The organism is Bacillus sp. FAU20, assembly GCF_056033865.1.
Genome location: NZ_JBVYHY010000020.1, coordinates 1 through 52500 on the forward strand (window position 1 = coordinate 1; position 52500 = coordinate 52500).

The 52500-nt window shown below is 37.1% G+C and carries 50 protein-coding genes, 3 tRNA genes, 2 rRNA genes and 1 other annotated feature (1 of these 56 only partly in view); of the genes, 1 reads left to right on the forward strand and 54 read right to left on the reverse strand.

Going from position 1 to position 52500, the window contains the following annotated elements; genetic code table 11:
- Positions 1-109 precede the first annotated feature (109 nt).
- Positions 110-987, reverse strand: a sequence feature (16S ribosomal RNA rRNA prediction is too short).
- Between the two features lie 372 nt (positions 988-1359).
- The 42 genes from lysS to metG all read right to left on the reverse strand — a co-directional run bounded on the left by lysS (position 1360) and on the right by metG (position 41826).
- Positions 1360-2859 (reverse strand): lysine--tRNA ligase, encoded by a 1500-nt coding sequence (gene lysS, locus AC0OM3_RS13375; RefSeq protein WP_000369668.1) that lies wholly within the window; start codon positions 2857-2859, stop codon positions 1360-1362.
- Between the two features lie 159 nt (positions 2860-3018).
- Positions 3019-4017, reverse strand: coding sequence for a tRNA dihydrouridine synthase DusB (dusB, locus tag AC0OM3_RS13380; RefSeq protein WP_474212102.1), 999 nt, complete (start codon positions 4015-4017; stop codon positions 3019-3021).
- Positions 4018-4040: 23 nt separating this feature from the next.
- Positions 4041-4244, reverse strand: coding sequence for a helix-turn-helix domain-containing protein (locus AC0OM3_RS13385; RefSeq protein WP_000387031.1), 204 nt, complete (start codon positions 4242-4244; stop codon positions 4041-4043).
- Positions 4196-4711, reverse strand: a complete 516-nt coding sequence (gene folK, locus AC0OM3_RS13390) for a 2-amino-4-hydroxy-6-hydroxymethyldihydropteridine diphosphokinase (protein ID WP_001059450.1) — start codon at positions 4709-4711, stop codon at positions 4196-4198. Before folK ends, AC0OM3_RS13385 begins: the two co-directional genes overlap by 49 nt.
- Positions 4708-5070, reverse strand: a complete 363-nt coding sequence (gene folB, locus AC0OM3_RS13395; protein ID WP_000358055.1) for a dihydroneopterin aldolase — start codon at positions 5068-5070, stop codon at positions 4708-4710. The genes folK and folB overlap by 4 nt, the downstream gene beginning before the upstream one ends.
- Entirely contained in the window at positions 5071-5931 is an 861-nt protein-coding gene (folP, locus tag AC0OM3_RS13400) for a dihydropteroate synthase (protein ID WP_002164271.1), read from the reverse strand.
- The gene (pabC, locus tag AC0OM3_RS13405; protein ID WP_000909875.1) at positions 5906-6778 is read right to left on the reverse strand and encodes an aminodeoxychorismate lyase; all 873 of its coding nucleotides are present in this window, start codon (positions 6776-6778) and stop codon (positions 5906-5908) included. Before pabC ends, folP begins: the two co-directional genes overlap by 26 nt.
- The gene (gene pabA / locus AC0OM3_RS13410; RefSeq protein ID WP_000602295.1) at positions 6772-7359 is read right to left on the reverse strand and encodes an aminodeoxychorismate/anthranilate synthase component II; all 588 of its coding nucleotides are present in this window, start codon (positions 7357-7359) and stop codon (positions 6772-6774) included. The genes pabC and pabA overlap by 7 nt, the downstream gene beginning before the upstream one ends.
- Positions 7360-7364: 5 nt before the next feature.
- Positions 7365-8762 (reverse strand): aminodeoxychorismate synthase component I, encoded by a 1398-nt coding sequence (pabB, locus tag AC0OM3_RS13415; protein ID WP_474212104.1) that lies wholly within the window; start codon positions 8760-8762, stop codon positions 7365-7367.
- A 222-nt stretch (positions 8763-8984) separates the two neighbouring features.
- On the reverse strand, positions 8985-9908 hold the full coding sequence (cysK, locus tag AC0OM3_RS13420; RefSeq protein ID WP_001261712.1) for a cysteine synthase A: 924 nt from the start codon (positions 9906-9908) through the stop codon (positions 8985-8987).
- A 113-nt stretch (positions 9909-10021) separates the two neighbouring features.
- Positions 10022-10897 carry a redox-regulated molecular chaperone HslO gene (gene hslO / locus AC0OM3_RS13425; RefSeq protein WP_000656372.1) on the reverse strand — a complete coding sequence of 292 codons (876 nt, stop codon included), beginning with the start codon at positions 10895-10897 and terminating at the stop codon, positions 10022-10024.
- Positions 10898-10903: 6 nt separating this feature from the next.
- Positions 10904-11692, reverse strand: coding sequence for a type III pantothenate kinase (locus tag AC0OM3_RS13430; protein ID WP_000578368.1), 789 nt, complete (start codon positions 11690-11692; stop codon positions 10904-10906).
- A gap of 244 nt (positions 11693-11936) precedes the next feature.
- Positions 11937-13838 (reverse strand): ATP-dependent zinc metalloprotease FtsH, encoded by a 1902-nt coding sequence (gene ftsH / locus AC0OM3_RS13435; protein WP_001079674.1) that lies wholly within the window; start codon positions 13836-13838, stop codon positions 11937-11939.
- Between the two features lie 85 nt (positions 13839-13923).
- Positions 13924-14466, reverse strand: a complete 543-nt coding sequence (hpt, locus tag AC0OM3_RS13440; RefSeq protein WP_000981844.1) for a hypoxanthine phosphoribosyltransferase — start codon at positions 14464-14466, stop codon at positions 13924-13926.
- Complete coding sequence (tilS, locus tag AC0OM3_RS13445) at positions 14463-15893, reverse strand: tRNA lysidine(34) synthetase TilS (RefSeq protein WP_000655468.1); 1431 nt, start codon at positions 15891-15893, stop codon at positions 14463-14465. The genes hpt and tilS overlap by 4 nt, the downstream gene beginning before the upstream one ends.
- Positions 15894-16123: 230 nt before the next feature.
- Positions 16124-18595 carry a stage II sporulation protein E gene (gene spoIIE, locus AC0OM3_RS13450; protein WP_001123553.1) on the reverse strand — a complete coding sequence of 824 codons (2472 nt, stop codon included), beginning with the start codon at positions 18593-18595 and terminating at the stop codon, positions 16124-16126.
- 259 nt (positions 18596-18854) lie between these two features.
- Positions 18855-18926 (reverse strand) — tRNA-Glu (locus AC0OM3_RS13455).
- Positions 18927-18939: 13 nt separating this feature from the next.
- Positions 18940-19013: transfer RNA gene (locus tag AC0OM3_RS13460), tRNA-Met, on the reverse strand.
- A gap of 160 nt (positions 19014-19173) precedes the next feature.
- Positions 19174-19659, reverse strand: a complete 486-nt coding sequence (locus AC0OM3_RS13465; protein ID WP_000021451.1) for a S1 domain-containing RNA-binding protein — start codon at positions 19657-19659, stop codon at positions 19174-19176.
- An 87-nt stretch (positions 19660-19746) separates the two neighbouring features.
- Entirely contained in the window at positions 19747-20106 is a 360-nt protein-coding gene (gene divIC / locus AC0OM3_RS13470; protein ID WP_001208739.1) for a cell division protein DivIC, read from the reverse strand.
- Positions 20103-20756: a spore cortex biosynthesis protein YabQ gene (gene yabQ, locus AC0OM3_RS13475; protein WP_000059773.1), complete on the reverse strand. Its 654-nt coding sequence runs from the start codon at positions 20754-20756 to the stop codon at positions 20103-20105. The genes divIC and yabQ overlap by 4 nt, the downstream gene beginning before the upstream one ends.
- Positions 20753-21061 carry a sporulation protein YabP gene (gene yabP, locus AC0OM3_RS13480; RefSeq protein WP_001059104.1) on the reverse strand — a complete coding sequence of 103 codons (309 nt, stop codon included), beginning with the start codon at positions 21059-21061 and terminating at the stop codon, positions 20753-20755. The genes yabQ and yabP overlap by 4 nt, the downstream gene beginning before the upstream one ends.
- A gap of 58 nt (positions 21062-21119) precedes the next feature.
- Entirely contained in the window at positions 21120-21395 is a 276-nt protein-coding gene (locus tag AC0OM3_RS13485; RefSeq protein WP_001234876.1) for an RNA-binding S4 domain-containing protein, read from the reverse strand.
- Positions 21396-21409: 14 nt separating this feature from the next.
- Positions 21410-22870 carry a bifunctional methyltransferase/pyrophosphohydrolase YabN gene (gene yabN / locus AC0OM3_RS13490; RefSeq protein ID WP_000014239.1) on the reverse strand — a complete coding sequence of 487 codons (1461 nt, stop codon included), beginning with the start codon at positions 22868-22870 and terminating at the stop codon, positions 21410-21412.
- Between the two features lie 12 nt (positions 22871-22882).
- Complete coding sequence (locus tag AC0OM3_RS13495) at positions 22883-24484, reverse strand: putative polysaccharide biosynthesis protein (RefSeq protein WP_000387584.1); 1602 nt, start codon at positions 24482-24484, stop codon at positions 22883-22885.
- A gap of 230 nt (positions 24485-24714) precedes the next feature.
- Positions 24715-25251, reverse strand: coding sequence for a stage V sporulation protein T (gene spoVT, locus AC0OM3_RS13500; RefSeq protein ID WP_000648302.1), 537 nt, complete (start codon positions 25249-25251; stop codon positions 24715-24717).
- 136 nt (positions 25252-25387) lie between these two features.
- Positions 25388-28918, reverse strand: a complete 3531-nt coding sequence (gene mfd, locus AC0OM3_RS13505; protein ID WP_000579681.1) for a transcription-repair coupling factor — start codon at positions 28916-28918, stop codon at positions 25388-25390.
- A 105-nt stretch (positions 28919-29023) separates the two neighbouring features.
- Positions 29024-29248 carry an anti-sigma-F factor Fin family protein gene (locus AC0OM3_RS13510; RefSeq protein WP_000399438.1) on the reverse strand — a complete coding sequence of 75 codons (225 nt, stop codon included), beginning with the start codon at positions 29246-29248 and terminating at the stop codon, positions 29024-29026.
- 70 nt (positions 29249-29318) lie between these two features.
- On the reverse strand, positions 29319-29879 hold the full coding sequence (gene pth / locus AC0OM3_RS13515) for an aminoacyl-tRNA hydrolase (protein WP_000767702.1): 561 nt from the start codon (positions 29877-29879) through the stop codon (positions 29319-29321).
- 72 nt (positions 29880-29951) lie between these two features.
- A complete protein-coding gene (locus AC0OM3_RS13520) occupies positions 29952-30905 on the reverse strand; it encodes a ribose-phosphate diphosphokinase (RefSeq protein WP_000107420.1) in 954 nt (317 codons plus the stop codon).
- Between the two features lie 21 nt (positions 30906-30926).
- Positions 30927-32306, reverse strand: a complete 1380-nt coding sequence (gene glmU / locus AC0OM3_RS13525) for a bifunctional UDP-N-acetylglucosamine diphosphorylase/glucosamine-1-phosphate N-acetyltransferase GlmU (protein ID WP_000071039.1) — start codon at positions 32304-32306, stop codon at positions 30927-30929.
- A gap of 315 nt (positions 32307-32621) precedes the next feature.
- A complete protein-coding gene (gene spoVG / locus AC0OM3_RS13530) occupies positions 32622-32915 on the reverse strand; it encodes a septation regulator SpoVG (protein ID WP_000454041.1) in 294 nt (97 codons plus the stop codon).
- 152 nt (positions 32916-33067) lie between these two features.
- A complete protein-coding gene (locus AC0OM3_RS13535) occupies positions 33068-33442 on the reverse strand; it encodes a RidA family protein (protein WP_000869815.1) in 375 nt (124 codons plus the stop codon).
- A gap of 120 nt (positions 33443-33562) precedes the next feature.
- A complete protein-coding gene (purR, locus tag AC0OM3_RS13540) occupies positions 33563-34411 on the reverse strand; it encodes a pur operon repressor (RefSeq protein ID WP_000702466.1) in 849 nt (282 codons plus the stop codon).
- 54 nt (positions 34412-34465) lie between these two features.
- Positions 34466-35335, reverse strand: coding sequence for a 4-(cytidine 5'-diphospho)-2-C-methyl-D-erythritol kinase (gene ispE / locus AC0OM3_RS13545; RefSeq protein WP_000772104.1), 870 nt, complete (start codon positions 35333-35335; stop codon positions 34466-34468).
- 196 nt (positions 35336-35531) lie between these two features.
- On the reverse strand, positions 35532-35711 hold the full coding sequence (gene sspF, locus AC0OM3_RS13550; protein WP_002094215.1) for an acid-soluble spore protein SspF: 180 nt from the start codon (positions 35709-35711) through the stop codon (positions 35532-35534).
- A gap of 91 nt (positions 35712-35802) precedes the next feature.
- A complete protein-coding gene (veg, locus tag AC0OM3_RS13555; protein WP_000044347.1) occupies positions 35803-36063 on the reverse strand; it encodes a biofilm formation stimulator Veg in 261 nt (86 codons plus the stop codon).
- Positions 36064-36289: 226 nt separating this feature from the next.
- On the reverse strand, positions 36290-37153 hold the full coding sequence (gene yabG / locus AC0OM3_RS13560; protein ID WP_000242868.1) for a sporulation peptidase YabG: 864 nt from the start codon (positions 37151-37153) through the stop codon (positions 36290-36292).
- A 110-nt stretch (positions 37154-37263) separates the two neighbouring features.
- On the reverse strand, positions 37264-38142 hold the full coding sequence (gene rsmA, locus AC0OM3_RS13565) for a 16S rRNA (adenine(1518)-N(6)/adenine(1519)-N(6))-dimethyltransferase RsmA (RefSeq protein WP_000651547.1): 879 nt from the start codon (positions 38140-38142) through the stop codon (positions 37264-37266).
- The gene (gene rnmV / locus AC0OM3_RS13570) at positions 38139-38696 is read right to left on the reverse strand and encodes a ribonuclease M5 (RefSeq protein WP_000692835.1); all 558 of its coding nucleotides are present in this window, start codon (positions 38694-38696) and stop codon (positions 38139-38141) included. The genes rsmA and rnmV overlap by 4 nt, the downstream gene beginning before the upstream one ends.
- A gap of 213 nt (positions 38697-38909) precedes the next feature.
- Entirely contained in the window at positions 38910-39677 is a 768-nt protein-coding gene (locus AC0OM3_RS13575; protein WP_000895851.1) for a TatD family hydrolase, read from the reverse strand.
- A 166-nt stretch (positions 39678-39843) separates the two neighbouring features.
- Entirely contained in the window at positions 39844-41826 is a 1983-nt protein-coding gene (gene metG / locus AC0OM3_RS13580) for a methionine--tRNA ligase (RefSeq protein WP_000134143.1), read from the reverse strand.
- Between the two features lie 485 nt (positions 41827-42311).
- Between metG and AC0OM3_RS13585 the strand changes: the two genes are divergently transcribed.
- Complete coding sequence (locus AC0OM3_RS13585; RefSeq protein WP_000843036.1) at positions 42312-42596, forward strand: AbrB/MazE/SpoVT family DNA-binding domain-containing protein; 285 nt, start codon at positions 42312-42314, stop codon at positions 42594-42596.
- Positions 42597-42616: 20 nt separating this feature from the next.
- Here AC0OM3_RS13585 and rsmI read toward each other — a convergent pair whose 3' ends face one another.
- From rsmI to AC0OM3_RS13645, 12 genes are all read right to left on the reverse strand, one after another.
- Complete coding sequence (gene rsmI, locus AC0OM3_RS13590; RefSeq protein ID WP_000267817.1) at positions 42617-43492, reverse strand: 16S rRNA (cytidine(1402)-2'-O)-methyltransferase; 876 nt, start codon at positions 43490-43492, stop codon at positions 42617-42619.
- Positions 43461-43751 carry a GIY-YIG nuclease family protein gene (locus AC0OM3_RS13595; protein ID WP_000414352.1) on the reverse strand — a complete coding sequence of 97 codons (291 nt, stop codon included), beginning with the start codon at positions 43749-43751 and terminating at the stop codon, positions 43461-43463. Before AC0OM3_RS13595 ends, rsmI begins: the two co-directional genes overlap by 32 nt.
- Positions 43738-44478 (reverse strand): tRNA1(Val) (adenine(37)-N6)-methyltransferase, encoded by a 741-nt coding sequence (locus AC0OM3_RS13600; protein WP_001055366.1) that lies wholly within the window; start codon positions 44476-44478, stop codon positions 43738-43740. The genes AC0OM3_RS13595 and AC0OM3_RS13600 overlap by 14 nt, the downstream gene beginning before the upstream one ends.
- An 82-nt stretch (positions 44479-44560) precedes the next feature.
- Positions 44561-44911, reverse strand: coding sequence for a DNA replication initiation control protein YabA (gene yabA / locus AC0OM3_RS13605; protein ID WP_000412063.1), 351 nt, complete (start codon positions 44909-44911; stop codon positions 44561-44563).
- A gap of 14 nt (positions 44912-44925) precedes the next feature.
- On the reverse strand, positions 44926-45753 hold the full coding sequence (locus AC0OM3_RS13610) for a PSP1 domain-containing protein (RefSeq protein ID WP_000272429.1): 828 nt from the start codon (positions 45751-45753) through the stop codon (positions 44926-44928).
- Between the two features lie 5 nt (positions 45754-45758).
- Positions 45759-46742 (reverse strand): DNA polymerase III subunit delta', encoded by a 984-nt coding sequence (gene holB / locus AC0OM3_RS13615; RefSeq protein WP_000169564.1) that lies wholly within the window; start codon positions 46740-46742, stop codon positions 45759-45761.
- A 35-nt stretch (positions 46743-46777) separates the two neighbouring features.
- Positions 46778-47404, reverse strand: coding sequence for a dTMP kinase (gene tmk / locus AC0OM3_RS13620; RefSeq protein WP_000677219.1), 627 nt, complete (start codon positions 47402-47404; stop codon positions 46778-46780).
- Position 47405: 1 nt separating this feature from the next.
- Entirely contained in the window at positions 47406-48827 is a 1422-nt protein-coding gene (locus tag AC0OM3_RS13625; RefSeq protein ID WP_074594811.1) for an aminotransferase class I/II-fold pyridoxal phosphate-dependent enzyme, read from the reverse strand.
- A gap of 71 nt (positions 48828-48898) precedes the next feature.
- Positions 48899-49078, reverse strand: coding sequence for a sigma factor G inhibitor Gin (locus tag AC0OM3_RS13630; protein ID WP_000776279.1), 180 nt, complete (start codon positions 49076-49078; stop codon positions 48899-48901).
- Positions 49079-49267: 189 nt separating this feature from the next.
- Positions 49268-49383 (reverse strand): 5S ribosomal RNA (rrf, locus tag AC0OM3_RS13635).
- A 48-nt stretch (positions 49384-49431) separates the two neighbouring features.
- Positions 49432-52354, reverse strand: a 23S ribosomal RNA gene (locus AC0OM3_RS13640).
- 80 nt (positions 52355-52434) lie between these two features.
- Positions 52435-52500 (reverse strand) — tRNA-Ala (locus AC0OM3_RS13645) (it continues 10 nt past the right edge of the window).

Here is a 52500-nt window from a genome sequence, read left to right on the forward strand (position 1 = left end):
CATTTATTCGTTCAGTTAAAACGGGATTTGGCAGGACTGCCATGTATCAAAGTACGGTTTTCGCATTTATCGTGAAACGCTTTCGCGTTTTTCGTGCGCCGCGTTCAAGGATTAATGTTAACTTAGACTGGGCGGAAACCCTCTAACACTTAGCACTCATCGTTTACGGCGTGGACTACCAGGGTATCTAATCCTGTTTGCTCCCCACGCTTTCGCGCCTCAGTGTCAGTTACAGACCAGAAAGTCGCCTTCGCCACTGGTGTTCCTCCATATCTCTACGCATTTCACCGCTACACATGGAATTCCACTTTCCTCTTCTGCACTCAAGTCTCCCAGTTTCCAATGACCCTCCACGGTTGAGCCGTGGGCTTTCACATCAGACTTAAGAAACCACCTGCGCGCGCTTTACGCCCAATAATTCCGGATAACGCTTGCCACCTACGTATTACCGCGGCTGCTGGCACGTAGTTAGCCGTGGCTTTCTGGTTAGGTACCGTCAAGGTGCCAGCTTATTTAACTAGCACTTGTTCTTCCCTAACAACAGAGTTTTACGACCCGAAAGCCTTCATCACTCACGCGGCGTTGCTCCGTCAGACTTTCGTCCATTGCGGAAGATTCCCTACTGCTGCCTCCCGTAGGAGTCTGGGCCGTGTCTCAGTCCCAGTGTGGCCGATCACCCTCTCAGGTCGGCTACGCATCGTTGCCTTGGTGAGCCGTTACCTCACCAACTAGCTAATGCGACGCGGGTCCATCCATAAGTGACAGCCGAAGCCGCCTTTCAATTTCGAACCATGCAGTTCAAAATGTTATCCGGTATTAGCCCCGGTTTCCCGGAGTTATCCCAGTCTTATGGGCAGGTTACCCACGTGTTACTCACCCGTCCGCCGCTAACTTCATAAGAGCAAGCTCTTAATCCATTCGCTCGACTTGCATGTATTAGGCACGCCGCCAGCGTTCATCCTGAGCCAGGATCAAACTCTCCAATAAAGTTAGTTTGTCTAGCATCTAAAATAAAAATTGACGTTTCACGTTGTTTGTTTCGTTCAGTTTTCAAAGAACTACTTCGTCGCTCGGAAGCGACTTTATCAATATAACATTTCGTTATATTTTCGTCAACAACTTTTTTCAATAAGTTGTTTTTCGTTTGTTTTGTTTGTTACCTTTCGTGGCAACGAATATAAATATACCAGTTTGATTATTAAAATGCAATAGTTTTTCTAATAAAATTTTTAACTTAGTAAAAAAGTATAAAAACAGCACATTTCTTCTATATAAATATAATTTCTCGCACTATCAAGATTTACTATACCCACGCAACTCATGCTCAAATAAAAAAAGCTTTGGAGAAATCTCCAAAGCTTAGTCTTGTTTATGGCGCATAGCAGGGAATAATAATACATCACGAATAGATGGTGCATTTGTTAATAACATAACTAGACGATCAATACCAATTCCTAATCCACCCGTAGGAGGCATACCGTACTCAAGAGCTTCAATATAATCATCATCCATCATATGAGCTTCGTCATTACCTTGTTCGCGCTCTTTTAATTGCGCTTCAAAACGTTCTTTTTGATCGATTGGATCATTTAATTCAGTGAATGCATTTGCATGTTCACGTGCAACGATAAATAATTCGAAACGATCTGTGAATCGTGGATCTTCATCATTCTTTTTCGCAAGCGGCGAGATTTCTACCGGATGACCGTAAATAAATGTTGGTTGGATTAATTTATCTTCTACTTTTTGTTCGAAGAATTCATTTATAATATGACCAACTTCCATTGTATCTTTAATTTCTACATTATGTTCTTTTGCAAGTTCACGCGCTTCTTCTACACTCATCGGATTCCAGAAATCAGCTCCAGAGTATTGCTTAATCGCATCTACCATATGAAGACGTGTCCATTCTGGTTCTAGATTAATTTCATAATCACCATACTGGATTGTTGTTGTACCCAGTACCTTTTTCGCGATATGAGCAACCATATCTTCTGTTAACTTCATAATATCTTTATAATCAGCGTATGCTTCATATAATTCAATCATCGTAAACTCAGGGTTATGACGAGTTGATACACCCTCATTACGGAATACACGGCCGATCTCATATACTTTTTCTAAACCACCCACAATAAGACGCTTTAAATGTAGCTCAATTGCGATACGCATATATAATTCCATATCTAACGCATTATGGTGTGTAGTGAAAGGACGCGCAGAAGCTCCACCTGCAATTGCATGCATCATAGGTGTTTCCACTTCAAGATAACCGTTGTCATCTAGGTATCTTCTCATCTCACGAATGATTTTACTACGAGTAACGAACGTTTCACGACTTTCCATACTTGTAATCAAGTCTAAGTAACGTTGACGGTAGCGTTGTTCAACATCTTTTAATCCATGGTATTTATCTGGTAATGGACGAAGAGATTTCGTTAATAGCGTAAAGCCTGTTGCTTTTACTGAAAGTTCTCCAACGTTTGTTTTGAACACTTTACCTTCAATACCTACTAAATCACCTAAATCTGCTGTTTTAAATAATTCGTACTCGTCATCTCCAACAGCATCTTTACGAACATAAATTTGAACTTGTCCATGTAAATCTTGAACGTGTGCAAATCCAGCTTTCCCTTTTCCGCGTTTTGTCATAATACGACCAGCGATAGAAACAGCGATTTCCTTCTCCTCTAATTCTTCCTTAGAGAACTCTCCATATAGACTCACTAAGTCAGTTGTTGAATTTGTGCGTTCAAATCTTTTACCGAACGGGTCAATTCCTTGTTCACGTAAATTATGTAGCTTTTCACGACGAACAATCAATTGGTCGTTTAATTCTTCGTGGTTCATGTTATCCATGATATTGATATCACTCCAGCTCTATTTAATTTTACAATATATACAGTATAGCATTTTCTACTCAACTAGAAAAACTGCCAGCAACTAACTGGCAGCTCTTCTTTCTTTCACGTAATTATAGGAAGTGTATAGAAGAATGTCAATCTCCTATGTCCATTATTAACCAACGTAAATTGTTTGTTGTTTCACTTCCACTTCTTCTACAAATGTACCTAACACATTCGCAAGGTCTTCCCGTGTGTTACAAGCATTAATACCATTACGTACACTCGCATTACCACGAACACCTTTTAAATACCAAGCTGCATGTTTTCTCATCTCTCTTACAGCGACACTTTCATTCTTTAAGTCGATAAGACGATCTAGATGCAACATACATACATCAATTTTCTCGCGCACTGTTGGTTCCGGCATTAATTCACCCGTCTCCAAATACTTTACCGTACGATAAATCATCCACGGATCTCCAAGAGCAGCACGACCAATCATAACACCATCTACACCAATTTCATCAAGCATACGCTTTGCATCTTGCGGCGTTGCGACATCACCATTTCCGATAACCGGGATATTTACAGATTGTTTTACTTGTTTAATAATATCCCAATCCGCTTTTCCTTCATACATTTGCACTCGTGTACGTCCGTGAACCGCCACAGCTTGGCCACCAGCACGCTCAACAGCCCTAGCATTTTCTATTGCGAAAATATGTTCTTCATCCCAACCGATACGCATTTTAACTGTAACCGGCTTTTCAACAGCATCTACAACCGCTGCTACCATTTCATATATTTTATTCGGGTCTAAAAGCCACCTTGCCCCCGCATCACATTTAACGATTTTCGGCACTGGACAACCCATATTAATATCAATTATGTCTGCTGTCGTATATTTATCTACATATTTCGCAGCATCTACAAGAGTTTCTTTCTCTCCACCAAAAATTTGTAAACTTAATGGCTTTTCTCTCTCGTCGATATATAACATATCTAATGTTCTTTTATTATTAAGCAATATTGCCTTATCACTTACCATTTCAGCACAAACTAAGCCGGCACCAAATTCTTTTACTGTTAAACGGAATGCAGAGTTACAAACTCCCGCCATCGGTGCTAGTACAACCGGATTTTTCATCTCGATATTTGCAATCTTTAACAATCAATCTACTCCTTCCTGTACAATCACTTTGGCATTAATTCCTCTATTGAAACATTTAATGCCTTGGCAACTTCTACTACAAAATCTTGAGAAGGCGATCTATTCCCTCTCTCAACCTCACCTAAAACAGATACAGATACCCCTAGTTCTTTAGCAAAACCTTCTTGTGTATAGCCTTTTAGCTTTCGAAAAGCACGAATGCGTCTTCCCCATTTTTCTGCTTCCATACCGTTACTCCCTCTCGCCTTTTCATTTCTTCTACTTGTGAACGTGAAATGTTTTGTTTTATGTCTTGATTAATCTCTAACAACGGAACGATAACAAAAGCTCTTTCAAACATCCGCGGATGCGGAACAATAAGATTCTCTGCTTCAATATTCTCTTGATTATAAAGTAAAATGTCAAGGTCGATAGTCCTCGGCCCCCACCTAATTTCCCTTTTTCTTCCTAGGTCATTTTCTACTTTTTGTGTTACTTTCAATAATTCTTGTGGTGATAAATTGGTAGAAATTTTTATAACTAAATTTAAAAAGCAACTTTGGTCAGTATAGCCAACTGGCTCAGTTTCATATACAGATGAAATATCATCAACCTGAATATAAGGATTTTTATTTAAAAACTGAATCGCTTCAGTTAGATACGTATAACGCTCTCCAATATTTGACCCTAATGCAATGTAAGCTATATTGTTCATGGACGTCCTCTCGTAATTTCTACTGCTACAGCACGATAATGACCCGGTATCGGTGGATCCGGCTTAATTACCTTAATTGTACAGCGCGAAATACTTTCATATTGTTTTAATATATCTGCAGCAATATTTTCAGCGATACTCTCCACAAGCTTATACTTTCTATCCTCAACAACTTTTCTACATAATTCGAAAAGCTCTCCATAATTGACCGAATGCTCTAAGTCATCACTTTCCCCTGCACACTTTAAATCCAACTCCACCGTTAAGTCAACTTTAAATCTCTGACCTAATTTATTCTCCTCTGGGAACACACCATGATAACCATAAAACTCCATATCATGGATATAAATTTTATCCAATTACCTTACCCCCTTACCAATCATCGCATCCATCATTTTAGCCATACGCGCCATTTCTTTCACATCATGGACACGAACAAACTCACAGCCCTTTTCAATACCAAGACAAACAGTAGCTCCCGTTCCCTCAAGGCGTTCCTCTACTGGCAAATCTAATACGTGCCCAATAAAGGACTTTCTCGAAGTACCTAAGAGAACCGGATAACCTAGCACATTTAACTGTTCTAAATTACGCATCGCCTCTAAGTTCTGCTCAGGTGTTTTAGCAAAACCGATACCTGGATCTAAAATAATATTCTCATCTCGCACACCAGCATTTTTAACAATTTTAATACTGTCATACAAATCAGCAATCATATCCGCCATTAAATTACGATAATTCATATTATCGCGGTTATGCATTAAAATGATGGGTACATCATAATGAGCTGCGACTTCAGCAATTTTTGGCTCCGCCTTCGCTCCCCAAATATCATTAATAATATGAGCACCAGCCTCAATTGCTTGCTTTGCAACTTCAGCTTTATATGTATCGATAGATATAGGCAATTTTACTTCTTTTGAAACTGCTTGAATCATCGGGACAACTCGCTTTATTTCTTCTTCTACTGATACTTTAGCAAAACCCGGGCGAGTAGATTCGCCACCAATATCAATAATATGAGCACCTTCACCTTGCATTTCTTTTGCGTGACGTACCGCAGCATCTACCTCGTTGTAACTCCCACCATCAGAAAACGAATCTGGTGTTACATTTAAAATTCCCATGATTAATGTTTTTTCATTTAAATTCAATGTATATTCGCCGCAGCGTAAATCATAATCCCACTTCAAACTACGCATCTCCTCTTCGTAATTCATTTCTGCTCCATAATTTCTCTCTTTGCATTCCATAAAGGTACATTAAACTTTTTGTAACCACTCCTACTTTACCCGGGAAATCCTGCGCTTCTATACGATAAAGCGGAACAATTTCTTGAATGGAGTTTGTTACGAAGACTTCATCCGCTGAAAGTAGCTCATCTTTTGTAAAGAAACCTTCCTTTACTTCTATATTTAATTGTTCAGCACTCTTTATAATAAACGCACGAGTGATACCATTTAAAATCCCTGTCTCTAACGAAGGCGTATATAAAACATCACCTTTCACAAAAAATAGATTCGAAACAATACCCTCTGCAACATAACCTGCTTCAGTAAGGAAAATACCTTCCTTACTCACAACATTTCCAATTTCACGCTTCCCTAAAATATTATTTAAATAGTGATGAGACTTCAGGCGAAATGTTCCTTCCGGTGTATTTCGCACTTGTTTTAGAATAACACCTTCTTTTTCCGCTACATCCCCCGGCGCTGTTAAAGGTTTTATAAAAACAATAACCGAAGGCTCTTCATACATTTCCGTTTGTAATCCTATTTCATCTATACCCGCTGATACATTAAAACGTACATATGCATGCTCCAATTCATTCTTAGCGAGTAAATTTTTTAAAATAAGCATCACATCATTTTTTGTCATTGTCCATTTAATTTGCAATGTATCCAGCGCTTCTATTAAACGATCATAATGATCATCCAATAAGAAAGGATGACCATTATAAATACGAAACGTTTCAAAAACTCCAAGACCATATAAATAACCATGATCATAAGGAGAAATTTTCGCTTCACTTGCTTCTACATACTGACCATTTACGTAAATTAACATAATGTTGCACTTGGCCTGTATTTACAAATGAAATTCTGTAACAACTCTTTCCCATGAGAAGTCATAATAGATTCCGGATGGAATTGCACACCCTCTATCGGCAATGTCTTATGACGAAGTGCCATAATTTCTCCTTCCTCTGTCCAAGATGTTATCTCTAAGCAATCGGGTAACGTTTCTTTCTTAACAATAAGGGAATGATAGCGCGTCGCAGTAAACGGATTAGGAATATCCGAAAAAATCGTCTTTCCATCATGATGCATAAGCGACGTTTTCCCATGCATTAATCGTTCTGCACGGACAACCTCTCCACCAAACACTTGTGCAATGGATTGATGCCCAAGACAAACTCCAAAAATCGGAATCTTTCCAGCAAAGTATTTAATAACTTCCATACTAATCCCCGCTTCATTAGGACTACATGGACCTGGAGAAATCATTAGAAAATCTGGTTTCATATTCTCAATATCTGAAATGGTCACTTCATCGTTACGTTTAACAACGAGCTCTTGTCCAAGTTCTCCAAGAAACTGCACTAAATTAAATGTAAAAGAATCATAATTATCAATCATTAATATCATTTCTCTCACCTAACCGTTTCTTCGCTACGTTCTTTTGCACGCCATAAAGCAATCGCCTTTTTTAACGACTCTTTATATTCATTTTCTGGATTTGAATCAATTACAATTCCCGCCCCTGCTTGTACATGAGCTTTTCCATCTTTAGCAAGAAGTGTTCTAATTACAATATTCAATTCTGTATCTCCAGAATAACCAATCCAACCGATTGAACCTGTATAAATCCCTCTTCGAACAGGTTCTAATTCCTCAATAATTTCCATCGTACGTATTTTCGGGGCACCAGTAATTGTTCCCCCAGGGAATACAGCCTTCACTAAATCAAAAGCATCTTTATCTTCTTCCACCTCACCACGCACATTAGAAACAATATGCATAACATGTGAGTATTTCTCAATTACCATAAATTCATCTACTTCTACAGTGCCATATTTACAAACACGTCCTAAATCATTTCTTTCTAAATCCACAAGCATTACATGCTCTGCTCTTTCTTTTTCGTTCTCAATTAATTCTCTTGCTAATTCTTCATCCTCTTGCTCATCCGCGCCTCTAGATCTCGTTCCAGCAATTGGTCTTGTACTTACTTCAGTTCCTTGTTTCTTAATTAACAACTCTGGCGATCCACTAACAATTTGAAAATCCCCAAGCTCCAGGTAACCCATATATGGAGATGGATTAATTTCACGAAGACTTGTATAAATTTCTAGTGGGTGTGTCTGTAACGTTCTTTCTTGTCTCGTCGACAAGTTTACTTGGAACACATCACCCGCCCCAATATATTCTTGAATACATTCAACTGCCTTCATAAAGCTGGCTTCAGTAAAAGCAACCGCTTCACTTTTCTTTTCAGGACTTTCAAAGGGCACTGTCACTTCAGGCGCTTCCGTCATCCAAAGACCCTTCCACTCATTTAGCCGTTCTTTTGCCTCTTCATATTTATCTACATAATGCGTAATAATCCATAACACTTGTTCTTTTTGATCATAGACAAATACGTCATCAAATAATAAAAAGAAGATGTCAGGTATATTAATATCATCTTCCGCAAGAGAAGGCAGCTTTTCAATATAACGGATACAGTCATAACTGAAATAGCCAATTGCACCACCTTGAAAAGGCGGATACTCTGGGTTATAGTCCGTCTTCCATTGTTCCATATATTCTTGCATTAAATCTAACGGATTCCCTCGTTTTATTGTTTCCTTACCACTTTCACTTATATGTAACGTTTCATCCTTCCCTTGGATTACCGCTACTGGTTTCAGCCCTACAATGTTATAACGACCGCCACGGCCACTTTCTAACAAAATATGTTGCGATTTACCCTGAGAAAGAAATTTATATTGCTTAAAGAAATCTAACTGATATGGAATAGAAAGCGCTAAAGATTTTCTTCGTTGCATATCAACACCCCGTCTTCTTTTATCCCACCCTCTTAGATAAACCAGCTCAAACTACATAAGTTATTTATATAGAGATTGATTATACTCGAAGGCTAGTGAAAATAATTTAATTATACTACCTCTTATTTTACATGAAGTTTTCTAGTCATTCACTCTTTTCCTATTTCCAATCCCAAAAGAAAAAGCACCCTTTTTCAAGGATGCTTTTTCAATCGCATTTAATTATGATTCAAATTGATAAAGTGGTGTACTTAAATAACGTTCACCATTACTCGGGATAATAACAAGTACCTTTTTCCCTTTACCTAACTTTTTCGCAACTTCTGTTGCTGCATAAATAACCGCGCCTGAAGAGATACCAACTAAAATACCTTCCTCTTTAGCCACTCTTCTCGCATATTCAAATGCTTGCTCTGTTTTCACTTGAATAATTTCATCATATACTTCTACATCCAACGTCTCCGGAACAAATCCCGCCCCAATTCCTTGGATTTTATGTGGACCTGGTTTCCCACCAGATAATACTGGTGAATCTGCAGGTTCTACCGCATAAATTTTAATATCCTTATACGCTTCCTTCAGTACTTCACCAGCACCAGTGATCGTTCCACCTGTACCAATACCTGCAATAAATGCATCTAATTGGTCGCCCATTTGTTCAATAATTTCTGGACCCGTTGTTAAACGGTGAATTTCTGGATTCGATTGGTTTTTGAACTGTTGTGGTATAAAGTAGCCATGCTCTTTTGCTAATTCAGTCGCTTTACGAATTGCTCCACCCATTCCTTCAGGCCCTGGAGTCAATACTAATTCCGCACCGTAAGCACGTAATAAATTACGACGCTCAATACTCATTGTTTCTGGCATTACTAAGATTGCATTATATCCTTTAGCAGCCGCTACCATCGCTAAACCAATTCCTGTGTTACCACTTGTCGGCTCAATGATTGTATCGCCTTCTTTTAATAATCCCTTTTTTTCAGCATCTTCAATCATAGCTAATGCAATACGATCTTTAACGCTACTCCCCGGATTCATAAATTCTAATTTTAAGTATATATCTGCGCTGTCTGATTCTACGATGCGGTTCAACTTAACGATCGGCGTTTTCCCGATTAATTCTGAAACTGATTGTGCCACTCGCATTCCTGTCACTCCTAACACCAAGTATTTTTATTGGTTTTATTTATATTTAGATTTTGTCAGAAAATTCCCTGTTTGTCAATTCATTTGGAGGATTGCTCCTCTTAATTCCCTTATTACAAATTCTCGATTAAATTTGTAATATCTTCTTTAGAGAACTTGTATCGTTCATTACAGAAATGACAGTGAACTTCCGTCTCTTCCTCTTCTTCACGAACTTGCTCTAACTCTGTTTTACCTAAACTAATTAATACACTCTCAATACGCTCGCGTGAGCATGTGCAATTAAATTGAACATCCATTGTTTCTAATACTTTTACTTTATCTTCTCCAAGAACTGCATATAGTAGCTCTTCCGGAGAAAGGCCTTGTTCAATCAACGTTGATACAGGCGGAATCTTTTGTAAACGGTCTTCAATAAATGAAATCGTTTCATCTTGCGCACCCGGCATAATTTGAAGGATAAATCCACCTGCCGCTAATATGCTATCATCTCCATTTACAAGAACACCAACACCTACAGAAGAAGGCGTTTGTTCAGAAACTGCAAAATAATACGTAAAGTCTTCTCCTAATTCTCCTGAAACGATTGGAGATTGACCAATAAACGGCTCACGCATTCCAATATCTTTAATTACAGTTACAAACCCCTCTGTACCTACCGCTTGATATACACGTAACTTCCCTTGTTCTGTTCCTTCAAAATCAACATGCGGATTCGTTACATAACCACGTACATCTCCATTTGCATGAGCATCTACTAAGATAGGGCCAATTGGACCGTTACCTTCTACCTTAATTGTTAACTTTTGCTCACCTTTTAACATTGCACCCATCATTGTACCCGCAGTTAAAGAACGCCCTAGTGCCGCTGAAGCTGTTCTCCATGTATCATGACGTCTTTGCGCCTCACTTACTGTATTTGTTGTACGCACACTATACGCACGCACTTCTCCATCAAACGCTAACGCTTTTACTAAATAATCTTTCATACGTATTTATTCACCTTTCTCATGCTGTAAATTTGCATTACGTTCATATAACATATACAAACCTTTTAACGTTAAAAACGGATCTACAATATCAATTACATTCGATTCTTCGGAAATTAATTTTGCCAATCCACCTGTTGCAATAACTTTAGGTTCTTGTCTAGCTTCTTCTTTCATACGCTTAACAATACCTTCCACTTGTCCAACATAACCATAAAGAATACCAGATTGCATCGCACTTACTGTATTTTTCCCAACAACACTGCTTGGTTTTGTAATTTCGATACGAGGAAGTTTTGCTGCTCTGCTATATAAAGCCTCTGCTGAAATCATAATTCCTGGTGTAATAACTCCACCCATATAATGCTTTTCTTCGTTAATATAACAATATGTAGTAGCCGTACCAAAATCAACGATAATAAGCGGACTTCCATATAAGTGGATTCCTGCTACTGCATTTACAATTCGGTCTGCGCCTACTTCACGCGGATTTTCATATTTAATATTTAGTCCTGTTTTTATCCCAGGCCCTACTACAAGCGGTTTAATTTTAAAATATTTTTCACACATGCGCTCTAAAGCAAACATAATTGGTGGTACAACTGAAGACACAATAATACCTTTCACATCTTCAAACGAAAGACCCTCATGCTCAAGCAATTGCTTTACAAGCATTCCATATTCATCTTCTGTCTTATGACGATCTGTTTCCATGCGCCAATGCTGACGAAGTTCCCCCTCTTCAAACACACCTAGTACAGCATTTGTGTTCCCTACATCCAATACAAAAATCATATTCTCACCACTTATCTTATTTAATCTATATTTGTGCAGTATGTATAAAACTTATAAAAACATCATATCACACATACTTATATAATCAGCTTTCCTATCCTCATCATTTTACAAAAAGATTGCTCTCTATTTCAATTTTTAATACTAGTTTTACTTAAATTACTTTATCCACTAAGTTCTCAATAGTAATTAACAAAGGTTTTAACAAACAAAAAAGGAGTGACGATAGTCACTCCTTCTTTTCTTACTTATCTTCTTTATCTTCATCGTCTTTCTTCATGTTGATGTTTACTTTCACATCATCTGAAGATGTTGGACGTTCTGGCAATCTGCCGTAATCACATAAATGATTGATTTGCTCTGCATCTAACGTTTCTACTTCAAGTAACGTTTGCGCGATAATATCTAGTTTATCACGGTTTTCAGTAAGAATTTGTTTTGCACGAGCATAACATTCTTTCATAATTGATTGCATTTCCATATCGATTTCATGTGCAATCGCATCACTATAGTTTTGTTCTGAGTGGAAGTCTCTTCCTAAGAACACTTGACCACCTTGCGAGCTACCAAATTGCATCGGTCCAAGTTTGTCACTCATACCAAATTCCGTAACCATGCGTCTTGCAATACCAGTCGCACGTTGGAAGTCATTATGAGCACCTGTACTCACTTCACCAAATACAATCTCCTCAGCTACTCGGCCACCAAGTAAACCAGTGATTTTATCAAGTAACTCTGGCTTTGTCATGAAGTAACGATCTTCTTTCGGAAGCATTACCGCATATCCACCAGCCTGACCACGAGGGACAATTGTTACTTTATGAACGACATCAGCTTCATCGAGAACAACACCAATTACAGTATGACCTGCTTCATGGAAAGCAACGATATTACGTTCTTTTTCAGAGATAACACGACTTTTCTTAGCTGGACCTGCAATAACACGATCCGTCGCTTCATCGATATCACTCATATCAATTTTCTTCTTATCTTGACGTGCAGCTACTAAAGCAGCTTCGTTTAATAAGTTTTCAAGATCCGCACCAGAGAATCCTGGTGTACGAGTCGCAATCGCTCTTAAATTAATATGCTCATCAAGTGGTTTATTACGCGCATGTACTTTCAATACAGCTTCACGGCCATTTACATCTGGACGATCTACTGTAATTTGACGGTCAAAACGACCTGGACGTAATAACGCTGGGTCAAGAATGTCTGGACGGTTTGTCGCAGCAACGATAATAATACCTTCGTTTGCACCGAATCCATCCATTTCAACAAGTAATTGGTTCAATGTTTGCTCACGCTCATCATGACCACCACCAAGACCTGCGCCACGTTGACGACCTACTGCATCAATTTCATCAATGAAAATGATACAAGGAGCATTTTTCTTTGCATTTTCAAATAAATCACGTACACGTGATGCACCGACACCGACAAACATCTCTACGAAGTCAGAACCACTGATAGAGAAGAATGGAACGCCAGCCTCACCTGCAACAGCACGCGCTAATAAAGTTTTACCTGTACCTGGAGGTCCAACTAATAGGACACCCTTTGGAATACGAGCACCAACTTCAGAGAACTTACGAGGGTCTTTCAAGAATTCAACTACCTCAACAAGTTCTTGTTTCTCTTCATCCGCTCCAGCAACATCTCTGAAACGAACTTTTTTCTTTTCATCATTATATAACTTCGCCTTACTTTTCCCGAAGTTCATAACACGGCTACCGCCGCCTTGAGCTTGGTTTAATAAGAAGAAGAATAAAATGAAGATGATGACAAATGGAATGATTGAAGTAAAGAATGTTACCCAAGCACTTGTTTCTTCTGCTGGTTGATACTTAACTTCGGCACCTTTCGCTTTATCATTAATTTTCTTTTGTAATTCCTCAGTATTTGGTGCATAAGTAACAAATTGTTCTCCTTGGCTAGAGTTATTAAATTGTCCTTTTACCTCAAATACACCATTTTTCGGTTGAAGTTGCACATTACGCACTTCACCGCTTTCTAGTTTAGTAATGAATTTGTCGTAGCTAACTGATGTCGTTTTTTGTGTCGAACCATTAAAATAGCTCACGATTCCAATTACTACTAAGAATATCAGTAAATAAAAGATGGTATTACGGAAGATACGATTCATTCCTAACCTCCTCTCACGGCATAAACACTATAGTAAATCGTAACATAGAAAAACTTTCCTATACAATTGTGAAGCCTATATTTAATTAATTTGAGTAAACGCTTGGTTTTAATACGCCTACATAAGGAAGATTACGGTACTGCTCTTTATAATCTAATCCATATCCTACTACAAATTCATGTGGAACAGTAAATCCAACATAATCCGCTTTCAGATCAACCTTACGGCCTGTTGGCTTATCTAATAATGTAACAATTTTTACAGACTTCGCTTTACGATATTTGAATAAGTCTACTAAGTAGCTTAGTGTAAGACCACTATCAATAATATCTTCGACGATTAAAATATCGCGACCTTCTACAGAAGTGTCAAGATCTTTTAAAATTTTCACTTCGCCTGTTGAAACTGTAGAGTGACCGTAACTAGATACAGCCATAAAATCCATTTCAAGATATGTATCTGTTCTCTTTAATAAATCTGCCATGAATGGCATTGCGCCTTTTAATACACCAATTGCAAGAGGTACTGTGTTTTTATAATCCTCTGCAACAATTGCACCTAGTTCGCGCACCTTTTCTTGTATTTGCTCTTCAGAAATTAATACTTTTTCGATATCTTGATTCATCATTTCATTATCCTCCCGGAAGACTCCTTGCTTTTGTAGTGAATAATCATATATTTATCCTTCTTTGCCATCTCTTTCGAAATTGCAAATGCAGATCGCTTCAACAAGGGTACCCAAATAATGGTCCCACTTGCATCACAAACGACCGGCCATTCTTCTCTTTTTTCTTTCGGTACTTTTGCTTCGATAAAAATAGCTTTTATCTTTTTCGTGCCATTCATACCTTGTATTGACATGCGATCTCCATTTTCCCTAGAACGAATACGAAGTGGATATGATATATCATTATACTTAGCAACAAATACTGTTTCATTCATGTTACTTGGTATATCTTCGCTCACCTCTGTTACAAATTCATCCCCGTTCAATAGCGTAATGGTCCCGGGTACTGATAAATCTTGTAAAAAAGGAGAAACAATTTCTTGTTTAAATCTAAAGCTACACTCCTCGTATGTACGAACAATTTTCAAATCACCCGGAAAATCAAGTGAACCTGAAGGTTGTGTCCGCTTAAAAAACTCAATCACCTTGTCAATATGTATGGAAGAAAGAGAAGATGGAATCTTATATTCATAAAGATAGTTTAATATTAGTTGAATCCCTCTTCTTTGTAAAGGCATAGACATGGATTCAAAGGCAGGAATTGATAAGCTAATTTGTTTATCACTTTTTTTTGTAATTACTTTATTCATTTTCTCAAAAGCTAATTCCTGCAAATAAGCCTCATCCTCTTGCATCTGCACGCTAAATTTTTGGAATTTCTCATGCACTTGTGGATTTTCTTCTTTCAAATGAGGAAGAACATATTTACGTAATCGATTCCTTGTATATACTTCCTTTTTATTACTCGGATCTATACGTGGCATTAAATTTAGCTTATTACAGTAATCAACAATTTCTTCCTTTGTTACGCCAAGTAACGGCCTAATTAAATATCCATTATGAAAAGGACGCTTCACTGCAATTCCTGCATATCCTTTCGGAGTACTCCCTCTTACGAGACGCATTAAAATTGTCTCGACTTGATCATCTCCATGATGTCCAAGAGCAACATATCTTGCATCATATTTCTTCATTATTCTTTCCAAAAATGCATATCTGCATTCTCTAGCAGCAACCTGTGCATTCATTCCGTATTGCTGTTGATATTGTGATACATTAATCCTTATCGTTTCACAAATAATTCCCAGTTCTTCACAAAGGCCCTGCACAAATTGTAAATCCTCATAAGATTCATCACCTCTAAACATATGATCCACATGAGCAACTACAATTTTCAACTGTTTTTCCGCTCTTTTTTCTAATAAATAATATAAAAGCGCTAACGAGTCAGGACCACCAGAAACTCCCACAACAATTGTTGAATCATTCTTTAATACATCATGCTGCTTTACAAAGTCATCTACTTTTTCAACAAATGTATCTTTCAACTTCGCAATCACCTTTCATTAAACAAGAACAGCAACCTTAGTCGCCTTGTCTACAATGGTACAACTTTTACAAACATTGTGCAAAAAAAAGATATACAAAAATTACATTTTTATCTTACATCCTCCGTGTATATTCACAAAATTAATAACATTACCTTTTTCCACAAAAAAACCTAGGTATACACCTAGGTTTTTAAAATCAAATTATAGATAAACATTCCACTTACATTTTACTGCGCCTGCATTCCTACAATCGGAATCGTAGCCCACTTGGGCATATTTTTCTTCACTTTTGCCACTACAATAGTCATATCATCATTTATATAACCGTCACAAGAGCGAATCACTTCTTCCATAATGATATCAGCAATTTCTTGCGGGTCTTCGGTTTGCAATTCTTTAATTTTTCGTTTCATCCACAATTCATGATTCTCCACATGCTGCGCTCCTTCAAAAATCCCATCGCTCATCATAATAAGAATATCGCCCGTTTTTAATTGTTCACCCACCACATCAACTTCAACATCTTCGATGATTCCCATCGGTAAATTACTTGCTTCAATTTTCAAAATATTATTTGCACGTTTAACAAAACTCGGCGTCGATCCAATCTTTAAAAACCTTGCACTCGCATCCCGCAAATCTACCATAGCTAAATCTAATGTCGTAAACATTTCTTCTGTCGTTCTCAAAGAAAGAATTGAATTGATAGACTTAATTGCTATTTCTTCATCAATGCCTGATTGGAGTATTTTTTGTAATAATTTCACCGTTTCCTTACTTTCCATATGAGCTCTTTGCCCATTACCCATACCATCACTAATTGCAAGTGCATATTTACCAACACTTAAATCCATCATCGCATAAGAGTCACCCGAAACAAATCCACCGCCTTTTGCAGCTGTAGCCAATCCTGTATCAAGAGAATACGTCTTTGCCGAACCAAATGATATTAAACTATGGCCATTTGGATAAGAAGACTTTTCTTCATGTTTAACGACAATATTTTCTTTAAGGATATCCGAAAGCATCGGTGCAACTAATTTTTCACACTCACCATGTTCATTAGATGCAACTGGAATTAACATTTCAATATCAATACTTCCTCTATCTAAACAATAAATATCAACATGCTCTACTTCGACACCAAAATCACGGAACGCTTGCATAATCTGTTCTTCCTGCACTTGATGATTTTCACGCTCTCGTTGTATCTCCTTAGCAAAATCCTCCATAACCTTTGATACACCTAATAGTTGCTCGGCTACTATTCTACGATTTTCCTTCATTTGTTTTCGTAATTTTTGACCCTCATAGAAGTGATCTAATTCACCTGCTACTAAATCCGTCACTTTTTTCCCTCTCACACAATGCTTGTCCCACTCACGAACTAATTTACGATTATGTTGCAGGGTTCCTTCTTCCGTTTCATTCATTATTTGTTTCATATAATCGTACGTTTTATCAAAATTCACTACCCAGCATTGATCCTTTTTAAAGCATGTTTGACATGTTTTCGCAGTAATTGTACTCAAAAACAAATCTGCTTCTGTCTCTTTATCTTCTTCCTCTACATACCCATATACAGAAAAGCTATTAGATAAAGCAGCAAATACATTTGCAAATTGGTTGATTTTATTTGCTGTAACATCACGCATCCTTCTTAAATATTGTTGTTGATCTTGCGAATGCTCTTGTGTACCTGGCATAAATTTAGCAATACGATCCAAAACAAGCTGCGGTGTTAATAAGAAGATAACAATCGCTACACCTGACTCAATTAAAGTTGTTACAATATTTGTCTGTTTGTCTACATATAATGTAATTAAGCTTGTCCCAATTAATAAACCTAAACTAACACCTAAACGCTTCCCTTCTTTTAACAATCCACCAAGCAATCCAGAAAAAGCAAGAAGGCTAAGCTGAGACAAGCTAGACACATTTGCTAAACTTAATATTAGTCCTGTTACAACCCCCACTGTAGATCCTGTGGCAGCACCCGCAATAAATGCAAATACTAGCACTAAATACCTTGTAAAAATATGTTGAATAGAAGCATCATATACAAACCAATCTGTTGTACCTGTTAAAACAGATGCTAGTAATATAATCAAACAAACAATTTCTTCCGTCTCTAATGCCTGTTGTTTTCCTTTCCTTTCCACTAAAAGCGGGACACTTTGTAAAAATATCATAGTTAATACGAAACTAAGTCCAGCCTCGATAGTACTAACGAGTAAATCGTACATGGTGACAGTTTGTTGCGCAAAATATACAACAACTAAGTGTGCTGTTAATGCGGAGATAAATACTTGAAATGGAACAAGTCCAACAGTTTTACGTGTAAATCGACTAAAGAAGATATTATAAATGAAGAAGGTAAAGATGGATGCAAAGGTAAAAAACAAATTATCTATCGATACTGAAAGAGCTCCTCCCATTAGAGCTAAAAATGCTAGCGGCATCTTATCCCGCTTCATAACATAAACAGCAGCAAAAAATGGCAGTGCAAACGGTAAAATATTTGTTAATATATATGCTCGTCCCAAAAGAAAACCAATAACAACAATAATAAATCCCCATCTAAAGAAAACTTGCTCAAATTTCATTCGCAACTTACTCGTCCACTTTATTCCTCCAAGCTGACTCTCATTCATTGCCAATGCACTTGTATTCATAGTATTCCTTCCTGCTTTAGGCATATTTTTAACACCACCTGCATAGTTTAATTACTGTCATTATAAAAGACGATTGTTGGTTTTTTTGTCAAAACAACAGTTTTCACTTTTATAATCGTTCGACTTTTTATTCGAAATAACTCTACAGATATACACGGTATGTAAGTTATTTTTGATATTTTAATTAAATATTCAGAAAATATAGGGTGATTTTGTAGAAGTGTTGTATATCTTAATTTATTTAACAAAAAAAGATCATGCAAATTTGCATGATCTTTTTTGATGACCCGTACGGGATTCGAACCCGTGTTACCGCCGTGAAAGGGCGGTGTCTTAACCACTTGACCAACGGGCCGTTAAATTAAATATAGCGGCGGAGGGGATCGAACCCCCGACCTCACGGGTATGAACCGTACGCTCTAGCCAGCTGAGCTACACCGCCATGTCGTCTTATTTAACGGACAATTAGTATCTTACATCAGATACTAATTAAAGTCAACACATCTCAAAAACTTTTTTAAAAATATATTTTTACATATAAAAAAGCACCCTGAGCCATCACCCTGGGTACCTCTCTATATGTTAAAAACTAAACGTTCTTATTATCCGCGACGCGCGCCACGGCCACCACGTTTAGACTCTGTGTTACGCTTTAAAGAAGTTAAGCGATCTTCGCTATCTTTTAAGAAGCGTGCCATCTTTTGCTCAAATGTTTCTTTCGGAGCTCGGTCGTTACCGCCACCGCGATTATCTCTGTTGAAAGAGCGATTATTACGTTGTGGACGTCCAGAACGTTGTTGATCACCACCGCGTTGGTATTCACCGCGTGGACGATCTCCTTCTGTTTTTTCACGTTCTTTCGCTTTTTTGATAGATAAACCAATCTTTCCATCTTTTTCAACATTAATAACTTTTACTTCTACTTGGTCGCCCACTTTTAAGTGATCGTTAATATCTTTTACATAGTTATCAGCAACTTCACTAATATGAACAAGACCCGTTAAGCCCTCTGGCAGCTCCACAAAAGCCCCAAAATTTGTAATACCTGTTACTTTACCCTGTAACTTGCTGCCTACCTCGATTGACATAAAAAAAATGCTCCTCCTTAGTGGTTAAAAAGTCAAATTTTACTTTATTATATATAATCCTAAAATATAGTGTCAATAAGACATACTCTACTTAGAAACAGGAAAAATTATCTCCCCTTTACCAGAGAAGAAATAATCCCTTCTAGCAATCTTTAATACGTACTCTTCATCATTTAACTTTTGAACTTCGTCTTTTAGACTTTTTTCTTTATTCGTTAATGAATCCAGTTCTTTTTTCATGTCCTTAACTTTTGCTTCTTTTGCTTTAATGGAACTGTTTTGTTGATAAAACGTTACACTAATACTCGCAATAATTGTAAAAGTAAAGACAAGAAAAACCGCTAAACGGCGATAAAGTCGCTTCCTGTTCTCATCCGTTTGTATTATATGCTCTTTAACAGGATTTGGACTCTGTTTTTCGATTGTTCTTTGTCTCAGTTCCCTCATTTCCGAGGTCCCCCTAACTTCTTTTTTATACGCTCCCATAATTGGAAGATATGTCCCTTCAATTTTGCTATATATTGCAGGAACCCTATATGTTTCACTATAAAAAGTTTAACACGATTAGGGAGAAGTTTCCATATGAGCGAAGCAATAAATCGAACAGGCCAGAAAAAAACTTTCCATATGAAAAGTAATATCCAAATCACCATTTTCCATAACACATGTCCAATTGAAAGCAGTATACGAAATAAGAATAATATAAATGCAATAAATAGCTGCGCTATAATAATAACAGGTTTTATCATGAGTAGCTGTATAATTCGAACAAAAAAATATGTTGTTTGCATAAAAATATAGATGAGAAAATTTAACAGCTTCATGTATAGTGCCTTCAGTAAGCTTTGATATGCCGCAAAACCACATAATAATGCCAAAAACACATATATACGTAGCTCAGCTTCATTTACGAGAAGCAATACATAAAAGACGAATAATGCTTGGACAATCCAAAATAATATATCATGTATAAATACAAGCCAACGTTTACGTTCTTGGCGCTTTAAAAAACGTTGATATGTATCTAAAGACGCTCCAATCCAAGCACCCATTCCAATCATTGAAAGCATTGTATACAACTGAATTGTTAAGCTCATTTAAACAACTTACTAAAGAAACCTTTAGTTTTTTCCCCTTGATTTTCATCAATATACAGCATCTCATTAACTTTCCCTTTAATCGACACAATACCTTTTTCCACATCTAAATTTTTCATTTGTAAATTTTGACCACGAATCGTTAAAAAACCCATTACGGTCTCTAGTAAAAACTCTTCGCTATCAAAACTCTCTACCTGCTTTACACCGGTAATATCAATTATACGCCTGCCACGCATAATAATGTCATGCTCTACAGAAACATTTTGTTGATTAGAAGACGTAGGTGAGTAACCATTATTCACGTAAATCCCCCCATAGGTTTTTACTAGCTAATAGTAATGTATGAGGGGATAAATGATTTTAGAACAAGCCTTCTTCCGCTTTTACTTTTTCTTCACGAACTAAGCTATACATATTTGCTGCATCTTCTTTTTTAGTTGTTTCTTTTAATTCATTTATTTTCACAGTCACTATTTTTTGACCAAAACGAATTGTTAATTCGTCAGCTACTTTCACATCAGAACTCGCTTTTGCCACCTGACCATTAATAGATATTCTTCCTTGATCAGCTACTTCTTTCGCTAATGTTCTTCTTTTAATTAAACGTGATACTTTTAAAAACTTATCTAGACGCATATCAAATCCCCCTATTAACGCTCTGTCTGTTTCGCTTCTTCCCATAAAACATCTAACTGTTCTAATGATAAATCTTTCATCTCTTTATTCATTTCAGCTACTTTTGCCTCCATGTATAAAAAACGACCAGTAAATTTCTCATTAGTTGAACGTAACGCCTCTTCTGGATCTATTTTGTAATGACGAGCTATATTAACAAATGCAAAGAGTAAATCACCAAACTCACCTAGCATCTTTTCCTCATCCATATTTGTAACTTCTTGTTGGAACTCTTGCCATTCTTCCAAGGCTTTCTCTATCATCGGTTGCACATCAACCCAATCAAATCCAACCTTACCAGCTTTCTTCTGAATTTCATAGGCGCGTAGTAACTGCGGCAAACTTTTTGGAACGCCATTTAAAACAGATTCTTTCACGAATCCTTTTTCTTGTTTTTTAATCTCTTCCCAATTTGCAATCACTTCATCAGCGCTGTTTACATCCGTATTTCCAAACACATGCGGATGGCGACGAACCATTTTCTCAGATAGAGTTCGAATGATATCATCTATAGAGAACCAACCTTCATCTTCTCCGATTTGAGCATGAAGCATAACTTGTAATAATATATCACCTAATTCTTCTACTAAGTGATCATCATCCTCTTCATCGATTGCTTCCAACACTTCATAAGCTTCCTCAATTAAATATTTCTTTAATGATTGATGTGTTTGCTTTTTATCCCACGGACAACCATTTGGACCACGAAGTTCCGCAATAATTTCTCTAAGAACATCAAACTGTTGATACAAGGACGCACGCTCCTGAACTGGCGGCACGTACACACTCGTTAAATTATTCAATTCCGTTTCATGATCTAACATGTACAACGGTACCTTCTTTACTTGTTCAAATGAAGTTCCTGCAGCTGTTACGATATACACTTCATAATCATCTGGTAACATCTCCATTAATGTTAATTTCACATCAGATGCAACGAATGCATCATATACTTGGCAAAAGATTAAATGTTGACGCAGTTCTAATTGCCCTCTTTCAAATGATGTAGCATCAAGTAATTGGAATCCTTCAATCGGATCAATCTTTAGACTTGCAAACATAGGATCAAGGAAACTTTGTCCACCCTCAATTCGCACTTCAACATTTGAAACTTCTCCTTTTTCCAACAGTAGCTGAACTGTTCTTTCTGCTACAAGTGGATGCCCGGGAACAGCATAGATAATTTCTGTACCTTCAGCTTGTTCTAGCAATTTATTCGCAATTGTTTCATATACAATTTCAAACGTATCATGTGCTTCATATACAGCATCAAAAGACGTATATTGTACGCCTTCTTTCTCCAATTCTTCTATAACTGGATGTTCTTTCGTTCTAACAAACAGATGGTCTGCTTCTTTTATTTTTCGATATACACCCATCGTTAGCTGATCTAATTCACCAGCTCCTAAACCTAAAATAGTAATGATTCCACTCACAACCAGTCACCTCTATCCACTCTTCTTCAATGAACCTTCTTTTTCCTCTTGTTTCATAACGGTTCCTAATTCTTTTTTTGTAAATACACGTAATTTCAAAATAAAAAACATATATGTCAATCCGCCGATGGCTACACCTAACAACGCTTCAAGCGTCGCGCTTCCTCTATGTTCCGTATTAATTACTAATCCAGACATATGTAACACACGTGTGAACATCATTAATACAAATCCCATACAAATGCCACTAATTACTATCCCTAACATATTTCGCTTATTGATAAGTGCCCCTGATACAGCTCTCGTAAGCAACAAACTATTTAGTCCAGAGATTATAATTAACGCACATAAAGTCGCAAAGGCTGCACCTTTCACACCAAAATAAGGCATGAATATATAATTTAACGCTAACTTTAAGCAACCTCCAAATACAACAAATAATGCTGGCTTAAACGTTTGCCCTAATCCTTGTAAAATAGAAGCTGTCGTAATTGACAATGAACTAAATAAAATAGATAACGATAAAATAGATAAAACATCTGATCCATCACTGTTTTCAAACAACATAATATTGGTAGGTTGAATAATACAAGTTAGTCCAATAGCTGCTGCAAGTCCAATAACAAATGTTATTTTCATTGCTAACTTTACCTTTTCTTGAATAAAGGAAAGATCTCCTCTTTCCTTCGCCGCTGTAATAATCGGAATAAGTGACAACGAGAAAGAAGTCGTCACAACAGTACCTAATTGCATTAGCGGAATACTTCTATCATAAACACCCTTTAATACCTTTGCATTTTCAGCCTGTTCTCCAGCACCAATAAGTAAGCTGTAAAAGGACACTGAATCAGCCATCTGTATAAAAATAAGCACTAAATTACTAACACAAATCGCTAACCCCTGCCAAAAAAGGATTTTAACTATCTTCCTTTTACCCTTAATTCTCGCTGCACTTTTGAAAAATATAGAACGAAAATCTTGACGCATATACAATATAAGTACAATAATCCCAATAAGTCCACCCGCAATTGAGCCTAACATAGCCCCTGCACCAACTGTATATAAATCAAATCCGTGAGCAATTAGGAATAGCGATAAAAATACAATAATAGAAACTCGAATTGTTTGTTCTATTACTTGCGAAACAGCCGTTGGCATCATATTATTAAATCCTTGAAAATACCCTCTTGCTACAGACAAAAATGGCATCAATAAGAATGAAAATGAAATAACACGTAGTAACTTATCTAAGTGTATATCGCCCATAGCTACCGCAATTGTTTCAGCCCCAAAAAACAATGTAAAGAAGCCTATAAAACCAATTCCTAATAAGAACCAAAAAGATACACAAATAATTTCTTCTGCTTCTTTTTGTTTTCCCCGCTCTAGTCGTTCTGCAACCATTTTCGAAATGATAACAGGAAATCCATAAGTAGCTAAAATTAAACAAAATCCATAAAACGGGTAAATTTGTTGGTAAATATAAAACCCAATATCCCCCGCTATATTTTGATATGGAATACGGTAAAAAGCGCTTAATACTTTTGTAACAAAACTTGCAATCGTTAATATAATAGCCCCACGCCAAAAGGCTTGATACTTCTTCGCTTCCATACAAGAAAACTCCTTTTTCTATTCTCACCTCTCGTATTATATCATAAAGAAAAGAACAAACTCCCTTACCAACACGGGTAATAATGAGTTCCTACACGTTAAAAATATTCAACGAAAAAAGGTAGCAAAGTGCTACCTTCATTCAATATACATATATCTCCAAATAATTGATTTCTCAAAAAGAAAGATCATAATTAGGAAAGATTGCTACTTCTAAAATCAATATACCCTTACTGTTCCATTTGTTTCGCTAAGAAACTGGCAGCAGTATTAACCGCTTTATGCTCGATCTCGCTTATAATAGCTTCTTTTGAAAAAATAATGACGGCTCCAATCGGATCTCCGTTTGCAACAATTGGTCCAACTGTATAAGAATGAACCTTTTCTGTTACACCATCAATAATGGAAATATCACTTTCATCCGTCATAATAACAGACTTTCGTTCTTCCATCGTTTTTTCAATTAAATCGCCAACACTTTTATTTAAGTATTCTTTTTTCGATACGCCTGATACTGCGATGATAGAATCTCGATCACACACAAGCACATTATGTCCTAAGCTGTCATATAAAGCATCAGCATATTCTTTTGCAAAATCACCTAGCTCACTAATTGGAGAATACTTCTTTAAAATTACCTCTCCATCGCGATCAACAAATATTTCTAGTGGGTCTCCTTCTCGAATACGTAAAGTTCTACGAATTTCCTTCGGGATTACGACCCTGCCTAAATCATCAATTCGACGTACGATTCCAGTTGCTTTCATTCTAATGCTGCCTCACTTTCTACTGATGATCAAAGTGGTGAATTTACCTGTTCATGTAAAAATCACCAACTGTTAGATATAGTATTTTACACATTAGTTCTTCTATGCACGTCGAATTGTATTTTTTTATCTTATTTTAGGCATTTATTACTTCTTTTTTTACATCTGGTAAGCCTTTTAATAAATTTTCAGCAATTGTTAACCACTTCGATGTCTCTAAGCCATTTGTTTTCATAACAATTTTCAATTGTGATCCTTCCATTCCTAAACCGATCATACGTCCAAAACTATTTCCGAGCATGAATAATTTTCCACCATCAATATTTTGACTTGCTTGTTCAGAAAACAGAAATGTTACTTCAAATTTATTCTGCTTAATTAATTCAATTTGTTCTTTCATTGCCAACACTTTAATATTTGCAATTTGTAATAAATAACCAACTTCTTGTGGATAATCGCCAAATCTGTCGATCATTTCTTCCTGCAATTCTTCAATATCCTCAATTGCAGAAACACCTCTAAATTGTTTATACATCATAATTTTTTGCTTACTATCTGAAATATAAGCATCTGGTAAGTATGCATCTACCTCTAAGTCAATTTCAACATTAACTATATTTTCAGCCCCATCTGTTCCTCTACGCTGTTCAATTGCATCTTTTAACATTTGAGAATATAGATCAAATCCGACAGAATCAATAAATCCATGCTGTTCTGCCCCTAACAAATTACCTGCTCCACGAATAGATAAATCTCTCATCGCAATTTTGAAACCAGATCCAAGTTCCGTGAACTCTTTAATTGCTTGTAGACGCTTCTCTGCAACCTCTGACAGCACTTTGTCACGTTTATATGCAAAGTATGCATATGCAACACGATTAGAACGTCCAACACGCCCACGAAGCTGATACAACTGTGATAATCCCATACGATCTGCATCAAATACAATTAACGTATTTACATTCGGAATATCTACACCCGTCTCAATAATTGTTGTACTTACAAGAACATCATGCTGTCCTTCTAAAAATGATAGCATAACAGACTCTAATTCGCTTTCGTTCATTTTCCCATGTGCGTACGTTACGCGGGCATCTGGAACTAACATCGAAATTTCATCTGCTTTTCTTTCAATATCCTCTACACGGTTATATAGGAAGTAAACTTGACCACCTCTTGCAAGCTCTCGCTCTATCGCCTCTCGCATTAACGCTGGATTATACTCGACTACATACGTTTGGACTGGGAAACGATTTTCTGGTGGTGTCTCAATAACAGATAAGTCGCGCACACCAAGCATAGACATATGAAGCGTCCGCGGAATCGGAGTTGCCGTTAATGTTAATACGTCAACATTCGCCTTCAATTGTTTAATTTTTTCTTTATGTGTTACACCAAATCTTTGTTCTTCATCAATAATAAGAAGCCCTAAATCTTTATACGTAACATCTTTAGATAAAATACGATGTGTTCCGATTACAATATCTACTGTTCCATCCTTTAAGCCCTTAATTGTTTCATTTTGTTGTTTTCTCGTACGGAATCTACTTAATAAGCCTATATTGATCGGATAATCTTGAAAACGCTCTCGAATTGTTTCATAGTGTTGCTGCGCAAGAATCGTTGTCGGTACTAAAATTGCAACTTGTTTTTCATCCATAATTGCTTTAAATGCCGCACGAATAGCCACTTCAGTCTTTCCATACCCTACGTCACCACAAAGGAGCCTATCCATCGGGCGTCCGCGTTCCATATCTTTTTTAATCTCGTCAATAGAACGTAACTGATCCTCTGTCTCTTGATACGGGAAAGATGATTCGAACTCTTGTTGTTCTGCCGTATCTGGCGTATATGCATAGCCTTTTGAAGCTTCGCGCTCAGCATATAGTTTAATTAGGTCATCCGCAATGTCTTGTACAGATTTTTCAACTTTCGTTTTAACCTTCTTCCAATCATTACCACCTAATTTATAAACTTTCGGATCCTTACCTTCAGATCCTACATATTTTTGAACTTGATCAATTTGTTCAATTGGAACGTATAGCTTATCATTACCTTGATATTTAATATTTAAATAATCTTTATGAACACCATTAATCTCTAATGTCTCAATACCTAAAAATTTACCTATACCATGATTTACGTGAACTACATAATCTCCAACTTTTAATTCTGAATAACTTTTAATACGTTCAGCATTCGATAACTTTTGTTTACGTTGTGATTTTTTAACTTTCTTATGAAAAAGCTCCTTTTCAGTAATGACAACAAGCTTTTGCATCGGCATTTCAAATCCTGCATGTAAATCACCTACAGCAATCTGTAACCTTCCAGGCAATAAAATATCTGTACCTTCTACAATATCTGCCTCAATATCATAATCACTTAAAATATGTTGTAATTTTTTCACACGTTCATCATCTGTTCCAAGTACAACAGTCGTAAAATGCCCTTCATTCCATCTATCAATTTCTGTTTTTAACAAATTCATCTGTCCATGGAAATCTTGCATTGTTTTACATGTTACATTAACAATATTTTGCGGATGTGTGTGTGCGATATGACGCAAGAATAACGTTAAATATACAAAACTTCTTTTTTTATGATGAAGAAACCCCTCGAATGGGTGAGAGAAAGATAAATCTTGAATAATTGTTCCTTCACCAAGAAGTGATATATACCATTCCGCCTCTTCTGTTTCAAGATGTGATGCTGTCTCTTGAATACGGGAAATCTCATCTAAAATTACAACACCATCTTCTGGTAAATAATCTATCAGACTAGCAGGTTCTTTATAGAAAATAGATAAGTATTTAAACATCTGTTCTATACTTTGCCCGTTTTTCAACATCTCAATTTCATGACTTACCGTCTCAAGCACTTTAGTCTTTAGTTTATCATCAGAAAGTTTTTGCATCGTCTTAGTCAAGCCTTCTTCAAGATGCTGAATTCCTGATTTTAATTCTTCCTGTGAAAATAAAAACTCTGTTGCCGGACCAAACCTAACGCTTTCTTTTTTACCTTGAGAACGCTGTTCATCCACATCAAATAATCGAATAGAATCGACTTCTGTATCAAAGAATTCAATACGAAATGGTAGTTCTTCAGTTAAAGGATAAATATCTAATATTCCCCCACGCAAACTGAACTCCCCTGGAGCTTCTACCATCGACTTACGTTCATAGCCAATATGATGTAAAGTATGCAAGAGCGCATCTAAATCAATCTCTTGCCCTAGATTGATTTCAACTTGCTTTTGCTTCCACAATTCTTTTATTGGTAAAAATCTACGCAATCCTGCCACTGGCGCTACAATGATTCCATTCTCTCCCGCAGCCAAGCGATTTAACACTTCTATACGTTGCGCCTTCAATTCTGGACTTGCAACTCCAATTTCCGATGCTATCAGTTCATTCACTGGATATAACCACACATCTTTTTCACCAAGTAACGCCACTAAATCTTCATGTACTTTTTGTGCTTGGTATAAGTTATGTGTCACGATTAATTGTGATTTTTTTGTTTTTTTATATAAAGCCGCCATTAATAATGAACGAGAAGACGTTGCCATCCCTGATATAAGTTGTTCTTTTAACCCATCTTCTAACCCATTAATAACCGATTGTATCTCTTCATTTTTATAAAATTGCTCTAATAAACCTATCATTTTTAAAACTCCTCTCAACATAAAGAGCAAGTCATTCTATTTTATGCAAATATTTTGGAAAAGGAAAACAGAAAAATGCTTTGGACATGCCAAAGCGACAACATTTTATTGCAGAAATTTTTCATACTCATAATACTCAGGATAAGATGCGAGCGTTTCTTGACACGATTCACAAATCGTTTTTATATATATATTTCCATTCTCATGAAAATGAATCATTTCTACTACTTCTTGCTCCGTTAGTTGAAATAAAACGTCGCTATATACTTTTTCTGCGTTAATGGAGCCTACATTACCTCCGCAGTGTCTGCAATAATAATACCCTTCCATACTAGCCTCCTAAAAATTCAATTACTACTAGTATGGGTAAAACAAAAGAGAAATATTCCCAATCTCATTTTTAACTATTGAAAGTATTCATGATTTGAAGAAAAGGCTTATTTAGCCACTCTTCACATGCATCCGCTGCTTTTTCAATAGAATGGTTAACATCCGGAATCTCTTCAGATGTAAAGCGTCCCAATACATAATCGACTACCTTCATTCCATTTTTCGGGCGATCAATTCCCATACGGATACGTTGAAATTCTTGTGTTCCTAAGTGCGAAATCGTTGACTTTACACCATTATGTCCACCGGCACTACCTTTCATGCGAAGACGCAATTTACCTACAGGAATGTCTAAATCGTCGTACATAACAACGAAGTCCTCAACATCAATTTTATAATAATCCATGAGTGGACGAATACTTTCCCCAGATAAATTCATGTATGTTAGCGGCTTTAATAAGATTACCTTTTCTCCATTAACAAACCCTGCACCAAATACACCTTTAAATTTTTGTTCATTCAAAGAAATGTTCCAACGCTTCGCAAGTTCATCAATGGCCATAAATCCAATATTATGCCTTGTTAATTCATATTCTCTACCTGGGTTCCCAAGTCCTACTATCAATTTCATTCTTGTACCACTACTTTCTTTTTTCGATACGAAAAGACGTAACCAATTTTGGTTACGTCTCATTCTATCCAATTAATTGAATAATACACTCACAGATTCTTCTTCGTATACACGAATGATTGCTTCTCCGATTAATGGAGCAACTGAAAGTTCATGTACTTTGTCGATTTTCTTCTCTTCTGGTAATACAATAGAGTTCGTTACAACTAACTCTTTAATGTTTGAATTTTGAATACGCTCAATTGCTGGACCAGATAATACTGGGTGTGTACAGCAAGCATATACTTCAGAAGCACCGTTCTCAACAAGAGCGTTTGCTGCTAATGTAATTGTACCAGCTGTATCAATGATGTCATCAATTAAAATCGCTGTTTTGCCTTCAATATTACCGATAATGTTCATTACCTCTGAAACGTTCGGGCGAGGACGACGCTTATCAATAATAGCGATTGGCGCTTTTAGACGATCTGCCATTTTTCTTGCACGAGTTACACCACCATGATCAGGAGACACGATTACGATATCTTTAAGACCTTTTGTTTCAAAGTAATCAGAAAGAATCGGTACACCCATTAAGTGGTCGATTGGGATATCAAAGAACCCTTGAATTTGTGGAGCATGTAAATCTAGAGTGATTACACGAGTTGCACCTGCTGTTTCAAGCAAGTTTGCTACAAGTTTCGATGTAATTGGTTCACGAGAACGCGCTTTACGGTCTTGACGCGCATAACCATAGTAAGGAATAACAATATTAATTGTTTTCGCAGATGCACGTTTTAATGCATCGATCATAATAAGTAATTCCATGATATGTTCGTTTACTGGGAAGCTTGTAGATTGAATAATGAATACATCGCAACCACGGATACTTTCTTCAATGTTAATTTGAACTTCTCCATCACTAAAACGATCAACAGAACATTTTCCTAGTCCTACTCCAATATGCTTTGCAATCTGCTCAGCAAGTTCCTTATTAGAGTTTAAAGAGAATACTTTCAAATTAGAATTTAGATATTGAGTCGACATCTAGATTAACCCTCCACATTATTATGATTTTTTCTTATTCAGCAATTGATCAACATAGTCTTCTTTGTTAACTTGACGTGCACGTGCTACCGATAATGCTTTTGATGGAACATTCTCTGTAATTGTAGAGCCTGCCGCCACATAAGCACCATCTTCAACTGTTACTGGAGCAACAAGGTTTGAATTACATCCAATAAATACCCCATTACCAATCACAGTTTTGAATTTATTCTTACCGTCATAGTTCACCGTAATTGAACCACAACCAAGATTCACGTCTTCTCCAACTTGTGCATCCCCGATATAACTCAAGTGTGAAGCTTTACTTCTATTACCAAAGACAGTTTTTTTGATTTCCACGAAGTTTCCAACGCGTACTTCGTCTCCAATAACTGAATCTGGGCGAATATGTGCAAATGGACCAACCGATACTTCCGTACCAAGCTTACTATCATGTACAGTAGATTGTCGAATTGTCGTACGATCTCCAATTTCACTATCGCGAATTACTGTATGCGGTCCAATTTCACAATCAGAACCAATTACAGTGTTCCCCTCAATAATTGTTCCTGGATGAAGAACTGTATCGCTACCGATAATTGCATCAGCAGAAATATAAGTGTTACTTGGATCAATAATTGTAACACCATTTACCATGTTCTTTCGGTTGATACGGTTTTTCATAATAATTTCCGCTTGCGATAGAGCGACTCTGTCGTTAACACCTAACGTTTCATCGAACTGCTCTGTTTGATAAGCTGATACGATATGACCTTCATTTTTTAAAATCTCAATAACATCTGGAAGGTAATATTCACCTTGCACGTTATCATTTGAAACTTTAGAAAGTGAAGCAAATAAAGCCTTATTATCAAAACAATACGTACCTGTATTGATTTCTTTAATAGCTAATTCTTTCTCATTTGCATCTTTATGCTCAACAATCTTTTCAACATGACCATTCTCATTACGAACAATACGGCCATATCCAGCAGGCTCTTCTATGTATGCTGTTAGCACCGTCGCCATTGCTCCTGCTTCTTTATGTTGCTGAAGTAATGCTTCCATTGTTTCAGCAGTTATTAGAGGCGTATCACCACAAATAACTAAAGTTGTTCCTTCTTCATTTGCAAGTACACTTGCAGCTTGATCTACAGCATGTGCTGTACCAAGTTGTTCTGCTTGTAATGCAAATTCACTTACGTTCCCTAGCTGTTCTTGTACCATTTCAGCACCATGTCCAACAACCGTTACAAGTTTCTGCAATCCTAATTGAGATACTTGATCGACTACGTGTTGTACCATAGGTTTTCCACATACAGGATGCAGCACTTTGTATAGCTTTGACTTCATACGTGTGCCTTTACCTGCAGCTAGAATCACTGCAAATCTGTTTGACATATAGACCCTCCATCGCAACCTATTTATCCATTAAAGATATTATCCTAAATCATCATATATTTCAAGAAACACATTTTAACTATTAAATTTTACCATAATTCTTATAAGATGTTTTACTCTTTAGTATCTTTTTTAAGAAATAAGCTATACTATTTAAAATGATTTTGAAAAAATTAGTAGTTTCTTCTTTTTATGTTAATAAATTATGAAGTTTCCAAATATAAAACAAAAAAAAAAACAAACCCCTGTAAATGCTTACAGGAGTTTGCTACAAAATTATAAGGCTTTTTGTTAAAAGCCCTTTTCATTCGAATTTTACGAAGCACCTGCTTCTTCAAACTCAACCTCTTCTAACTCGCCTAAACGATGATACTCTGTTAAAACCGCATCTTGAATTTTAGAGCGTGTACCAGAATTAATTGGATGTGCAATGTCACGGAACTCTCCATCTGGAGTACGTTTACTTGGCATTGCTACAAATAATCCATTATTACCATCAATTACACGAATATCATGAACAACAAATTCATGGTCTAGAGTAATAGAGGCAATTGCTCTCATGCGGCCTTCTGTGTTTACGCGGCGTAATCTTACGTCAGTCACTTCCATCTTGTGTTCACCACCCTTTTCTAAATAAGCGATATATTTGTATAAATTCCACAAATTTTCTATTTTCCCTTTAATTTTTTAAAAATTTTTAAGATAAAAATTTTTAATGTAGTTGAATATAGAGATTAGCGGAGGTTATCGCTTACAAAAGGTTACTTAACTAGGGCAATTACTTCAATTTCAACGGAAACATCTTTCGGTAATTTTGCTACTTGCACACAAGATCGAGCTGGTTTATGAGTAGAGAAATAAGAGCTATACACTTCATTTACAGCATTAAAATCATCCATGTCCTTTAAAAATACTGTTGTTTTTACGACTGTATCAAATGAAGCACCTGCTTCCTCTAATACCGCTTGTAAATTTTGAAATACTTGTTCTGTTTGTACTGTTACATCTCCTGTTACAAGCTCCCCATTTGCCGTCAATGGGATTTGTCCTGAGCTATAGAACATGTTATTTACAATAATCCCCTGTGAATAAGGTCCAATTGCTTGTGGTGCCTTGCTTGTTTGAACAACTTTCATACTTTTCACCCTTTTATTATTTATTTTACTCTTTAAAAATAGTGTACGAAAGGCAGTTTGTCCATCTATTTTATAATCTATAAATAAAATAAAAAAAGATAGAGCTATCTGCTCTATCTTTTATTCCGCCTCTACAAGCCCTTCATCAAATGGTGCAAGAGAATAATTCCCTTTTTCCACTTGAATCGTTTTTTCTTTCACATCAACTTCCGATAGACGAATTAATGATACAAAATTATTAATTAGTCGTTCTTCAATATCTGTGGATTCTACTAATACACCAATACCAACAACATTAGCCTTGAACTCTTCTAACATACTCATCATACCTTGAATTGTTCCGCCAGCTTTCATGAAGTCATCAATAATTAAAACATTCGACCCTTCTGGAAGACTGCGTTTTGCTAACGTCATTGTTTGAATTCGTTTAGAAGAACCCGACACATAGTTAATACTAACAGTCGGACCTTCTGTTACCTTATTATCTTTTCTTGCAATTACAACTGGTACATCTAAGTAATTTGCCACTGCATAAGCAAGTGGAATCCCCTTCGTTGCCACCGTCATAACTGCATCAATTGGTTGCCTAGCAAAAACAGAAGCAAACAAACGACCTGCGCCATTAATATGGCGAGGATTACTCAATAAATCTGTCATGTATAAGTAACCACCAGGCAAAATACGATCTGGGTTTTCAAATAAGCCACAAAGCTCATCAATAATTAGATCTGCCTCTTCTTCACTTATATACGGTATATATTTCACTCCTCCTGCTGCTCCTGGTATCGTTTGCAATGTGCCGACCCCTTGTTGTTCAAACGTTTGCTTAATAATAACTAAATCTTCACTAATGGAAGACTTAGCCGATTGATACCTTTCAGCAAAAAAAGTGAGAGATACTAGCTGACGAGGGTTTTGTAGCAAGTAATAAGTCATATCGACTAATCTTGTACTTCTTCTAATTTTCATACTCTCACCTCAAATCACGAATATTCTAAACAAATCATAACGTATTATACGTCTTTATTCAAGCGTTTCTCGCTCTCCTAATAAACGTACCGCATAGACTTGTTCACAAAATCCTTTTAATCCGTTATAAATGCGATGCATTCGTGAATCATGGTGTACAAGTCCAAATACAGTTGGACCACTTCCACTCATTAATACAGCATCCGCTCCAAATCGCTTCATCTGTGATTTAATACGGGCAACTTCAGGATGCATTCCAAATGTTACATCTTCTAAAACGTTACCAACAGTATCACAAATTCCTTTATAATCACCAGAATTTATGACATCAACCATTTTATCTACATTTGGATGTGTAACTCGATTTAACTTTAAATTTCCATACACATCAGCAGTAGATACACCTATATGTGGTTTCGCTAAAATAACCCAACAAGAAGGCGGAGTCTTTATATGCTCAATTTTCTCTCCTCTTCCAGTGGCAATTGCTGTGCCGCCGTATACACAGAACGATACATCTGATCCAATTTCTGCGCCAAGCTCTGCTAACTCATCAATTGTAAGCCCTAAATTCCATAATTTATTAAGACCACGTAATGTCGCTGCTGCATCACTACTTCCACCTGCTAATCCAGCTGCTACTGGAATCGTTTTTTCAATAGTAATAGATACACCTTTTTTTACATTAAACTTCTCTTTTAATAATTTCGCTGCCTGATAAGCTAAATTTCGTTGGTCGTCTGGGACATACCTATTATGGGATAAAATTTCAATACGGTCTTCTGCTAATTCCGTTAGTTCTAGACGATCTGCTAAATCAATGGTTGTCATAATCATTTTCACTTCATGATATCCGTCTTGTCTTTTTCCCAGTACATCTAACGACAGATTAATCTTTGCTGGTGCTTTCACTAGTAGCTTCAATCTATTCACCCACTCTATGTACTCAATCTTTTATCGTTTATTTTACCATAAATTTATAGTAAGACGATGACACTTCCCTAATTATAACGAAAAGCATTCAGAATGAAACTACTTATGTAAAATGATGGCACCTTTTAGAGTACAAAAAGCCGAGGAATGTCTCCTCGGCTACCGTAGCATAGAAAGTATCTTACAACTACTGGTTTCGTTTCATTAATTGCTGTTCTGCAATTTCTATAGCACGTTTCACCATGTTACCAGCATCTTTCGCACGAATTCCGCCCCATCCTTCTTTCTGAACAACATCATAAAAGCCAAGCTCTTTTGCTAGCTCTTCTTTAAATTGGTTTGACATGACACCTCTTCGTCTACTCAATGCAGAGTCCCTCCTTATTTTGCTACGGTATAGTTAGTATGCAAAATAATATAGCTTTTCATTTCTGGGAATATATGTAATGATATACGGATTATAAAATGACCTCATTATGAGGGTCTCCATAAAATGTTAACTCTACTGTCTCTGTTAAAACATCTGCATAACTATAAGATACACGTTGCAACGCATCTTCTTGTTGATCCAATTGTACAACAAAAACGGAACGGTATGTTTCTGCTAGTACACCTGATTGCTCCACAGTTTTTCTTCTTCCACTATTTGCTTTTAACATAAGTCGCTGTCCAAGATGGTGATCTAATTCGCTTTTAATTTCATCTAAACGTTTTGACATATACTTCGCTACACCTCGCTGTAATTTAGATTGAACACTTAAAGCACGATATATCTATCCTAATTATTAACCGCGATTCACAGCTAATATCATCCTGCGTTTGAATAGATAGAAGAAATACTATATTGTAAAAGTATCATTACGTAGTCTGTACGTTCTTGCCTCTTTTTATCCAAATTCATTTAAATCCTTCCATACAAAAAAGCAAGATACATATGTACCCTGCTTACTCTTCATAATGTTGAAAAGGTAATCCCGTTCGTAAAATCCCTCTCGTTTCAATCCCACCTAGTCCCTTTTCACCAGTAATTGTATTACGTACGACATCCCATACATTGACTCTCTCCATAAATGAAGTAAAACTAATTTTACCAACTACATATACAGGATCTAGTGCATGAATATTAATTCTAGATGGTGAACTAGCGAAATTGGCCCCTGCACGAATTAGTGCCTCAAAATGTGATTGACATGCCCCAGCAAAAATAACAAGTTGATCCAATGATGGATATTTTTTTCGCACTTCACGAACAGCCTGTACAAAATGCCTTGAATGCCTATATGCCGCTAAATCTCCCTTCACTCCTTTTGATTTTGTATATGCATCATGCCCTGTAATAACGAGAATGTCTGGGCGAAAGTGATCTATTAAGTCTACTACTTTTTCATGCATCTCCGTTTCTTTACAATGAATACCTTGAACAGGAACGCCAATTTTATTATATAAATCTAAGCACTTGCGCAAATATAAAGGGTCTCCATCTATATGCAATACACGTCCCGGCATTTGAAAATAATTCACCTCACTTGTATATCCACCAGTTGAAGTATGTTCATGCCTTTGTTTCATCAGCACATAATCTTGTTGAAACAAACGGTACGTGCGCTCCATTGTTTCTTTCTCACGCTTCACCCTTTTTTTATGTTCTCTTTGATCTATACTAATTAAATCTTCAAGTGGCGCATCCGCCACCAGTCTAATTTCCTCTCCAAACAATATAGCTATCTCGCCTTTTATTTCTATAATACGAAAAAGAATATCCCTCTTATGAGAATATCGTTCCACTAATTCTCCAACATGTAAAACCATTCTCCTACCTCCAAACTCATTAGGCCATCTTACCTGTTTTTAAAGTATGAATTTAGAGAGAGAAAGGTGACAAAAGGGACAGTTCAACTTGAACTGTCCCTTTCATATTCTTATGATAATTTATGAAGAACTAATGCATTACTTAATGTTGCAAACTCTTCAATAGATAGCGTTTCGCCTCTTCGCTTTGGATCAATTCCTACTTCTGTTAAAATTCGATCCAATAACTCCTTATCTTTCGGGAAACCATTTAAATTATTTGATAAATTATTCATTAAAGTTTTACGGCGCTGTGCGAAACTTGCTCGTACTACTTCAAAGAAGAACGTTTCATCTTTCACCTCTACAACCGGTTTAGGACGCTTTAGAAGGCGGATAATTGCAGAATCAACATTTGGCTGTGGTACAAACACTGTACGCGGTACAGTCATAACTGTTTCAACCTCTGTATAATACTGAATGGCAATCGATAAAGAACCATACTCTTTCGTTCCAGGTTTAGCAGCTAAACGATCTCCAACTTCTTTTTGCATCATAACAACAAATCCACGAACTGGTAACTTTTCTTCAAGCAATTTAAATAAAATTGGCGTTGTAATATAGTATGGTAAGTTAGCTACTACCATTACATCTTGTCCTTCTTCAAATTGCTCATTAAATACTTCATGTACATCTGCTTTTAGTACGTCTTTATTAATAACTGTAACGTTACCATATGGCGCTAACGTCTCATCTAAAATTGGTAATAGTCTTTGATCAATTTCAAAAGCCACTACTTTTTTAGCACGCTTCGCTAATTGCTCTGTTAATGCACCAATACCTGGTCCAATTTCAATTGCACCACTTTCTGAACCAATTTCTGCATGATCGACAATACGATTTAATACATTTGTATCAATTAAAAAGTTTTGTCCTAAACTTTTTTTGAATGAAAATCCATACTTTTCAACAATGTCTTTTGTACGATTTGGCGTTGCGATATCCTTCATTTTTTTTCCTCCTGTATTACTTGCTTATAAGCTTCTGCAAATGATTCCTTTGAAACTTGAAACATCTGTAATCGTTTATGTAACTGTTTTGCATTTGTATAACCAATCTTTAATAGCTTACCCATTCTTTCTCTGCGGCTCTTTGCCATTTCTCCGCCCACTAAGCCTGCATCGACTAAATCGCTCCAACTAATTTCACTTGTGTAAGCTTCCATTTCTTCATGTATATTCTCTAGAGCACGGCGAATCGACTCATTAGAAGCATGTTCAATCCCGACACCCTTTTTCCTTTTAGCAAGCGCTTCTTCCTTCGGTAAAAAGGCATGCTTACAGCCAGGAACCTTGTCAGAAATAATTTTTCGAATACGCTCTCCAGGATAATCCGGATCTGTAAAAATAATAACGCCCCTTTTTTGTTGCGCTAATTTAACTTGCTCAATAACATGATCACCGATTGCTGAACCGTTCGTTTCAATTGTATCCGCATCAACAGCACGCTTAATCGCAACTGTATCATCTTTACCTTCTACAACGATAATCTCTTTTATTTTCATGCTTGCCTCCACACTCATTTCGTCTCTACTTAGTAAAACAAAAAAATGACGACTTTTCCATTATTATTTTCCCCATTCTTATATTTTAAAAAATAGAATAGAAAAATCTTTGTTCTCTGTCCTTATTGTAACACTTCATCATTCACATTTATTTTCTTCATCACTTCTACTAGTTTTTCTCAAAATAAAAAAGAACAGGTTCCCCCGTTCTTTTTATTCAACACCAAATAAAACTTTTGCATTTTTAGTTGTCATTTCTGCTACTTCCTCATAAGAAATTCCTTTTAAATTCGCAATTTCTTCTGCTACGAGTTTTACATAACTCGGTTCATTTCGTTTCCCTCGAAATGGGTGCGGCGTTAAATACGGACAATCCGTCTCTATTAACAATTTCTCTAATGGAATCTCCGTAGCAACCTCTTTCGGCTTCTTAGCATTTTTAAATGTAACTGGTCCACCTAACGAAATTAAAAAGTTCATATCAACACATCGCTCTGCTACCTCTACACTGCCGCTAAAGCAATGCATAATGCCTCCTACTTCAGCTGCATTCTCTTCTTCTAGAATATCAACAATATCTTGAGTTGCATCGCGGTTATGTATAATAATCGGCAATTTTACTTTTTTCGCTAATGCAATTTGTTTACGGAATACTTCTTTCTGTATTTCTTTTGGAGACTTATCCCAGTGATAATCTAAGCCCATTTCTCCAAGTGCAACGACTTTAGGATGAGAAGCAAGTTCTTCTAACCAAGCTAAATGTTCTTCTGTCATGTCGATTGCATCAACTGGGTGCCACCCAACCGCAGCGTAAATAAAATCATAGGCTTCAGCTAATTCCATCGCCTTTTTTATCGTTACTTCATCAAAACCAACAACAACTGTATAAGTAACTCCCGCTTCTTTCATTCGGGCAATAACCTCTTGCAAATCTCCTTCGAATTGCTCTGCATTCAAATGTGAATGTGTATCAAACAACATAATACATAACTCCTTTTATATTGAAATCAAGTTTATTCTACAAAAATAAGTTCTTTAATAACTTAACGATAACAATACTACAATCTTAATGCAAAAATAGAGAGTGTAAAAAGAAAAAAGACGCTTCACACATGTTACACGTGAAACATCTCTTTTCTTGTCTTAATTACTTGATTTTTGTACCATTTGGTAGATTTTGGTCAATTGATGCTAATGACAATACGCCATTCTCTTCACCCGCTAAAATCATACCTTGCGATAATTCACCGCGTAATTTTACAGGTTTTAAGTTTGTTACACAAATAACCTTTTTACCTTTTAAGTCTTCCGGTGAATAGAATTTTGCAATCCCAGAAACAACTTGACGCTTTTCTGTGCCTAAGTCTAGTTGAATTTTTAACAACTTGTCTGCTTTTTTCACAGGTTCAGCAGATAGTACTTCAGCTACGCGTAATTCTACTTTAAAGAAATCATCAATTGTAATTTCTTCTGCCTTCGGTTCTTCTTCTTTTTTCTCTTCTACTTTAGGAGCAGAGCTTTTCATTTGTTCTTTAATGTACTCTACTTCCACTTCCATTTCTAAACGAGGGAAAATTGGGTTTCCTTTTTCTACTTTTGTTCCAGCTGGAATGCAGCCAATTGTAGATAGACTTTCCCAAGATTTATGAGCTTCATCAGTAAGGCCAAGCTGAGCAAACATCTTGCTTGGTGCTACTGTTAAGAATGGCATAAGCATAATACCTGTTTGACGAAGTACTTCTGCTAAGTGAGCCATTACAGAAGCTAACTTTTCACGATCATTCTCATCTTTTGCTAATACCCATGGTTGTGTTTCATCAATATATTTATTCGTACGACTAACCAATTGCCAAATAGATCCTAACGCTACAGAGAACTCCATATTCTCCATTGCTTCTTCTACTTTTTTCAAAGTATCTTGTGCAAACGCTACTAACGTTTCATCAAATTCCGTTACATTTGCTTTAAATGCAGGGATTTCTCCGTTAAAGTACTTATCAATCATAGCTACTGTACGATTTAATAAATTACCTAAGTCATTTGCTAAGTCGAAATTAATACGCTCCACAAATCCTTCTGGTGTGAATACGCCATCAGATCCAAATGGAACTTCACGAAGTAAGTAATAACGTAATGCATCTAATCCGTAACGATCGATTAATGTAACTGGATCTACTACGTTTCCTTTTGACTTACTCATCTTTCCATCCTTCATTAAAATCCAGCCATGAGCAAAGACTTTCTTCGGAAGAGGTAAATCTAATGCCATTAAAATTATCGGCCAATAAATTGTATGGAAACGAACAATTTCTTTCCCAACTAAATGCACATCTGCAGGCCAGAATTTTTTATATTTCTCTTCATTTGCTGTTCCATAACCTAACGCCGTAATATAGTTAGATAATGCGTCAACCCATACGTAAATAACGTGTTTTGGGTTACCAGGAACACGAACTCCCCAGTCAAATGAAGTACGAGAAACTGCTAAATCTTCTAATCCTGGTTTAATAAAATTATTAATCATTTCATTTTTACGAGACTCCGGCTGAATGAAATGTGGATTATCTTCATAGAATTTTAATAGTCTGTCGACATATTTACCCATTCTAAAGAAATAAGATTCTTCACGAACAAGTTCTACATCATGACCACTATCTGGGCTTTTTCCTCCAACTACTTTGTCGCCTTCCATAATTGGATCTACTAATTGATGCTCTGTATAGAACGTCTCATCTTGTACAGAATACCAACCTTCATATTCATCAAGATAAATGTCACCTTGATCTACTAATTGCTTAAAGATTTTTTCGACAACATCTTTATGACGATCTTCAGTTGTACGAATAAAATCATCATAAGAAATATCCATCTTCTCCCAAAGCTCTTTAATTCCTGAAACAATGTTATCAACATATGCCTGTGGCGTAATATTTAACTCTTCTGCTTTCTTTTGGATCTTCTGTCCATGCTCATCAGTTCCTGTTAAATAATGCACATTATAACCTTGCATACGCTTATATCGTGCCATCGCATCTCCTGCTACTGTCGTATAAGCATGTCCAATGTGTAATTTTCCACTTGGATAATAAATTGGGGTAGTAATATAAAAGGACTTATTTTCCTCTGTCATTGTTTTGGACCTCCCGAATAACCTCATATGTATTTATAAACAGTATATCAAAAACTCATATATAAAGTGAAACTTTAATCAGTAGGGTTTTTGTTCCTCCCCACTAATTATTAGCCCACATTAATTAGGCTTTTACGAGCAGCCCAAATCTAATTTATCTTCTTTACGCCAACCTAATTTTAAATTTAGGTCTTAATGCTCAATATCTTTATCATCTATTGCTCATATTTCAAAAAAATATACAATCTCCACTTTAAATTTATTATTTTTTCAGAAAATATCGTAAATAATTGTGGAATTTCCTCTCAATCTATTATATATAAGAAATAAGAAATCTATAAATCTTTTTAAAAAATATAGAATTTAAGAATTGACGGAAATGTAAATGATTGGTATCATATGTCCATAGGGTATTTTGTCGAAAAATGACGAATCTAAAAATAGACTCGAAACTTATAAACTATTTATTTAGGAGGAAAAAAATTATGAAATCTACTGGTATTGTTCGTAAAGTTGATGAATTAGGTCGTGTAGTAATTCCAATCGAATTACGCCGTACTTTAGGTATTGCAGAAAAGGACGCTCTTGAAATCTATGTTGATGACGAAAAAATTATCTTAAAGAAATATAAACCAAACATGACTTGCCAAGTAACTGGTGAAGTATCTGACGGTAACCTTTCTTTAGCTGAAGGTAAAATCATCTTAAGCAAAGAAGGCGCTGAGCAAATCTTAAACGAACTTCAAGATTATATCGAAACAGCAAAATAAGCTTCTCAATTATGAGAAGCTTATTTTTTATCGACATGATAGATTTGATATACATCTCTTTTCGACAAATCTCGATCTTTAGCGACTGTTTTAATCGCTTCTTTTGAATTCATACTTTTTTCATTTATATAGTGTTCAATATGATCATATACCGAAAGAGATTCCCACCATTGTTCTTCTGGAGCTGGTTCTTCTGTTGAACCTGCTACTAAAATACAAAACTCACCACGTACTTCATTTTGCTTCGTCCACTCAATTGCTTCTTCGATTGTTCCTCGAATAAATTCCTCAAATTTTTTCGTTAACTCTCGACATAATACAATCTCTCTATTTCCCAACACTTCCTGCATCGAAATTAAAGTATCATCTAAACGATGAGGCGCTTCATAAAACATCATTGTAGTTTGTACATAACGAAGCTTTTCTAACTCCATCTTCCGTTCCTTTTTGTTTCTCTGCAAGAAACCATAGAAATAAAACTGCTGTGTTTCAAGGCCGGATGCAATTAATGCTGTAAGGGCTGCATTTGCTCCAGGAAGCGGAATTACATGGTATTGCTCAGCTACTGCCTCAACAACAATATCGTAACCTGGGTCAGAAATACACGGCATACCAGCGTCACTAACAAGTGCTATATTCTTTCCATCCTCTAATTTCTCTAATAGTTTCTTCCCACTTACTTCTTTATTGTGCTCATGATAACTCGTGACAGGTGTTTCAATTTCAAAATAATTACAAAGTTTTTTCGTTTGTCTCGTATCTTCAGCAGCAATTAAATCAACTTCTTTTAAAATTCGGATTGCACGAAATGTCATATCTTCTAGATTTCCAATAGGAGTTGGTACTAAATATAAAACTCCCTTTTCATTTTGTTGAAAGCTTTTTTGTTGCCACATAGCGTTCTCCTTTTTGCATATATGCCTCTTTTTGTTTTCTCGTTAATTGCTTAAAGTAATACTCCGCTTGCATAGCTGTACGCTTATCATTGTGGGTCTCTACATATTTTAAAACGACAGGAAGCCTGGCGCGTGTATACCTAGCTCCTTTGCCGCTATTATGAGTCTGAATTCTCTTTTCTATATGGTTTGTATATCCAGCATAATAACTTCCATCAGAGCACTCTACCACATAAAAAAAATGCTTATTCTTCTCCATATAAAATTGAACGTAGCTCCTTTGTATATTCGTTATTGTTCTCATATACAACGAGAGGTGGTAAAATTTTTAAATCTGCATTTCCATCCTTAATTCCTTCAATTAACAATGTATTTGCTTCTTTTCCAACCTTAGGATAAACAAATTGCACACGCTTTGGTTCAATTTTATATTTACGCATTAATGTGACAATGTCTAGTAATCGCCCTGGACGATGTACAAACGCTACTTTCCCACCTTGTTTTACTAACTGACTACTTGCAGATACAACATCTTCTAATGTACACATAATTTCATGACGAGCTATCGCTAAATGTTCATTCATATTTTTCTCTGAAGTTTGAGGTGTTTGAAAATATGGTGGATTACATGTAACAACATCATATTGATGACGCCCAAGTTTCTCTGGCATATCTTTCAAATCTCCATGTATGAGGTGAATTCTTTCTTCCAACCCATTGTATTGAACACTTCTTACTCCCATATCATATAAGCGTTCTTGAATTTCCACACCAGTAATATTTCCTTTTGTTCTTGTACTTAATAGAAGGGGAACAACCGCGTTACCTGTACACAAATCAAGTAAATTCCCCTTTTGAATTGGTACCCATGCAAAATCTGCAAGTAAAACGGCATCTAAAGAAAAATTAAATACTGATGGGCTTTGTATAATCTTCATGTCTTGTGCTAATAAGTAATCTAAACGTTCATCTTCATATAAATTCATATACTGCTCCTTTTCTTACCCTTAACCTACCCTATTTCATGTATAAAAAATTACCTTTCCAATTATAATTGGAAAGGTAATTTCACTTTTTATTTAAGAATGACAGACAGAATAAACAATCTCCCTCTTTACGTACACTTCCATAATGTAGATTGCAAATATGAAAACCTTCTTGATACAGTCTCGCTAAATTGTCATAGCCTTCACCAATATCTGTTTTCGGCTTCACTTCTTTACGTTTTTGAGTTTTTTGTTTTTCTTTATTCTGCACTTCTTCAAAACGGTGTCGCAAATTGTTATTTTCCATTTTTATATGCTGGTTTTCTTCCAACAACTCTGCAAGATGCTGTTTTAACTCTCCCAACTGTTTGTATAAATGTCCAATTTGCTCTTCCATACTAGAAACCGATTCAAAAATATCTTTTTTCTCCACAAGCACCCACCTCATTAATCTGTGGTTTGACTCGAAACGACCCCTTTATTTACTAACTCATCTAACGTATATTCTACTATCCGTTCCTTGTCTACTAGTTCCACTTGAATTAATCTTTCTAAAATATTTAATCCGATAACACGGCCAGTACCATGCGGGGTTTGTATACGTTGATCTAAATCAGGAAGTTGTTCCTTTGCTGCCTCATATTCATCATTCTCATATTTTAAGCAACACATTAAGCGACCACATAAACCAGAGATTTTTGCAGGATTTAATGATAAATTTTGATCCTTTGCCATTTTAATGGATACAGGTTCAAAATCCCCTAAAAAAGTAGAACAACAAAGCATACGACCACATGGACCAATACCACCTAGCATCTTCGCTTCATCACGAACACCAATTTGTCTTAGTTCAATTCTTGTTCTAAAAATTGCGGCTAAGTCCTTCACTAGTTCGCGGAAATCGATCCGACCATCCGCAGTAAAATAGAAAATAATCTTATTACGATCGAATGTATACTCTACATCTACAAGTTTCATATCAAGATTATGCTCTACTACCTTTTGTTGACAGACTTGATATGCTTCTTTGGCAGCATGTTTGTTCTCTTCAACAATGGTACGATCATTTTCATTTGCAATACGAATAACCTTTTTTAGCGGTAATACAACGTCGTTTTCATCAACTTGTTTTTTGGTAATAACTACTTTTCCGTATTCAATACCTCTTACCGTTTCTACAATGACAAACTCATTTTCAGAGATATCGAACTGATTTGGATCAAAGTAATATACCTTCCCGGCCTTCTTAAAGCGAACACCTACTACATCATACAAAACGGTCATCCCTCCTGCAACCGCAACACTAACTGTTCGAACACAAGCTGCGCATTTACATTAGCGTTGATTCTATTTTTTGCCTCTAATATATTAAAGAGAGCTGATACAATGCGCTTCTGAGCATAGGAAAACGATTCAAACATCTCTTTCTGCTCATGAAAAACAAGACGATCTTCTTCTCCAAGTTGAACATATAATAAATCCTTATAAATAAGGAGTAACATATCTAAACCTTGCTGTAATTGTTCTTTCTCTCCAAAGTGTTTTCCCCATTTTTCTTGTACAAAAAAAATAGAGGTTTTATCTTTTTCGAGCGCTTCACATAATTTTATCACTAAAGCTCGTGCTTGTGCAAACCATTCATCACTACATAAAGCTAAAGCTTCATCAAAACTATTTGTAAGTTGAGCAGCAAGTGTCGATAAAGATGCTGTAATCCCTTCATCCTGTAATCTTCTAATTAAAGATTCCGTAGGTAACGGTCTAAACGTAACAACTTGGCAACGAGATAAAATCGTATTTAAAATTTGATGACTTTGTTCAGTAAGTAAAATAGCAGTTGTATCACTACTTGGTTCTTCTAAAAATTTCAAAAGTGTATTTGCCGCATTTGCTGTCATACGATCTGCATGCTCAATAATATATAATTTTTTATTTGCTTCTAATCCTGTTTTTGAAAACTCTTCTTGTAAATCATGAATTTGCTGCTTCTTAATAGATAATCCGTCTGGTTTTACAATATGTAAGTTAGGGTGGTTACCTGAATCAATTCGCTTACAGTTTGTACATACATGGCAGGGCTCTACCCCATTTCGCTCAGAACAGAGGAAACTCTTTGCCATTTGAATTGCTGTCGCAAACTTTCCTGTCCCTTTCCCTCCCTCTAACAAGTAAGCGTGGGATATACGCTCTTTTGCAATGCTATTCATCAACATTTTTACACCGATGGGTTGTATAGCAGAAAGCTGCTCCCACGTCTTCGTCATAATGCATACCTCACTTATTTCATTCTTTCCTTCTATTATAACAATTTATCTTCTATAAGCTGAACAACTTCTTCTATAAGTTTTTCCATCGGCTGATCAGCATTTACCAATACAATACGATCCGAGAAACGTTCTACAACTTGTAAATACCCTTCGCGCACACGTTTATGGAAAGAGATATCTTCCATATCTAGTCGATTTACTTCACGTCCTGCATCTTTTTCAATCCGAGCCAAACCAACCTCAGGCTCAATGTCTAGATAAATTGTTAAACTAGGCATACAGTCCTCTGTTGCGAAACGATTTATTTCAAATACCTTATCCATACCCAATCCTCTTGCATAGCCTTGGTATGCTAAAGAGCTATCTATAAAACGATCACATAACACGAGGTAGTTCTCATTAAGTGCTGGCATAACTTTTTCTACTAAATGTTGTCTGCGCGCAGCAGCATAAAGAAGCGCTTCTGTACGTGCTTCCATCATCGTATATTCTTGTTTATGTAAAATCGTCCTAATGTCCTCAGAAATTGCAATACCGCCTGGTTCCCTTGTCGCCATTACCTTTTGTGCTTTTTGTTCAAAATATGGCAATAAGCTTTTAATTAACGTTGTTTTACCTGAACCTTCTGGGCCCTCAATTGTTACAAATAATCCCTTCATCCTAAAACCTACTTTCTATATCATACACTTTCATATATTTCGTATTCCCTTGAAAACGAGCTCCTGCTCTCTCTAAATACATAATTTGCTCTTTATGCTCTGAAGTAATTCTCTCTCCATACATAATCAATGGAATTCCAGGTGGATACGGAATCACCATTTCCGCCGCTATCATTCCAACAGCCTCTTCTATAGATACTATCTTTGTTTCATATACGTCTAGTTGTTTATACGTATACGGTAAAAGAGAGAATTCACCTTTATAAGTATAACGAATAGATTCCCTCTTGTCTTTCACCTCATAATGTTGCAATGCTACTCGGATCATCTCTATAACCTTCATATATCCCTCATTTACTTGTAAGGGTAAAATAAATAGGACATTGTACGGATCAGCCATCTCTGTATATATACCGACCTTTTCAAATACAGACTGTAATTCGTACCCTGATAACTGACAACGAGTTTGTACGGTGACCTTTAACTCATCTTGCAACGGATATTCTAAAATGGCGATTTGGGGAATAGAACGTAATTGTTCCTTAAATCTTCGTAAAAACTCAACAATTTCACTGTGACCTTCTTCTTTTATACGCGCCATTGTAAAGCGTGCTATATCCAAGGAAGCCATAATTGGATACGATGGACTACTAGATTGTAGCATACTTAAATAAGTAGTAACCTTCTCTTCGTCTACTAAGTGACTATTTATATGTAAATAGGAACCCATTGTCATTGCGGGTAATGTTTTATGTGCAGAATGAACTACAATATCTGCACCATATGTTAATGCTGACTTCGGGAATGGTTCTCCCAAGCACAAATGTGCCCCATGTGCCTCATCTACCAAAACAGGGATTTTATGTGCATGTGCAAAAGCGATGCTTGCCTCTAGATCCATACCCATACCATAATAATTAGGATGCGTTAAAATGAGTGCTTTCGCATTTGGATACTTTTCAATTGCTTTCTTAATAATTTCGTTACGAACTCCCACCGGTACGTTATAAGCTTCATCAATCCATGGATCTAAAAAAATGGGATTTGCTCCCGCAAGTTTTAAAGCATTAATAATTGATTTATGGCAATTTCTTTGTACAAGAACAATATCATGTTCCCCGCAACAAGACAAAATCATTGCTAAGTTCCCGACTGTTGAACCATTAATTAAAAAATAGCTCCTCTTTGTATTATAAACTTCAGCCAATAATTGTTGTGCCTCATCTATACATTCAAACGGACTATGCAAATCATCTAGTCCTGCTAACTCAGTTACATCAATAGATAGAATATCTTTAAACTCTCTTATTGCCTCCTGAGGGAAGTTTAAACCATTCTTATGACCTGGAACATGAAAGGATAACGGCCCTCTTTCTTTAAACTCTATTAACGCCTCATATAAAGGCATACGATTTTGATTCATCTATATCTCTTCCTTATTATTCATTCTCTATCTATTATACAGAACAAAAAAAATAATAGGCATATGCCTATTTAAAAATATGATACTTCTAATTTTCGAAGCTGCTTTAAATAATGTATATATTTCGGATCATCTGTCTCTGTATTCACCATATCCTTTTCACATTCATAGCATATTAAATTATTATAAACATATATACCTTCTTTTCTTTTTGTCTCACAAACAATACAAACTTCACTTTGTAATTTCATAACCTTCCCTCCCTATTTAAGTGAACCTATTTTATACTTCTAATCCTTAACAATTTACAGAAAAATATACACCCATCTTTTATATAATATGATTAACTCTTGGGCAACGTGTTTGTATTACCATTACTTCTTTCCTATTCTTTTTAACAATACAAAAAAACACAAGTCAAATGACTTGTGTTTTTAGTTGCTTGGCGACGTCCTACTCTCACAGGGACAAGGTCCCAACTACCATCGGCGCTAGAGAGCTTAACTTCCGTGTTCGGTATGGGAACGGGTGTGACCTCTCTGCCATCATCACCAAACTATGAAGGCATATTCCTTCAAAACTAGATAACATTGCTTCATATTATATGGTTAAGTCCTCGATCTATTAGTATTCGTCAGCTCCACATGTCACCATGCTTCCACCTCGAACCTATCAACCTGATCATCTTTCAGGGATCTTACTAGCTTACGCTATGGGAAATCTCATCTTGAGGGGGGCTTCATGCTTAGATGCTTTCAGCACTTATCCCTTCCGCACATAGCTACCCAGCTATGCCCTTGGCAGAACAACTGGTACACCAGCGGTGCGTCCATCCCGGTCCTCTCGTACTAAGGACAGCTCCTCTCAAATTTCCTACGCCCACGACGGATAGGGACCGAACTGTCTCACGACGTTCTGAACCCAGCTCGCGTACCGCTTTAATGGGCGAACAGCCCAACCCTTGGGACCGACTACAGCCCCAGGATGCGATGAGCCGACATCGAGGTGCCAAACCTCCCCGTCGATGTGGACTCTTGGGGGAGATAAGCCTGTTATCCCCGGGGTAGCTTTTATCCGTTGAGCGATGGCCCTTCCATGCGGAACCACCGGATCACTAAGCCCGACTTTCGTCCCTGCTCGACTTGTAGGTCTCGCAGTCAAGCTCCCTTATGCCTTTGCACTCTACGAATGATTTCCAACCATTCTGAGGGAACCTTTGGGCGCCTCCGTTACACTTTAGGAGGCGACCGCCCCAGTCAAACTGCCCACCTGACACTGTCTCCCGGGTCGATAAGACCCGTAGGTTAGAATTTCAATACAGTCAGGGCGGTATCCCACCAGCGCCTCCACCGAAGCTAGCGCTCCGGTTTCAATGGCTCCCGCCTATCCTGTACAAACTGTACCAAAATTCAATATCAGGCTACAGTAAAGCTCCACGGGGTCTTTCCGTCCTGTCGCGGGTAACCTGCATCTTCACAGGTACTATAATTTCACCGAGTCTCTGGTTGAGACAGTGCCCAAATCGTTACACCTTTCGTGCGGGTCGGAACTTACCCGACAAGGAATTTCGCTACCTTAGGACCGTTATAGTTACGGCCGCCGTTTACTGGGGCTTCAGTTCAGAGCTTCGCTTACGCTAACCCCTCTCCTTAACCTTCCAGCACCGGGCAGGTGTCACCCCCTATACTTCGCCTTACGGCTTCGCAGAGAGCTGTGTTTTTGCTAAACAGTCGCTTGGGCCTATTCACTGCGGCTTTCCGTTAAGAAAGCACCCCTTCTCCCGAAGTTACGGGGTCATTTTGCCGAGTTCCTTAACCAGAGTTCTCTCGCACACCTTAGGATTCTCTCCTCGCCTACCTGTGTCGGTTTGCGGTACAGGCACCTTTTATCTCGCTAGAAGCTTTTCTTGGCAGCGGGGAATCAAAGACTTCGCTCCATAAGGAGCTTCCCCATCACAGCTCAGCCTTTATGATAAGCGGATTTGCCTACTTATCAGCCTAACTGCTTGGACGTGCACAACCAATCGCACGCTTCTTCTATCCTTCTGCGTTCCTCCATTGCTCAAACGATAAAGAGGTGGTACAGGAATATCAACCTGTTGTCCATCGCCTACGCCTGTCGGCCTCGGCTTAGGTCCTGACTAACCCTGAGCGGACGAGCCTTCCTCAGGAAACCTTAGGCATTCGGTGGACGGGATTCTCACCCGTCTTTCGCTACTCATACCGGCATTCTCACTTCTAAGCACTCCACCAGTCCTTCCGGTCTGACTTCACTGTCCTTAGAACGCTCCCCTACCACTGATACCATTCGGTATCAATCCGCAGCTTCGGTGGTGTATTTAGCCCCGGTACATTTTCGGCGCAGAGTCACTCGACTAGTGAGCTATTACGCACTCTTTAAATGGTGGCTGCTTCTAAGCCAACATCCTAGTTGTCTAAGCAACTCCACATCCTTTTCCACTTAATACACACTTTGGGACCTTAGCTGGCGGTCTGGGCTGTTTCCCTTTTGACTACGGATCTTATCACTCGCAGTCTGACTCCTAAGGATAAGTCATTGGCATTCGGAGTTTGACTGAATTCGGTAATCCGATGAGGACCCCTAGTCCAATCAGTGCTCTACCTCCAAGACTCTTACACTTAAGGCTAGCCCTAAAGCTATTTCGGGGAGAACCAGCTATCTCCAGGTTCGATTGGAATTTCTCCGCTACCCACACCTCATCCCCGCACTTTTCAACGTGCGTGGGTTCGGGCCTCCATTCAGTGTTACCTGAACTTCACCCTGGACATGGGTAGATCACCTGGTTTCGGGTCTACGACCACGTACTAAACGCCCTATTCAGACTCGCTTTCGCTGCGGCTCCGCCTCTTCAGCTTAACCTCGCACGGGATCGTAACTCGCCGGTTCATTCTACAAAAGGCACGCCATCACCCGTTAACGGGCTCTGACTATTTGTAGGCACACGGTTTCAGGATCTCTTTCACTCCCCTTCCGGGGTGCTTTTCACCTTTCCCTCACGGTACTGGTTCACTATCGATCACTAGGGAGTATTTAGCCTTGGGAGATGGTCCTCCCAGATTCCGACGGAATTTCACGTGTTCCGCCGTACTCAGGATACATTCAAGAGAGAACGAAGTTTCGACTACGGGGTTGTTACCCTCTACGACGGACCTTTCCAGGTCGCTTCGTCTACCTCGTTCCTTTGTAACTCCGTATAGAATGTCCTACAACCCCAAGAGGCAAGCCTCTTGGTTTGGGCTATGTTCCGTTTCGCTCGCCGCTACTCAGGAAATCGCATTTGCTTTCTCTTCCTCCAGGTACTTAGATGTTTCAGTTCCCTGGGTCTGTCTTCCTTACCCTATGTATTCAGGTAAGGATACCATACCATTACGTATGGTGGGTTTCCCCATTCGGAAATCTTCGGATCAAAGCTTACTTACAGCTCCCCGAAGCATATCGGCGTTAGTCCCGTCCTTCATCGACTCCTAGTGTCAAGGCATCCACCGTGCGCCCTTTCTAACTTAACCAAACTAAAAATTAAAAAATATGAGCTACACTGTTATCTAGTTTTCAAAGAACATACCATTTGCTATTTAAAATAGCTTTTTGGTGGAGCCTAGCGGGATCGAACCGCTGACCTCCTGCGTGCAAGGCAGGCGCTCTCCCAGCTGAG

Excerpts from the sequence above, each read along its gene's own strand:
- lysS (WP_000369668.1), bottom strand. The coding sequence starts at position 2,859 with ATGGATAACATGAACCACGAAGAATTAAACGACCAATTGATTGTTCGT.
- AC0OM3_RS13385 (WP_000387031.1), bottom strand. The coding sequence starts at position 4,244 with ATGGAAGCAGAAAAATGGGGAAGACGCATTCGTGCTTTTCGAAAGCTA.
- folK (WP_001059450.1), bottom strand. The coding sequence starts at position 4,711 with ATGAACAATATAGCTTACATTGCATTAGGGTCAAATATTGGAGAGCGT.
- folP (WP_002164271.1), bottom strand. The coding sequence starts at position 5,931 with ATGAATTACGAAGAGGAGATGCGTAGTTTGAAGTGGGATTATGATTTA.
- pabC (WP_000909875.1), bottom strand. The coding sequence starts at position 6,778 with ATGTTAATTTACGTAAATGGTCAGTATGTAGAAGCAAGTGAAGCGAAA.
- pabA (WP_000602295.1), bottom strand. The coding sequence starts at position 7,359 with ATGATATTAATGATTGATAATTATGATTCTTTTACATTTAATTTAGTG.
- pabB (WP_474212104.1), bottom strand. The coding sequence starts at position 8,762 with ATGCAACGAAGAAAATCTTTAGCGCTTTCTATTCCATATCAGTTAGAT.
- cysK (WP_001261712.1), bottom strand. The coding sequence starts at position 9,908 with ATGCGAGTGGCACAATCAGTTTCAGAATTAATCGGGAAAACGCCGATC.
- hslO (WP_000656372.1), bottom strand. The coding sequence starts at position 10,897 with ATGAAAGATTATTTAGTAAAAGCGTTAGCGTTTGATGGAGAAGTGCGT.
- AC0OM3_RS13430 (WP_000578368.1), bottom strand. The coding sequence starts at position 11,692 with ATGATTTTTGTATTGGATGTAGGGAACACAAATGCTGTACTAGGTGTG.
- ftsH (WP_001079674.1), bottom strand. The coding sequence starts at position 13,838 with ATGAATCGTATCTTCCGTAATACCATCTTTTATTTACTGATATTCTTA.
- hpt (WP_000981844.1), bottom strand. The coding sequence starts at position 14,466 with ATGATGAATCAAGATATCGAAAAAGTATTAATTTCTGAAGAGCAAATA.
- spoIIE (WP_001123553.1), bottom strand. The coding sequence starts at position 18,595 with ATGCCTAAAGCAGGAAGGAATACTATGAATACAAGTGCATTGGCAATG.
- AC0OM3_RS13465 (WP_000021451.1), bottom strand. The coding sequence starts at position 19,659 with ATGTCAATCGAGGTAGGCAGCAAGTTACAGGGTAAAGTAACAGGTATT.
- divIC (WP_001208739.1), bottom strand. The coding sequence starts at position 20,106 with ATGAGGGAACTGAGACAAAGAACAATCGAAAAACAGAGTCCAAATCCT.
- yabQ (WP_000059773.1), bottom strand. The coding sequence starts at position 20,756 with ATGAGCTTAACAATTCAGTTGTATACAATGCTTTCAATGATTGGAATG.
- AC0OM3_RS13485 (WP_001234876.1), bottom strand. The coding sequence starts at position 21,395 with ATGCGTCTAGATAAGTTTTTAAAAGTATCACGTTTAATTAAAAGAAGA.
- AC0OM3_RS13495 (WP_000387584.1), bottom strand. The coding sequence starts at position 24,484 with ATGGAAGCGAAGAAGTATCAAGCCTTTTGGCGTGGGGCTATTATATTA.
- spoVT (WP_000648302.1), bottom strand. The coding sequence starts at position 25,251 with ATGAAAGCAACTGGAATCGTACGTCGAATTGATGATTTAGGCAGGGTC.
- mfd (WP_000579681.1), bottom strand. The coding sequence starts at position 28,918 with ATGATAGGTTTATTAGAGCAATTTTATAAAAATGAAGAGATACAATCG.
- AC0OM3_RS13510 (WP_000399438.1), bottom strand. The coding sequence starts at position 29,248 with ATGGAAGGGTATTATTATTGCAGACACTGCGGAGGTAATGTAGGCTCC.
- pth (WP_000767702.1), bottom strand. The coding sequence starts at position 29,879 with ATGAAATTGATAGTAGGACTTGGGAACCCAGGTAGAGAATATGAATTA.
- AC0OM3_RS13520 (WP_000107420.1), bottom strand. The coding sequence starts at position 30,905 with ATGTCGACTCAATATCTAAATTCTAATTTGAAAGTATTCTCTTTAAAC.
- glmU (WP_000071039.1), bottom strand. The coding sequence starts at position 32,306 with ATGTCAAACAGATTTGCAGTGATTCTAGCTGCAGGTAAAGGCACACGT.
- spoVG (WP_000454041.1), bottom strand. The coding sequence starts at position 32,915 with ATGGAAGTGACTGACGTAAGATTACGCCGCGTAAACACAGAAGGCCGC.
- AC0OM3_RS13535 (WP_000869815.1), bottom strand. The coding sequence starts at position 33,442 with ATGAAAGTTGTTCAAACAAGCAAGGCACCACAAGCAATTGGACCTTAT.
- purR (WP_000702466.1), bottom strand. The coding sequence starts at position 34,411 with ATGAAAATTAGAAGAAGTACAAGATTAGTCGATATGACTTATTACTTG.
- veg (WP_000044347.1), bottom strand. The coding sequence starts at position 36,063 with ATGTCAAAACGTTTAGATGAAATTAAAAGCGAATTAGATCACCATCTT.
- yabG (WP_000242868.1), bottom strand. The coding sequence starts at position 37,153 with ATGGTTTTACATGTTGGAGAATTAGTGGAACGATATTCTCATAAGAGG.
- rsmA (WP_000651547.1), bottom strand. The coding sequence starts at position 38,142 with ATGAAGGATATCGCAACGCCAAATCGTACAAAAGACATTGTTGAAAAG.
- rnmV (WP_000692835.1), bottom strand. The coding sequence starts at position 38,696 with ATGAAAATAAAAGAGATTATCGTTGTAGAAGGTAAAGATGATACAGTT.
- AC0OM3_RS13575 (WP_000895851.1), bottom strand. The coding sequence starts at position 39,677 with ATGTTGTTTGATACACATTCACATTTGAATGCAGAGCAATTCGAAGGA.
- metG (WP_000134143.1), bottom strand. The coding sequence starts at position 41,826 with ATGACAGAGGAAAATAAGTCCTTTTATATTACTACCCCAATTTATTAT.
- AC0OM3_RS13585 (WP_000843036.1), top strand. The coding sequence starts at position 42,312 with ATGAAATCTACTGGTATTGTTCGTAAAGTTGATGAATTAGGTCGTGTA.
- rsmI (WP_000267817.1), bottom strand. The coding sequence starts at position 43,492 with ATGTGGCAACAAAAAAGCTTTCAACAAAATGAAAAGGGAGTTTTATAT.
- AC0OM3_RS13595 (WP_000414352.1), bottom strand. The coding sequence starts at position 43,751 with ATGGAGAAGAATAAGCATTTTTTTTATGTGGTAGAGTGCTCTGATGGA.
- AC0OM3_RS13600 (WP_001055366.1), bottom strand. The coding sequence starts at position 44,478 with ATGAATTTATATGAAGATGAACGTTTAGATTACTTATTAGCACAAGAC.
- holB (WP_000169564.1), bottom strand. The coding sequence starts at position 46,742 with ATGACGAAGACGTGGGAGCAGCTTTCTGCTATACAACCCATCGGTGTA.
- tmk (WP_000677219.1), bottom strand. The coding sequence starts at position 47,404 with ATGAAGGGATTATTTGTAACAATTGAGGGCCCAGAAGGTTCAGGTAAA.
- AC0OM3_RS13625 (WP_074594811.1), bottom strand. The coding sequence starts at position 48,827 with ATGAATCAAAATCGTATGCCTTTATATGAGGCGTTAATAGAGTTTAAA.
- AC0OM3_RS13630 (WP_000776279.1), bottom strand. The coding sequence starts at position 49,078 with ATGAAATTACAAAGTGAAGTTTGTATTGTTTGTGAGACAAAAAGAAAA.